A 57671-nucleotide genomic window follows, 5' to 3' on the forward strand; every position below is an offset into this window, starting at 1 on the left:
GCGAAGGATTCTGCGCGGCCACTCGCGAAGCCCTTGACTTATTTGGAGCGGTGGCTACCTTTGCCTAGTAGGAAGGAATCCCTAGCTCAACTGTCAGATCAAGTACTAGCTATTACATTTAAACCGGCAAGATGACGGTAAATACGCTCCCCTTTCCCTCCTCACTACTAACATGAATTTCGCCTTTCAGACGGCCGACAGCATCTTTAACAATATACAACCCGAGACCGGATCCTTTTATCGAACCCACATTTTTGGCGCGAAAGAAAGTCTGGAATAAGTCCGGAAGATCGGCTTCAGGGATGCCGATTCCTTGGTCTGTTATCTTTAGCATTAGCCGGGAGTTGCTCAAGGTAATATCAACCTGAATGATACTATTCTCTGGAGAATATTTTAAGGCATTGCCAACAAGATTATCGATGATTATCTTACTCAAATCTTTATCCATAAAAATGGATTGATCGTCAGGTCCTGATGAGGTTATCTGCAGCGTATGTTTTTGGCCTAGCACCTGAAAAACATCGTTAACTTGATTTTTGATTGTTCCGAATGGAATCGGTACCGGTTTAAAAGAAACTTTATTTGCATCAACCTTTCCGAGGTATAATACATCGTCGATTAAACGATCAAGGCAAGCAAGATTCATCTTGATTGAAGCTATCTTCTCAGAGATTTGATTGCTATCCAGCCTGTCGATGTTTCGGCTAAGGACATCGGCAATTAAGGAAATAGCAAACACAGGTGTTCTAAACTCATGGGAAACAACAGACACAAAGGTATTCTTTAACTTCGCTAAATCCCGTTCAACCTCAAGGGCATCGCGCAATTGGTTAGCCTGATCGTCAATGACGCGATATGAACGATCAAGATATTCATTTGATGCGCGCAATTCCATTATTGTCGCTTGCAGCTCATCATTAACCTTAAGAAGCTCTCCATTTTTGATCTCTAATTCCAGGGCTTGCTTTTCAATTGTTTCTTTAGACAGCAAGATCTGTGTTTCAAGCTCTTTCAATAGCGATACATCTGCAACATGAATAATAATCCCCAACACCTCTCCGCTAACCACGTGGGGGAAATATTTTGCCAGCGAGTGTCGGGTTCCCTTTTTATTGGGCAACGGTATCTCCCGTTCAAACATTTGGTCTGCTCCTCGAAGGGCCCCGAGAATATAGGGTAGATTTTTTTCAAACAGAGCCTCACCCAATAAGTCTGGCAAGGTCATTTTATTAACCATTAATTCCTTTGTTACACCAAACCACGTCAGATAGGCATCATTTGCGTATCTGCACACCAGGTCCCGATCCCAGTAAGCGAGCATCGCATCAACTTTATTTGCAACAAGATTTGCAAAAGTGTAAGTCATTTCATGCATGATAATGAACATTAGCAGCTTTAGACGGTTCAAACCGTGAGCTGTAACTAATATACGAATTAACGAACTGATATATTCAGACACATGCGTCAAAAGCAAATCAGTTTCAAAGAAAATGATTTACGAAATGTAAATAATTTCCCCCTGCAACACGCTAGACCCATACCCCTTCCATTATCTTCCATGATCGCTTTACCGTTAGACAAATTTGATTTTCAACAACGTCTGCCTTAATCTGAATCAGCGGCCGTCTCTTCTCTGATCTCTTCTCAGTTTCCAAAATTTCTTTTACCCATCTCAACTCTTCCTACAGGCAAATCAACATAAACGGCGTCCACCGCACCCGCACAGATCCAGACCCGAAAGCAGACTAATTGGCACACCACTTTTTTTTCAAAAACCATAAACACATTCTCTCCTAATCTTTGTACCTTAAGGTGCACATCGTTCATGTTGCAACAGGCGTGGTTCCAGCAACCCGTTATTTTAAAACAAAGATAAAGTCCCGTCCCCTTGTGAATATGGACAAAAAAACCAAAGTACTCATCGCCGACGATCATGGCCTCATGCGGCAGGGGCTCATCTCCCTGCTGAAAGACGAGACCGACATCGACATTGTCGGCACCGTCGAAAGCGGCGAGAGCGCCGTCAACCTGGCCAAAGAGAAATCGCCCGACGTCATCCTCATGGACATTGTGATGCGCGGCATGACCGGCATCGAAGCCACACGGTGGATCAAGGAACAGAACCCAAAAATCAAAATCATCCTCATCTCCAGCGAAGTCAGCAAAGACTTCATCACCCTGGGCATAAAGTCGGGCATCGACGGATACCTGCCAAAGGATTCAGACAAGGAAACGTTGTTGCAGGCCATCCACAAGGTCATGCAGGGCGAACGCCACTTCAGCGCCGAAATCACCGCACTGGTGTTCGAAGACTTCTACCTCAAGGAAAAAGTCGGCAAAGGCCTCCCCACAAAAAAAGCCAGCGAGCTGTCCAAACGCGAAGAAGAAGTGCTGGTGCTCATCGCCGAAGGAAAAACATTAAAGCAAATCGCCGAAATGCTCTTCATCAGCGTCAAGACCGTAGAAACCCACAAAATGCACATCCAGGACAAACTGGGCCTCAACAACACGGCGCAACTCGTCATGTATGCCATCGAGCACGACCTCATTGCCGTCAACAAAAAAAAAACATAGCCATCCTTTTTTCCGCCTCAGGAAAACCCTGATGGCCCGCAACGCAGTTCCTGATTTTTCAGAATCGGCACCCACCTGACGCATCGCGCACAGGCAATACCCACCTTTACCTCATCAAAAACAACAACAACATGATGAGCACTTCCACAGACAAACCCACCGTCGACCACGCGCTGCAATCGGTCCATACCCTGTCGGGGCTCGAACTGGTAAAAGCCAAAGATGCCATTGAACAATTCATCTACAGTTGCTCGCACACGCTGCGGTCGCCGCTAAAGTCCATTGCGGGCCTGGTGAACATACTAAAGTCAGAACAAGGCAATCCCGAAATAGACCCGGCCATTTTTCTGAGCTCCATCGAAAAAACCGTATCGAAAATGGAATCGGTACTCAACGAGCTGGAGCAGTTCCTCACCAACTCGCGGCAGTCGCTCACCATGCACGCCGTGGATGCCAAAACCATTCTCGACGACGTGTTGCACGAGTGTCGCGATGCCATCCAAACAGCCAACGTTCGGGTCACCACCAGCATCAAACAGCCCGTAGCGCTCTGCACAGACGGCAACCGCTTGCATGTCATGCTGGCCCACGTCATTTCCAACGCCATTCAGTTTCGCGATACCGCAAAGGCGCGCGCCGAAATACACGTGAACATAAAGGTCATGGCTTCGGTTTGCCTGATCCGCGTTCGCGACAATGGTGTTGGCATGACCGACGCCGTTTTGCCCCACATCTACGAACTTTTCTACCGCGGCTCGGTCCAGTCGGCCGGGGCAGGTGTGGGCTTGTATGTGGTAAAAGAAATCCTGAACAAAATCGGGGGCATCATCACCGTGCGTTCAGAAGTGGGCGTTGGCTCAGCCTTTTTAATCTCCGTGCCAAACCTGGTGCCATGAAAACGCTGTTGCTCATGGCAGGGTGTGTGGTTGGCATCACACACATGGCTTTCTCCCAACACGTGGTGGCCGGGCCCGTGGGCGAGAGCACCATTGCCGGAGTGCAAGTTGGTGCGTCTGTTTCCTACCTGAGCAAACGCGAATTCAGCCTCGGTGTGTTCTTCGTAAAGAGCGCAAGCCGTTCCGACGCATGGTCAACCCCCCATGTGGTTTTTTATGGCGTGCACACGGCCGTGCCGTTAATGCGCACATCAAAAATTGTTTTCAGTGGCACCTTCCGTGCGGGCTTGTCCAACCAGCAGTTCGTGGTGGTGGTGCCCGGTGCCGAAACCCGGCTCATGACAAACCGGCGCGTGCAGCTGGTGTCGTCGGTGGCATGGCGCTATGGCCACGCGGCGCTGGGCGCTGCACTCCTCCTCAAACTTTAGAATGGCATCACCTCATCACTATGAAAACGTTAACCCCGCTCCTCGTCTTGTGCGCCGCCGTGTTTGCCTGCGAGCACGAACCCGACCAGCTTTTCGAAACCTTTGTCATCAGGGCCGGCGATCACTACGCCACAGGCCGCCATGCCGAATCCTTGCAGTGGAACGTGCTGCGCTTCGAGGCAAGCTTTGACCAAACCGCCATCTATCAGTTCGACGACGCCGGCTTCCAGGATTCCAAAAACAAACTCATGGGGTTTTCCGATTGCAATTCGCTCCATCACCAAAACAGCGCCCGGTTTGCCTGGCAGTGGTATCACGATCAACTCGAAATCTACGCCTATTGCTACGTCAACGGCCAGCGTCAGGAAGCCTTCATGGGCGTGGTGCAGCCGGGCGAAATCCAGCGCTATGAAATCGAAATCACCAACCATGACTATGTGTTCAGGTTCAGCGACAAAGAAGTGCACATCGCGCGGGGTTCCACCTGCTCGGTGGGTGTCTATCAACTGCTGTGGCCCTACTTTGGCGGCCAGATGCCCGCACCCCACGATGTGTCTATCCGGATCAGAAGATTTTAACACACAACCGCTGTCAGGAAATCCCTGATCGCTAAGACCCCACCTGATTTTTCAAATTCCGAATCACGCTGATGCCTCGCGCCACGGTTCGTCACACCTTTGATGTATCAAACAAACCAAACATGAAAACCACCAAAAACCCCGGAAAATCTTTGACAATAGTCTTCTCGATTTTCCTCGCAATGATCACCGTAAACGTGATGGCGCAGTATAACGGAACCGGTTTTACCCGCCCGCGACGCCCCTACTATTTTGGCTACGAAATCGGCGTGGGCGTGCAGCACCAGATGTTGCACGAAGCCATGCAAAGCAAAGATCAAATGTGTGCCATCAGCGGCGGCCTCACACTAGGTGTCAAGCTGGCCAACCGGCGCGCAGCCCTCCGCCCGCACGTGGGCATATATTATGCCGGCGGCTCGGGCACGTATTCGCTCGATGTGCTCGAGGCAGGCACCACGGGGCAGCTATACTTTCTGCGCCTGGGCCAAATCAAAAATCACGGTCTGGAGCCCTATGCCCTGGCGTCAGTGTTCTATCAGCGCACAGCCTTTTGTGCTGCAGAATCGTCCACAACACAAACCAACTACAGCGTGAGCAACGAATCGAAGCTGGGCGCCGTGCGTTGGGCCAATGGTTCCGTGGGGCTGGGCGTGGAATATCAGTTGGAAAACGACGACTATCAATTCCTTCACTTCTTCCTGGAGGCTCGCTATGGCATGCCGTTCATGGTCACCGGCTCCAACCAGGACTTCACAAAAACCTCGGCCAATAACCTCATCAACGTCGCCTTCGGCGTCGCCCTGGGCAAAATTCGCTAACCCTGAACAACATCAACACCGGTTTATGAAAATCAATATGAGCACCACAGGCAGCGCCCCACACACCGAGCACTTTTTCGACCTCCACAAATTCATGCGGCTAACAGACCAGAACGACCAGATCATGTTCGAAACGTGCGAGGCCTTTGTAACCTACACACCCGCCATGGTGCAGGAACTGCGGCACGAAGCAGAACGATGCGACCCCGAAGGCTTGCGAAAAGCACTGCACAAACTCAAGTCCTCCACGGCCATGTTTGCCGTAGAGGGCCTCACCGTCGAAATGAGTGGGCTCGACAAGTGCGACTTCATGGACACCGAGGTGTTAAAACACAGGATCTGCCTGATTGTCGGCCATGTGGAGCGCCTGGTCATGGAAGTCCGGATGTTCCTCATGAGCATGACCATCACAGCGTCCAAAAAATTCTGACGACCATGACCATGAGCACCCTCGCCGGAAACCTTTCTCCCGAGCAGCGGCGGCTGCACGCCCTGCGCCAGGTCGGCATACTCGACACCGCACCCGAGCAGGACTACACAGACATTGTGGAACTTGCATCGCAGCTTTGCGACGTACCCATCGCGTTGGTGAGCTTTGTAGACGAAACACGGCAATGGTTCAAAGCACGCATCGGGCTGGAACTAACCGAAACGTCGCGCGACGTTTCGTTCTGTGCACACACCATTTTAAACAACGGCATCATGATCGTGCCCGACGCCACACAAGACGCGCGCTTCGCGCAAAACCCGGTGGTGGCCGGTGTGCCCGGCATCCGGTTCTATGCCGGTGTGCCCTTGCTCAGCACCGCAGGCTATGCGCTGGGCACACTCTGCATCGTCGACACAAAACCACGCGAGCTTTCCGCAAAGCAGATCGCCGGCCTCAACGGGCTGGCACGCATGGTCATGAACCTGCTGGCCCTGCGCACCCGCGTGGTGGAACTCGACGATCAGAAGGTTCTGCTCGAGCGCCAGAACCAGCAACTCCACATCATGAACCAGGAACTGCTCGCCACCGAAGAAGAAATCAGAAGCAACCTCGACCAGATCCAGGATTTGCAGGCACACCTCGAGCAAAAGGAAAGACAGTATCACGACCTTGTGGAAAACGCCACCGACCTCATCTATGAGCTCGACGCAAAGGGCATATTTGTTTTTGCCAACGCCGTCATGGAGGGCGTGTCGGGCTATACAAAAGACGAACTGTTGCAGATGCCCTATTGGGACCTGATCCACCCCGACCATCGCCAACGCGTTGTCGAATTCTACCGGCGTCAACGCAAAACGCAGGTCGAACATACCTACCTCGAATTTGTGTTGCAGTCGCGCAACGGCGATGAAATTTGGATCGGGCAAAACGTGCGCATGTTATATCAACCCAACGGCTTTGTCTATCGGGTAAGCGCCATCTCGCGAAACATCACCGCCCTCAAGCAAACCGAACAAAACCTCAAGCAAGCCAAAGAACGGGCCGAAGAAGCCACGCTGGCCAAGAGCGAATTTTTGTCGCGCATGAGCCACGAAATACGCACCCCCATGAATGCCATCATCGGCTTCACCAACCTGTTGCTCAACGGCGCGCTAAACGACGAGCAGCGCGAGCAACTGGAGTTGCTACAGTTTTCAGGCAAAAACCTGCTCACCATCATCAACGACATTCTCGACTTCAGCAAAATCGAAGCGGGCAAACTCACGCTAGAGCACACCGACTTCAACCTGCAGCACCTCATGCTCAACACCAAGCGCATGCTCGAACACCAGGCGGCCAAAAAGAACATCGGCTTTCAGTTTTTCTACGACGACACCTCTCTGCCCCAGCATGTGCGGGGCGATGCCGTGCGCCTGGCACAGGTGGTAACAAACCTCGCCGGCAACGCCATCAAATTCACCCACGCGGGCCACGTGCAGCTGGCCGTGGCCGATGCGGGCCTCGAAAATGGCAAACATAAAATACTGATCGAAGTGCACGACACCGGCATCGGCATCGCCCTCGGCAAAGTAGATTCCATTTTCAAAAGTTTTGTGCAGGCCGACACAGACACCACGCGCAAATATGGCGGCACAGGCCTGGGCTTGTCCATTGCAAAAATGCTGGTAAACATGATGGGCAGCGACATTCGCGTCACAAGCGTGCCGGGTGTGGGCTCATCGTTTTGTTTCACCCTGCTGCTCGACCCTGCCGCTTCGGGCGCTTCAGAGCCAACACCCGTAGCCCCCGCGTTGCAAACCCTGGAACCGCTCTCGCTGCGATTGCTGCTGGTAGAAGACAACCCCATCAATCAATTGATCGCATCCTCATTCTTGAGAGGATGGGGCATAGAGGTCGATCTGGCCAACAACGGCCAGGAGGCTGTAGAACGCGTGCTGCAACGCGGCTACCAGATGGTGTTAATGGATTTGCAGATGCCGGTCATGGACGGCTATGAGGCCACACAGAAAATACGGGCCATGGCCGACCCCTATTTCAAAACCATCCCCATCCTCGCCCTCACCGCCTCCGCCATGTTGGGCATGCGCGACAAGGCGATGAACGTGGGCATGAATGATTTCATCACCAAACCTTTTTCACCCGAAGATCTCTATCACAAAATCGTGCAACATGCCCAGGGTGGGCGCACTACAAGGTCTGCAACAGCGTTTGAATAGACGCCAGCATCACATCGGTGTTGCAGGGTTTTTTCAGAAAGCCGGCGGCACCCAGCTGCAGGCTTTTGTCTTCATTTTCCGGGGTGGCATTCGCAGAGAACACCAGCACCGGAATGGCCTTCAGCGCCGGGTCGGCCTTCACCGCCTGCAGCAGCGCAAACCCATCCATCCGGGGCATGCGCAGGTCCGTAATGATCAGGTCGGGCCGGTAGTCCAGCAAGGCGCGAAGGGCTTCGTCGCCATTCAACGCCGTAACCACGGCATAGCCCTCCATCAACAACAGCTCTTTCAGATTCTCGAGCACATCGGGCGTGTCATCAATCAACAATATCTTGTGCATCATGTTCCGAGGGGTAAAATCACCGTAAACAAAGTGCCGTCACCGGCACGGCTGCTAACCTGAATGTTTCCTTGCAAAAGATCAACCGCTTTCTTCACGATCGATAACCCAAGGCCCGTGCCCTGAATGGAGCCTACGTTAGACCCCCGATAAAAAGCCGTGAAAAGATTGCGCTGGTCCTCTTCCGAAATGCCGATGCCCCGATCGGCCACCTCAATCTTCAGGTGATACGACAGGGTTGAAATTTTCAGAAGCACCGTGTTGGCATGCGGCGAAAACTTCATGGCATTGGTCAGCAAGTTGATCACGATGTTGCGCAGCAGTTTTTCGTCCGAGCGGAAATCGCGCACGGTGCAGTTCATGTCCAGCGTCACGGTGTGGGTAGAATCTCTTTCGGAAAACTCCTGCAAAATCTGGCCAAAGAAATCTTCAATCACCACGGTGGCAAGGTGCGCCTCAATTTTGCCGGCGTCGGCTTTTCCAATAACCAGCAGGTCGTCCAGCAAAAACGTCATCTGCGTCACTTGCTTTTCAATGGCATCGAGCTTTCCGGCAAACGCTTCGGGTGTGAGCTTTTGAGCGTGTTTGCGCAGGAAGCCACTCACCAGTGCAATCGACGAAAGGGGGGTTCTGAACTCGTGCGAGGCGGTGCTCACAAACTTGCTTTTCAAATCCACCAGCTCTTTTTCCTTCAGCAACGCCTCATTCAATTCCTGCGTGCGCTCCCGAACCTTGCTCTCCAGGTTTTGGCGATATTCAATCAATTCGGTAATGTTCTGCCCCACCATAAGCGTTCCCACCGTTTCCTGGAGCGAATTTCTGCGGGGCGTGGCGTTCAGCAGGATAATCAGCGTGCGGTGTCCCTTGGTCACCATGTGCATCTCAATATTGCTCACCGGATGGTTCTCCACCACATTGCCAATCAGGCCTTCAAATGTGTCGCGCTGCTGCCCGGCCACAAACTGAATCAACTTCTTGCCAAACACTTCGTTTTTCGAAAAGCCGGTAAGCTGCGCCGTCACGTTGTTCCATTCGTTCACATAGCCATTGCGATCGGTCCCAAAAATGGGTGTGTTGGCATGCGTAATCAGGTCAGACAGTTCGCGGGCAATGGCGGTAATGCTGCGTTCAAATTCCTTCTGGTCGGTCACATCCTGCAGCGCGCCAATCATCCGCACAGGCTTCTCGCGCTGGTAAATCACATAGGCCCTGTCCAGCACATGCTTGTAGGTCCCGTCGGCGCAACGGTGTCGGTATTGGGCAATCCAATGCGTTTGCCCTTCGGCAAACGCGGTTTCAATGCCTTCCGACACGCGATTATAGTCATCGGCATGAATCTTTTCTTTCCTCCAGGTTGCCGTTCCGTCAACGCGTTTGTGTTTATATCCAAAAATGGTTTCCAGTCCATGATTCCAGATCACCCGGTCGCGCAAAAGATCCCAGTCCCAGATGGCGTCGTTGGTAGCCTTGGAAAGAATGTCATATCGCTCGTTAAACTCACGCAGGGCGTCTTCAATAATTTTCCGTTCCGTAATGTCTTGTGTAATCCCAACAAGCACATCCTCATCGTTGCCGGGCGACAGGTCCGCCTTGTGGTGCACCCAGCGCACCGCCCCATCCGGTCGCACAATGCGGTGCTCTGTTTCAAATGGCTTTTTTTCCCGCAAAGAATGGTCAAACAATTCAAGCACGGCGGCGGCATCGTCGGGATGGACGAGCGGTGCGAGAATGTTTTTTGCATAGCGCCCTGTTTTTTCATGCAGTCCATAGATGGCCAGCATTTCTTTCGAATAATAAGTATCCTCCGTTTGTGGATTGCGGATCCAGTGACCAATATTGGCCACGGCATACGAGCGCTCCAGCAGATTTTGCTTTTGCCGCATTTCAAGCTCCACCTGTTTGCGCGCCGTAATGTCAGAGATAAAAATCTCGCGCCGAAGGCGCACGCCTTCGCCATCCCTCATCTGGTAATATTGCGCATGCATCCACTTCACGTCATGGCCGGGCACAACAATGCGATACTCGGCCTCGGCAAAGTCGTCAATGCCAACTTGCTCCAGGGCCCCCGCATGGCGCCACCGGTCGGCCGGATGAATCGAGGCCTGCCATATTTGCGGATCGTCCAGAAACGTTTTTGCCGACTGCCCGATCAGCTTCTCGATAGACCGGCTCACATAGTGCTCACCCTGGCCTGTCAAATCAACAGACCACGCCAGGTTGCCGGTCAACTCCAGGATGCGATTGAGCTGTTCGTCTTTTTGAAGCGCAATGGTTTTGTTCGCCTGTTCCAATTGCAAATTCAACTCCACAAGCTGCTCGTTGATGGCCTGATACTCCTCGTTCGACGATCGCAGTTCTTCGTTAAGCGAGGCCACCTCGTTGTTGTTTTCTTTCCATTGGTGCGACACACGCGCAAGCTCATCCAAGATCTTCCGGCGCTGCATGTCGCGTCTGTTCAGAAGCCTCACGGCATAGGCAATCGCCAGAATAAACACCGTCATGATGCTGGTCACCAGGGCCGTCACACCAAATTCGGTAGAGAAAAGCCGCACACGATGCGTCCACAAACGCAGATATCCCAACGCAACCGGCAGAACAATCGCAAACGGCAACATGAAACGCGTCAGAAAGCCTCCTTCATATTCGCTGGTAAATTCGTTCATCCAGCCACGGCGCGGCTGGGCAAAAAGCAACGCCACCGACAGCAGCATAAAACAAGCCGCCGTGTGCACCGCCATCGGAAAGAACGGCCATGTCCCATCAAACTCCGGAACGTGATAGAGATAGCCCAGCATCGGAAACCAGGTGAGTAGGAAAACCAGCACGGCAAGAGATTGAAACCAGTAGCTTCGCTTGCGCAACAGCATCGCCGTGCCGATCAACACAAAATTCAGACCCGCGCTGGGTGCCATGGCGTTGGGGCCGTGCTGTAGCGCATCCGTGGCCACATGGCCTTTAAAGAGCAGCGTGTCCACCAGAAGCGAATGGTTTGCAAACGAAGCGAGCTTCATCGTCCCCAGCGCAATCACCGCCAGCGAAGAAAGATTTCTCAATCGCCTCTGCCACGGCGTTTTACTGAACTGTAAATAAATCGCTATCGACGCCAGCAGAAGCCCCGACGCCGTCATGGGGTTCATCGCCATCAGGTTCTTGACCGGCCGTTTCAAAACATCAACATCCAGCAACCAGCCGGCCAACACGGCACACGCCACAACGCCCACCAGCATGGACATTGCGCGAGAGAGAATGGTGTAGCGAAGTGTTGTCATCTTTTTTTTGTGTTCACCGCAAACCTGCAAACGTCTAGGAGCCGTCCTCAAAAACGCAACGGCAGCAACACCCTGAAGCGCGTGCCTTCGCCCAGGGTGCTGTGCAGCGTGATGCTTCCGCTCAGAATCTCGACGGCTTTTTTCACGATAGACAATCCCAGGCCCGTGCCTTCAATATTGCCCACATTGCTTCCCCGCTGAAAGGCCGTGAAAAGATTTTTCTGGTCTTCTTCCGAAATGCCAATGCCCCGGTCACTCACCTCCATCATCAGCTGGGTTCGGGTGTTTGACACACGCAGGATAACGGCGTCGGCACCGGGCGAAAATTTTATGGCATTCGTCAGCAGGTTGATCAGAATATTGCGCAGCAGTTTTTCGTCCGTCTCAAAATCGGCCATCGTGCAGTCAATGGTCAAGGCAATCTCGTGGGTATTGTTCATTTCCTGAACCTCACGCGCCGTGTGCCTGAAGAAATCCTCCACGCGAATGAAAGCAAGGTGCGTCTGTATTTTTCCAGCCTCCGACTTGCCGATCATGAGAATGTCGTCCAGCAGATAGGTCATGTGGTTCACTTGTTTTTCGATGGTGTCAAGTTTCTGAGCAAAGGTTTCGGACGTGAGTTTCTGGTGATGCTTCCGCAAAAAACCCGACACCAGCGCTATCGTAGACAGCGGCGTCCGAAACTCATGCGAGGCAATCGAAACAAATTTGCTCTTCAGATCCACCAGTTCCTTCTCCTTGCCCAGGGCCTCATTCAATTCTCGGGTGCGTTCCGCCACCTTCTCTTCCAGGTTTTGGCGGTAGGCAATCAGTTCCGTAATATTTTGACCCACCATCAGCACGCCGTCAATTTCCTGCTGCGCATTTTTGCGCGGAGTGGCGTTCAACAAAATAATCTGCTCATCGCCGGTGCGCGAAAGCATGGGCACTTGCAGGTTGCTGACCGGCACATGGGCCGCAACCTGTGCGAGAATCTGTCGCACAATCTTGTGGTCGCCTGCCGGAACAAATTCGGTCAGATTTTTCCGCATCACATCCTCGCGCGTGAAGCCTGTAAATTGCGCCGTCACATTGTTCCATTCGTTAATGTTGCCGTGCAGGTCGGTTCCGAAAATGGGCGTGTTCGCATTTTCGATAAGGTCCGAAAGTTCGCGGGCAATGGCCGTGATGCTGCGTTCGTGTTCTTTCCGGTCGGTAATGTCCTGCAAGGCGCCGATCATCCGCACGGGCACATCTTCCTTATAGAGAATGTAGGCACGGTTCAACACATCTCTGTAGGTGCCGTCGGCACAGAGCAGCCTGAACTCCGAGGTCCAGTTGTTATGGCGTTCGCTGAAGCCAAATTGAACGGCAACCTGCACGCGCGCATAGTCGTCGGGGTGGATGCGGGCCCGCCACCATTGTTCCACCGAACGGATCTCGCGTTCAGAATACCCAAAGATGGTCTCGATGCCGTGGTTCCACGTTTCAACATCCTGTTCCATGTCCCAGTCCCAAATGGCGTCGTTGGTGGCTTTGTCCAGAATTTCATAGCGCTCGTTATATTGCACCATGGCTTCCTCAAGAGCTTTGCGGTCGGTAATGTCCGACGAAATGATGCTCACATACTTCACGGCGTCGTGAATAACGATGGGTTCAAAGCGCAGCTCGTGCACCTCCTGCCCTTGCGCCGTCGCCACGGGCATCTCCATGGCCAACACCTCGCCGGCCCGGGCCCGCTCAAACAGATCGCGCACCGGCAAACGATCTTTCAAAAGCATGATCTCCCACACGGGCTGCCCCGCCATGGGTTTCTTGCCGGTCAGCTGCACAACCAGTTTTTCGAGCGCCGCATTAAACATCACAACGCTTCCGGCGGCATCCACCAGCAGAATCTCCTCGCGCGTGCTCCGGAAAATAATGTCAATATTTTCCTGGTACTGCCGAAGAATATCTTCCTGCTGTTTCAATTGTGTGATGTCGCGGCTAACACCAATCACACCGCTCACCTGGCCGGCTTCATCGCGAAGGGGAACTTTGGTGGTCAGTAGCGTTCGCCTGCCGAGTTCGTGACTGTAGAACGTCTCTTCTTTGTTCACCAGCGGCCGGTTAGTTGCAATCACCTGCCGGTCGTCCACCAGAAACGACTCGGCATCTGGCCCGAAATAGTCGACCAGCGATTTTCCCAGCGAATCCTGTTCCGACGCAGCGCCCAGCAGTTCCAGGTTTGCCTGGTTGTTCAGCAAATGGCGCAGGTCCAGATCTTTGATGTAGATATAGTCTGGAATGTTGTCGATGAGGGTTCGCAGCAGGTTGCGCTCCTGCGCCAACGCCATTTCCGCTTTCTTAATGGCCGTAACATCCGACGCCACGCCCACCCTGCGCACGGCAACCCCGTTGCCGTCGCGCTCCACCTGAAAGCGTTCATTCATCCATTGCACACGACCATCGCGGGTCACGATGCGATAGGTGCAGTGGGCCACATCGCACTGGTCCAGTTGCTGAAGGCAGGCCGTTTTCAGCGACACGTCGTCGGGATGAGCAAAGGTGAACCACTGCGAAAAGTCGGCAAGGATGTCGGCCAGCGCAATGCCCGTCAGCGTTTCCGCCGAACGGCTGATGTAACTGTTTTTCCCCGACGTGAGGTCCATCGCCCAGATCACATCATTCGACGAATCCAGCACGCGATTCAGCTGTTCGTCTTTCTGAAGAATAATGGTCTCCGATTGTTGTTGAATAAGATAGGTGGCTTCCGTCAGCTTGTCGTTAATGGTCGACAGTTCTTCATTGGCGGCTTGCAGCTCTTCGTTCGACGCCAGCAACGCTTTGTTGGTGCGCTGCAATTCTGCCGTGCGGTCCGACACGGTCTGTTCAAGATTGCGCCTGATTTCTTCCAGCGAAATGTTGCGCTGCTCCAGTTTGTTCACCAGGTCGGAGCTGTATTGGTGCATCACCTCAAAAGAGGTGTCGGTGCGCACCTGCATGCGCGGCGTGGCCACGGGATTTTCAAGCAGATTTTTTACCGACAAAATCAGCGAACGGATCGGCGCCGGTTTTCGCACAAACAAATCGGCGCCCATCTCCGACGCAATTTTTTCTTCACTCACCGACGTGTAGGTGGCCGTGTAGATAATGATCGGAATGTGGGCGAGCTTGGGATGGTTCCTGACCTTGTAGCACAGGTAGTAGCCATCAATGTTGGGCATGAGAATGTCGGTAATAATGAGGTCGATGGCGTGATGCAACAACACGTCCATAGCCTCTTGCCCGTCGCTGGCGGTCTTGATGCTATAGCCCTCTGCCGAAAACGCGGCGTCGAGAAGTTTAAGCGTGAGGCTGGTGTCGTCTACGAGAAGCAAGGTGAAAGGCATCATGCGAAGCAGCTTACAGGTAGGGTGTGATTTGCGCCTTGAACTTGCGCGTGTCAATGGGTTTGGTAATGTAGCCGTCGCATCCCGCAGCAAACATTTTTTCCTGGTCGCCTTTCATGGCAAACGCCGTGAGGGCGATTATCTTTATTTCTTTGGTGCGGGTGTCGGCTTTCAGCTTGCGCGTCAGTTGCAACCCGTCCATGCCGGGAAGCGCAACATCCATGAGGATGAGATTGGGCAGGATATACTCCAGCACCGCCAGCGCATTTTCGGCATCCATGCAACGCAGCACCGTAAAGCCTTCAATTTCGAGCACATCGCTGGCGAGTCGCAGATTCACAACATTGTCGTCAACGATCATTATGGTTTGTTGAGGTGTCATCGTTTGCTTGTGATTAATGTTGGTTTACCGATATCGGGAGCGTTATCCAAAACGTGCTGCCCACACCCAGCGTGCTCTCCACCCCCATTTCGCCTCCATGCAATTCCACGATATTTTTTGTGAGCACCAGGCCTAGCCCCGAGCCCTCGTGCAGCCGTGCCATGCCCGAGTCCAGTTGCACAAAGGGTATGAAGAGCTTCTTCATGTTTTCTTTCGAAATGCCAATGCCTGTGTCTTCCACCCGAATGGTGAAGGTGCTCGGGCCGCGCGGTTCCGTTATCAAATGCACCGCACCACCCACGGCCTTGTTGTATTTGATGGCATTGGACAGAATGTTGTAGAGAATTTGTCTGAATTTGTTTTTGTCGAGCTGCACCTCGTCGATGTCGCGCGACAACGCCCACGAGAGTTCCACATTCTTCTTGGCCGCCAGTGGTTCAAGGGTGTGCAGCACACCTTCGGTCACTTCCATCACCGAAAAATTCTCGACGGCCAGTTCGGTTTTGCCCGATTCTATTTTAGCGAGGTCCAGCACGTTGTTGATCAGTTGCAGCAGGTGCGAGCCGCTATCGTGAATGTCTTTCAGATATTCCAGCTGCCGAACATTCAGCGTCCCTACCTTTTGATCGATCAGGAGTTCTGAAAAACCCAGCACGGCATTGAGGGGTGTGCGCAGCTCGTGCGACATGTTGGCCAGAAACTCGCTTTTCAGTTTGTTGGCTTCAAGCAATTTTCGTTCAGAGATATCGATGATGGACGCCAGCACCATGTTGCCTTCTGGCGACTCAATAGGGTTGAGACCGATCTCCACCGGAAACTCGCTGCCGTCTTTGCGCAGGGCAAACAGATCGCGACCACCCCCCATGGGCCGGGCCTGGGGTTTGTTAAAGAACGCCGTGCGATAGTGGGGATGCATGCTGCGAAAGCGCGACGGTATGAGCGACTCCACTTCCTTGCCCAGCAGCTCTTCGCGCGAATAGCCAAACAGCTTTTCCGTCTCGCTGTTCACCAGCGAAATGTTTCCCTCGTTGTTGATGAGCACGATGGCGTTGGGAGCAGATTCAACAACCAGCCTGAACCGGGCTTCGGCCTTTTTGCGCTCGGTGATGTCAACAATGGTGGCCAGCACCATCATGCCTTCGGGTGTTTCGGTGGGGTTCAACCCAATTTCCACGGGAAATTCGGTCCCGTTCTTCCGGCGCGCAAACAATTCGCGCCCCGCGCCCATGGCACGCTCTTTAGGGGCCGAAAAAAAATGCGCGCGGTTGTGCGGATGCTTCCCCTTAAAGCGATCGGGAATGAGCATCTCCACAGGCTGATTAATGAGTTCGTGGCGCGCATACCCAAAGAGCTTTTCGGCCTGGCCGTTCACCAGCGTAATCATTCCCTCGCGGTTCATCGACAGCATGGCGTTGGGGGCAGACTCCACGGCCCGCTCGCCTTCGGTTTGTTCGCGCGAGATTTTCACAAACCCCACCACGGTGCCGGCGTTGTCGTGCAACGCCGTGATCACATCGCTGGCCCAAAGCGTTTTCATGTTTTTGCCAACACGCCAGCCTTCGTTTATCACCCTGCCCTGGCGGCGTGCTTCGTCGAGGAGCGATTCCGGGAGTTTCGAAATCTGGTCGTCGGCCATGTAGAACATGCGGTAGTGCTCGCCCAGCACATCCGCCGCCGTATAGCCTTTAATTTTTTCTGCGCCTTTGTTCCAGCTCCGGATGTTGCCGTTTTTGTCGAGCAGAAAAATGGCGTAGTCTTCCACTTCCGCCAACAGTGCGAACTCCGATTCAGGGAAGACATTCTTGCTTGCGAGGATTTCCATAACGTTGTTATTCTTGTTCCGCCTGAAACCACAAAGAATCCGGGTTGCGGGTCAAATCCCGATGCCGGGTAAAAATAAAAAGCCCATCATTCAACCATAACAAGGTTAAACTATTGGGCTCGATTGAAGGTAAACAATCGAGGGGCCACCCACAAGAGAAAGTTGGGCAAAGTTTGTGCAGGCTCAGGTTGCTCAGGGACTGAAGAAACACGCGCCGCCGTGGCCCTGCCCATCACCGCATCAGGAAAAACCTGATCCCTACCGAAACACCTGATTTTGCAAAATAGTGACGCCCCTGAAGGATACGCGCGTCAAAGCCGGCAATTTTGATCTGTCGTTCGCAAAGAGGGTTGGGTATTGGGGAGGCGACAAAACAGCCTCGCAAACACCCTGTGTGTTGCGGCCCGAAGAATGAAAGTTTTTTTATCCGAACCGATATGAATGCCAAAAGCCCTTTCAAGATTTTCATTGTCGAAGACGACCCCTGGTATGGCCAGCTGCTAAAGTACCACCTGTCGCTCAATCCCGACTATGAGGTATCGCTTCTCACTACCGGCAAAGATTGCCTCGACCAGCTTTCACAAAAGCCCGACGTGGTATGCATCGACTACAACCTGCCCGACACTACGGGCGACAAACTGCTGACTAACCTGAAGTCTGTTTGTGCTACACTGCCGGTGGTGGTCATCAGCGGGCAGGAAGAAATTGCCGTGGCACTAAACCTTTTGAAGCTGGGCGCCGCAGAGTATATCGTGAAAGACGAACACACCAAAGACATGCTGTGGAACACGGTGCGCCAGCTCCGCGAAAACGCCACACTGCGCCGCGAGCTAACCGAACTGACAGCGCTGGTGGAAACCAAATTCAGCTTCGAAAAAAACATCATCGGCGAAAGCCCGGCCTTGAAAAAAACATTTGCCCTCATGCAAAAAGCCGCCAGCACGCTCATCAACGTTTCCATCACGGGCGAAACAGGAACGGGCAAGGAAGTGGTGGCCAAAAGCATTCACTTCAACAGCGACCGAAAAAAGAAACCGTTTGTAACGGTCAACATGGCAGCCATCCCCGCCGATCTGCTCGAGAGTGAATTGTTTGGCCATGAGCGGGGCGCATTCACGGGCGCTGTGGCCCAACGCATCGGCAAGTTCGAAGAAGCCAACGGCGGCACCATCTTTCTCGACGAAGTGGCCGACCTGGATTTGAATTTGCAGGCCAAGCTGCTCCGCGTGTTGCAGGAACGCGAAGTTGTTCGTGTAGGCGGCAACCAGCGGGTAAAGCTCGACGTGCGCGTCATCACCGCCACACACAAACACCTGGGAGAGCAGGTAAAACAAAAACAATTTCGCGAAGACCTCTACTACCGCGTGCTCGGCTTGCCTATTGAACTTCCCCCCTTGCGCGAGCGCGGTCAGGACATTTTGCTCCTGGCCCAACACTTTGTGAACGAGTTTGCCGCGATCAACAAAATAAAATCGCCACAGCTGAGGCCGGAGGCCAAAGAGAAACTCATGCACTATAACTATCCCGGCAACGTGCGCGAATTGAAGGCCGTCGTAGACCTGGCGTGCGTCATGGGCAATGGCGCCGAGGTGACGGCCCATGACATTTGCTTTTCGCCAGCACAGGCCGACCAGGAATTTACGGTGCTCGAAAAAACCATGCAGCAATACAGCTGCGACATCATCGCCTTCTACCTGAAAAAATACAACAACAACGTGGTGCTGGTCGCCAACAAACTAGACATTGGCAAAAGCACCATCTATAATCTGTTGAAGCGAAACGAAATCAGTTTGAGTTAAACAACACCGCTATGAACCATGAAACACATCCCGAACCCTGTTTCGATCTCACCCTGATGCAACAGGCCAGCAACGGCAACCCGGCGTTCATGCAGCGAATGATCAATTTATTTTGCGTGCAAGCCACCGAAACAATTGCAGCCTGGCACACGGCCATCGCCGGCAACGACTATGATGCCATCCGGAAAATTGCCCACAAAATAAAACCAACACTCGATGCGCTCTGCATCGCCGAAGTGCACAACGACATCCGCTGGCTGGAGACCATCGACTCCCGCATAAATCTCCGGCACGACGTGTTGGTCGTGGTGAACCGGGTCGGGCATGTTCTCACCCATGTGGCGGAACAACTTCAATCAACCGGTCAATCTGCCACAAACTGAAACCGGTGGCGATAGATAAAAATTGGAAAGACATTCCACGCCGTGGAATGCATACCCATAAAATCGCGCTTCCGACTTTTCAAAGCAGGTTTTCTGGCGCGGCACGAACTTGGAAAGTGAAACGATAAAAACAAAGCAGTCATGCACCCGAACAAAAACATCAAAGTATTCCTCGTCGACGACGATGCCTTCAACCTGACCCTCACCCAACAACAACTCCTCAACCTGGGCTACGCAAATGTCGCGGCCTTCGAAAACGGAACCGATTGTCTCAACAACCTCGCCGAAAAACCCGAGGTCGTGTTTCTCGATCATACCATGGAAGGCGTTACCGGATTTGATGTACTCAAAAAAATCAGGCGGGTGAACCCCGACATTTTCGTAGTCATGCTGTCGGCACAGGAAAACATGAACACCGCCATCGACTCGTTGAAATATGGCGCGTTCGACTACATCATCAAGGGCCCACAGCAAGGCAACAAGATCGAGAATGCGCTGGAGCGTATCACCGAAATAATGGTCGTGCTCAAAAAAACAAAGTTGCCGGCATGGCGCAGGCTGTTGTCTTTCATCTGAGCTATGAAAAATCAAATCTTCCTGTTGCTGGCACTGGCCGTGCTGATGGCATCCTGCAAAACACAAAACCTCTTCGAACAAACGCGACATCAGCGTGAAGCCGCACAAGCCGCGGCCGACACCGTTTTCCGTTTCAATCCCCACTACCAATACACCCTCCGCAAAGACGACAAGGTGAGCATCAGCGTGTGGGGGCAGGACGAACTTAGCGTGGGATCCGAATACGGAATCTACAACTCTAACGAAGTGTACGGCAAATGGCTCCTGGTCGACCTCTATGGAAACGTGGTCCTTCCCAAATTCGGCACCTTCCACGTGGCAGGCTACACGCTGCCGCAGCTGAAAGACACATTGCAAAACCTGTATCGCAAGTGGATTGTGAAGCCGGTAGTAGACGTGAAGGTATTGAACAAGTTCATCACCGTGATGGGCGAAGTCAGAAACCCTACGGCGGTTCAGGTCGACAAAGATCACAACACATTGCTCGACCTTATTTCGCGCACCGGCGGTTTCGAATTCTATGCCGACCTGAAGCGCATCAAGGTGCTTCGCCAGGAAGGCGAAAACGTGCGTGTCACCAACCTCGACCTGACACGCGCCGAAGAATATCTTTCCAAAAACATTCAGCTTCATCCGGGCGATGTTGTCATCGTCCCCTCCAAGCACTATAAAACATTCGACAAGCGCATCTCTACCATCATTCCGTTCACCTCAACCATGACGGCGGCGGCCATTCTCATCGGCACGTTTTAACCCTCAGGCCATGGAAGAAAATTTCAGAATACTAAAACCCTATGTGCGCGGCTTTCCCCTCATTGTGCTGGCCATGGCGCTGGCGGTGCTGGCGGCAAACAAATACCTCGGCTATGTCACACCCCTCTACGAAAGCACCGTGAAATTGAAACTTGCCGACGTGAACGAGGGCGTGCCCAGCAGCAACCTGTTCAAAGACCTCGATGTGTTCGCCAACGCCAACAAGATCGCCGGCGAGATCGAACTGATGAAATCCAGCGTCATGATCGGAAAAGTCCTGGACAGTCTTGACTTCGATCTGGAGATCTACCGCATCGGCTCGGTGCGCAAGGTGGAGCTCTATCACGAATCACCCTTTCTCATACACTGCCATTTCACCGATGCAAGATTGTTCGACAAAACCATCGGGCTCACCGTTCACTCGGCGCAAGCCTACACCCTCGCCGTGCCCGGAGAACCGAAGGCATTTGCCGGCACGTTTGGCAAGCCCCTCGCGCTGCCCGGGGGCGATGTGCTGCTGGAACTCAACGCGCCCCTGTTGGCCCAACGTGCGTCCCTTTCCATTGTCGATCGCTATGCATTCGAGGTGATGAGCCGCGAAAAGCTCTACACAAAAATCATAAAGAACCTCGACGTGGTTTCCATCGACAAAGACGTGCCCGTGATCCGCATCAATTTCAAAAGCCCTATTCCCGAAAAGGCCGCGCGCCTGGTAAACCAGATGGCCCGAAGCTATGTGAACGACTACATCGACACCAAATACAAAGCCGCACGCACCACGGTCATGTTTCTCGAAGAACGGATCGCCGACATTGCCCGGCGACTGGCACAGTCTGAAAACACCATTCAAAAATATCGCGACAACCGCGACATCGTGAACATCCACCAGGAAACCGAAACCGATCTCCGGAAAATATCACAACTCAAAATCCAGCAAACCAATCTTAAAATGAACCTCGACGCCATCGAGGCACTCAACGCCTACATCGCCGATGGCAAGCAGAACTTTTTGGACCTGGCCCCCAACTTCGAAGCGTTCACCGACCTGCTGTCGACTGAAATCATAAAAAAACTGAAGCAATTGCAATCCGACAAGAAAGATCTGCTCCTGGTTTTCACACCCGAAGACGAACGCGTGAAGGTGGTGGACATGAAAATGAAGGACCTCACTTCCTACCTCGTGGAAAGCATTGACAACACCTATAAAAACATCCGGGTGAAATATGATCGGCTCACGACCGACATTGCCGAAGCCGAAAAAGTGTTTATCGGCGTGCCCGAAAAAGAAAAGATGCTCACCATACTAAACCGGGAGTTTGAAATCTACCAGCGTTCCTACAATTTTCTGAACGAAAAGAAAATCGAAGCCGAGATTGCGCAGGCCGCCCGCATCGCGTTTCACCGGATCATCTCGCCGGCCCTGCCCTCGCATGTGCCCGTGTCGCCAAACCGTCCCATCATCATCATTGTGTCGGCGCTGGCCGGCATGTTTGGTGCCATCGCACTCATCTTTGTGGTGCACATGGCCAAGGCCAAAGTGAACGATGTGCACAACATCGAACGAAATTCTCCCATAGAAATCGCGTTGCTCACGCCCTTTCTGGAAAAGCCTGCGGGCCTTCGCGAACATTTTCTGCGCGAAGCCATTCAACTCGAACTGAAAGGCGTGGCGATGCCAAAAACCATTCTGGTGCTTACCTCGGGCGACCGGCGCGAGGGACGTTCGTTTCATGCCTGGCACCTCGCCCAGGCCTTCGCCGCGCAAGGGCGATCGGTTTTGCTGGTAGACGTGGGCGATCGGCTCGCGGCACAATGCACAGAAACAACCGGCGAGGGCGTGCGCAACACAACCTGCGGCGGTGTGCACGGCCTCAGCCTGAGCGATCCCAAATACAGCGCCTACACAAAGGCGTCGCTGCGACAACATCTCGAACAACACGCGGCGGCGTTCGATCTGGTGGTGGTGAACAACGAACCCCTGAAAGGCGAGACACGCGCCCTCCTGCTGATGAGCGTGGCCGACGCCAACCTTTTTGTGCTCGACTCGCGGCGAACACCGCAAAGTCAGATCCTGAACGTGTCGTTGCTGCAAAAGGAATTTTCACTTCCCAACATGTGGTTTATCCTGAACCGCTGCGGCTACAACCCCAACGTGTTGCGGCAACTCATCGCATTTGTTCGCGCGCAAATCACAAACTATCGATCGCGATGAACACAAAACCTATCGCGCAAGGCAAACCGTGGTGGCGGCACGAAAAATTTCTCGTGTTGGCAGACCAGGCGGTGTTCAGCGGCGGCAGCTTCGGCATCACACTCTGGCTGGCCCACGGCATGATGCCCCACGACTTCGGACGCTTTGCATCGCTGGTGCTGGTGCTTTACCTGATCATCAGCGTGAGCAATGCCATCATCGTTCAACCCTTGCAAGTGTCGCTCGCATCACAAAAGCACGCCGCTTCCTATGTGGCGTTTGCCGTGGGCATGCAAGGCATTTTCACCCTGGTGCTGTGCGGAAGCGTGGCGGCACTATTGGGCTCGGAGATCGACCTCGTGAAAGACTATGCCGTGCATGCGGTGGGCATCACGGTGCTGACGGCAGGCTTTGTGCTACACGATTTTTTCAGAAAGCTTTTTCTGGCCGACGCAAAAATCGGCCAGGCGCTGGGCCTCGACGGTTGTGTGGTGACTTTGCAAGCCATCTCTTTTGCAGTCCTGTTTTTTCAGCATGCGCTTACGCTGCAAACTGCATTGGTGGCGCAAGGCATTGCCTATGGCAGCGCGGCCGTGCTGGCCTTTGCGTGGTCCGGTGCGTCGCGCGACTGGCGCGCCATGGAGTGGAAAGTTTTTTTGCACCTCCACGTGCAACAGGGAAAATGGTTTGTGTTCACGGCGCTGGTGCAATGGTGGTCGTCCAACCTCTTTGTGGTGGCGTCGGGCATTTTTCTGGGGCAGGTTGCGTTGGGCGCGTTCCGGCTGGTGCAATCTATGTTCGGTGTGCTCAACATTTTGCTGCAGGCGTTCGAGAACTATGTGCTGCCCCAGGCCACGCGCCACCTGCAGGTGTCGCACCACGAAGCCAAACGCTACCTGCGACACATCGGCACGCAAGGTGCCGTGGTGTTTGGCGGCGTGCTGCTGGTGCTCTTTGTCTTTGCCGAACCCGTTATGCAATGGGCCGGCGGTGGGCACTATAGGTCCTATGCTTTCATCCTGCGCGGCATGGCCGTGTTGTATGGAGTTATTTTTGTGGGCTATCCGGTGCGCATGGCCATCCGCATGCTGCTGCTGAACAAGGTCTTTTTTATCGGCTATTGCCTTTCGTTTGTGTTCAGCTTGCTCACCTTCAAAATGTTCCTGTCGGCGTGGCAACTCCAGGGCGTCATTGCCGGCCTCATTGCCAACCAGGTTATCCTGCTTTGTTTCTGGCAATATGCATTACAAAAGAAAAAATTTATACTATGGAAATAATTCATGTGGTGTTGGGCAAGGCCAATCCCGAGCGGATGAATGGCGTGAACAAGGTGGTTCATCAACTGGCCAGCAAACAGGCCGAGAGCGGAAGAACGGTTAGCGTGTGGGGCATCACCCCGTCGCTGGAACATAACTACGGACCCCGCAATTTCACAACGCGGTTGTTTGCCGCTCACAAAAATCCATTTCGACTCGACACCAACCTCGTGGTGGCCGTGATCACAAAAAAGGGCAACGCTGTTTTTCATTTACACGGGGGGTGGATCCCGGCATTTTCAACGCTGTCGAAGCTGCTGGCCGATCACGACATTCCGTTTGTGATAACGCCGCACGGTGCCTACAATACCATCGCCATGCGCAGAAGTCACACGTTGAAACGGCTGTACTTTTCGTTGTTCGAAAAACAATTGCTCAAGCGCGTGCACCGGGTGCATTGCATTGGCGAAAGCGAAGTGTCGGGACTGACAAAAATATTCCCCACGCAAAAAACATTTCTGCTACCCTACGGCTATGAGCCCGCCCCGCTCACCATTCACCACCCCGACGCGGGCAGCACCTTTGTGGTGGGTTTTGTGGGCCGGCTCGATGTCTACACCAAAGGCCTTGATCTTTTGCTCGACGCATTCCGCGTGTTCAACCGACGCCATCCCGACGCTGTGCTTTGGATGGTGGGCGACGGCCCAGACCGAAAGATGCTGGCGCGGATGATTGAACAACGCGAGCTGGAAGGTGTCGCATTGTTGTGGGGCAGCAAATTCGGTAAGGAAAAAGACGACTTGCTGAAACGCATGGACGTGTTTGCACATCCCTCGCGAAACGAGGGACTGCCCACCGCCGTGTTGGAAGCGGCCGCGCTCGGTGTGCCGGCCGTGGTCTCGCAAGCCACCAACGTGGGGCGATATGTGACCCAATACAATGCCGGCATTGTGATTGATAACGAAAACATTCCCGCACTGGCGGCGGCCTTCAAAACCCTCTATGACCGCAAAAAGAACGACACCTTGCACGAGCTCGGTTCCAACGGACGCTGGATGGTGGGCCAGGCTTTCAATTGGAAAAGCATCGTCACCGATTTTGACACGCTATACGCCTGCGCGTGAGTCCTGCAACCGACCATAGCCCGTTGCACGCCGCCTTTCTGAAAAAGGTGAATGTCTATCTGTTTATTATCCTCTTCCTCATGGTGGCCGGCTTCTTCACCTGGAGCGAGAACGTGACCATCACCCGCGCCATAAAAGTGGTTGGGCGCATGGGGGTGATGATCTCTTCCTACGGCATCTACCGGATGATTCTCCGCTATGGAGCGGTCGACGCCCTGCGCGGCAAAAACCTGCTGTCGCCCTTGCTCTACATGGCCTACCTGGTGCTGGGATTTCTTTCCTTTATGTGGAGCACCAATCCGGGCTTCAGCGCCTTGCAATGGTTCATGACGCTGCAAAGCCTGGTGTTTGGTTTTTACTTCGTGAAAAGCCTGATGCTGCTCGACGAATTTTTTCCGGGCCACGCCATCCGGCTCTACAACCTGCTGGGCAACGCGGTGTTCATTCTCATTTCCATTTTTGTGGTGGGCATGTATGCCGACCCCGACACATTCTTCAGGCTAACACACGGCGGCGAAGAAGCCCGGCTGGGCGGCTACATCATGAACCCCAACGAACTTGGCATGCTGGCCGGTGTGGGCGTGGCATGTCTCATCTTCGACATCTATCGCAACCACCACCGCCTCTGGACCATCACGAAGCTGATCGTGATTTTCTACGCCCTCTACATGACCGGCTCGCGCTCGTCACTCATTGGCGCATTGCTCATCATCTTGTTTCACATCAAACAATCCCAAAACAAACGCCTCAAAACCCTCATCATCGCCGGCATCCTCGTTGTTGCACCCCTGGCAGTTTATAAAGTTATCCTCAAAGACGGCGACAGCAGCCGGCTGGAAGAAGTGATGAGCATGACGGGACGCCTCCCGTTCTGGACAGCCCTCATTCAGGAGGGTTTGCCACGCGAGCCGTTGCTGGGGTTTGGATTTATGCGCATCGACTACAAGGAATATTTTCAAAGCACACACACCTATCCCGGCAAGATGACGCACAACACGTTTATGCAGGTGCTGATGAACCTCGGCTTTGTGGGCCTCACCATCATCATCTTCCAGGTCATGTTCACCCTGCGGGGTTTCATGGGCGAAGCCAACGAAAAAAAACTGATGCTCATCGGCATTCTCATTCCGGTGCTGATCAATTCATTTACCGAGTTCGGAATATTCGGAGAGTCCAACTACGGAATCATGTTCTATCAATTGCTGATTTTTTCAATCTCATTCAGAAGCGGTGGCGAGCTCACCTCGCGCCAAAAACTTCACTTGCAGGTAGCCGCCAAACGCCAGCGCACGCGCACGCCGGGCCAAGCTTTTCCACGCGGTGGAAAGTCTGTCCAGCACATGTGCTAAAAATGTGCTCCCGGTTTTTCAAAGCATTTATTCTCAAGGTGTTACAAGCCTGGCGCGGCAAATGGCAGACAGTTCGAAAGACGTGTTCCTTATGACTGTAAACGAGATCGTTGAAACCCTGGGCTATCGCATTGTGCCCGACCACCGCGTGCTGGTGGATGCAGAGAAAATCGACCTCTGCTATGCGAACAATCCCGATGGAACCCTGCGGTGGCTATGGCCGTCAACGCTGCGGCATCCGCTCTTCCTGAAGTTCTATAACGTGAGGGGCCGCAAGGCCAAATTTTTTGCCTGGGCTGTCACCCTGCTGTTTCGTCTGCGCGTGCACCGGCTGATGTTCAGGCACATTTGTTTGCACGTTTTGCCCACGGCAGATGCCGTAACCCCTGTGCAAGGCGAGTGGGCAGCTTTCGCCGGCACGCCCGGACCAAATCGGAAGGTGTTGATCTATGCAAAGAAAAATGGTGCAGGCTTTTTCATAAAGCAGGCCGTCGGCGAAAACGCCATGGCCGTGCTGGCCAACGAACACGCAGCGTTGTGCTGGCTGCGGTCACAACAACCAAAGACATTCCAGTTTCCGGAAGTGATCCAGGTTTCCGAAGGTCGTGTCAAAATTTCAGACGTGGCCACGAACGGCCAACGCACGTCGGCGTTTTCGGCGGCACACGTTGAGGTGCTTAAGGAACTAAAATACAAGTCGTGGCAACATGCAAGGTTGTGCCAGGTGGCGTCGTGGCAAGACACAAACAACACGTTCGCGCAATTGTGCCGGAACACCGACCCACGACTTCCCAAAGGCATGCTGCGAAAAATCGGTTTTCTACTCGAATCCATCAACGACGAAAAAGTAATCGAAACGTGTTTCGCGCACGGCGACTTCACACCGTGGAACATGTTTCAAGCCGACGGAAAACTATGCATCTATGACTGGGAGATGTCGCAGCACGCACCCCTCGGCTTCGATGCGTTTCACTATATCATTCAAAACGGCATCCTTGTGGCCCGCCACCCCTGGCGAAAGATTGAGGCCGACCTGCAGGTGTTGTTTGCCAACGAGCGGGCGTTCCTGGGCATGCACACCGCCGTGGAGCAATCGTTCTATCTGTCGCTCTATCTGCTGATGCATACCGTCTACTACCTCGACCTCTACAGCCGACAAAACCAGTGGCACACCCAGGTGCGTTGGCTGCTCGACACGTGGAGCGAAGCAATCAGTGCCGTGCTGGCCAAACACATACCCCATCGCGAACTGCTGTTGATGGATGTGGTGGATGTGCTGCGCGACGAAAACTATGCGGTGCTGAAATATGACGATACCTACCCCGAACACCTCAGCCCTTTTTCAGACCTCGATGTCTGCATTACACGTGAGGGCTACAAGAAGGCAGAACATTTTCTGGCAAACCATGCGCTCGTCAGGAGCCGGCAGGTAGTCACAAAATCGTTTATGGCCACCGAGCATCTCATCTTGCACGACGGTTCCATGTTGAGCCTTGATTTTATCTGGGAGCTGAAACGCAAGGCACTGGTGATGATGGATATTGACACGCTGCTGCGGCATGCCCAGGTGCGATGGCACGGTGTGAAAACACCCGCTACGCTGGACGATGCACAGTATGTTGCCTTGTTCTATAGCCTCAACCATGCACCCGTGCCGGCCCGGTATCAGAACATCCGGAGTGTTTTGCAATTGGCATCCGGCCCAACCCACGCCTTGCTGGCACACTACGTGGCCGAACCGTCGGCAGCATCGGGTGCCAACATCAGACAACACGTGAAGGCGCGCCCCGAGAACAAGGGCATTTGCCATGGCCTTCATCAGCTGCAGTATGCCCTCGACGTGGTGCGCGCAGCCATACTGAAACGCGGCATCGTGATCACGTTCAGCGGTGTGGACGGCGCGGGCAAATCCACCATCATCGAAAATGTGAAACATCGTGTGGAGAAACAATTGCGCCGGCGCGTGGTGGTGTTGCGTCACCGTCCATCGCTCCTGCCCATTCTCAGTGTGTGGACAAAGGGAAAGGCCGCCGCCGAAAAAGCAGCGGCCACCGGGTTGCCACGACAGGGCAACAACCGGAGCACACTCTCTTCGATGTTCCGATTTGCATACTACTACACCGACTACCTCATTGGACAGCTCTACATCCACGTGCGCTATGTTCTTCGCGGCTATGTGGTGCTCTATGACCGCTACTACTTCGACTTCATTAACGATGGTCGCCGCAGCAACATTCACCTTCCCGCATTTGTTGCCCGCTGGGGATTTACGCTGATACTCAAACCACAGTTGAACTTCTTTCTCTATGCCAACGCCGACCTCATTCTCCAGCGAAAGAAAGAGCTCGACAAAACCACGATCGAAAACCTAACCCGTAGCTACCTCACGCTCTTCCAAAAACTGAACGACGATGGCGATGACGATCGCTACGTGCCGATCGAGAACGTGGACATGGGCGCCACCCTCAACATCATTCTGAACCGCATCGTGCCATTTGTGCACACTTCCTGAATTGTTATACCATGAAAACACAGCTTGAGAAAATCATCAGACTGCGCAATCCTGCCTTTTGTTTCGACAAGGCGCTGAGTGGCGCCATGCTGCGGGCGTTTCTGTGGCAACAAGTGGTGCGCCTGGTGCGCGGATGGCGAACACTCCTTTGGCTTCAACGGCCGCAAGGTGCTTTGCTGGGCCGGGGCGTGTGCTTCCACTATCGTTCCAGGATACGGTGGGGAAGATTTATGAAACTTGACACAGGCGTTTGCCTGAGCGCCCTCGGCATCGAAGGCATCACACTGGGCAACCACGTGAGCATTGGGGCGTACAGCCGTGTGGTTGTGTCAACCTCACTAAACCACGTGGGGCAACACATCCGCATCGGCCACCATGTGGGCATTGGCGAGTTCGCCTATCTGGGTGGCGGTGGAGGACTGGAGATAGGCGACGACACCATCATTGGACAATACTTCAGTTGTCATCCGGAAAATCACAACTACCGCGACCTCACCACCCCCATTCGCTCGCAAGGCGTCACCCGCAAAGGCATTGCCATCGGAAGCAATTGCTGGATCGGCAGCAAGGTCACCGTGCTCGATGGCGTGAACATCGGCACAGGTTGTGTAGTGGCCGCCGGCGCCGTCGTGACTCAATCCTTCCCGCCGCATAGTGTCATCGGTGGCGTGCCTGCCAAACTAATCAACCACAGACATGCGTGATTCAAAAATCATCCTGGCCACAGCCTACGCAGTGAACCCCTATAAAGGATCGGAAGATGGCATGGGGTGGAACCTCATTTGCCAGATTGCCCGCTTCCGCCCGGTCATTGCTGTGACGCGCCAAAACAATCGCCGCCACATCGAGCAGTTCATGCAGGAACATCCCAACCCGCTCTATGCAAACATGGTGTTTGAATATTTCGACCTGCCCTACTGGATGCGCTTTTGGAAAAAAGGCGGACGCGGCGCAATGCTATACTTCTGGATGTGGCAACGCGCTCTTCCCGGATTCATAAGACAGCGGAAACTTGTTTTCGACATTGCACACAACCTGAATTTCCACAACGATTGGACACCCTCCTATTTGTGGAAACTCAAGAAGCCCTTTGTGTGGGGGCCCATAGGTCACCACCCCCAAATCCCCGCAGCATTTCTGAAGCCCTACAAGAAACGCTACCGCTTTTATGAAACGCTCACATGGCACGTCAAAAATGCATTCTGGAAATTTTCACCGGCGCTGCGCAACACCATATCGCATGCAGCCCATGTGCTGTGCATGAACCGCGCGGTGGCCAACGTCATTGACCTGTCGAAGAAACAGGTGAGCATCATGCCTTCGGTGGCGACCGAAGATCACAACAACCACCGGTCCCAACCCCGACAGAAGTTCACCGTGCTGTCGGCGGGGCGTCTGGTCCCTTTGAAAGGGTTCGATCTCACCATCCTTTCGTTTGCCCGTTTTTTGGCCACGTTGCACCCGGTCGAACAGGAGCGTTGTGAATTAATCATTGTGGGCAGCGGCCCCGAAGAATCCTACTATCGACACCTCGTGCAGCAACAGGGTGTGGAGGCCCATGTGCGCTTTTTTGCGTGGATGGAAAGATCGTTGTTGCTGCAACAGTATGCCGACGCTGCCGCCTTTCTCTTTCCATCGCACGAAGGGGCGGGCATGGTGGTGGCCGAAGCCCTGTCGTTTGGGGTGCCCGTGGTTTGTCTCGACAATTCCGGCCCCGGCGAGTTCATAGACGCATCCTGCGGCATAGCCGTGCCGGCAACTTCCGTCAACGAAACCATCAACGGACTGGCCGCCGCGTTGGGCGGTCTTCATGGCGATGAGCGTAAACGTCGCGCCCTCAGCCACGGCGCGCGGGCCCGGTTCGAATCGCATTTTCAATGGAACCGACGTGGCGATCAACTCGACCACCTCTATCAAAATCTGTCTGTATGAAAATATACGCTTTCCATTTACTGAACGATTATAGCGGCAGCCCCAAAGTGCTGATGCAACTCATTAAGGGATGGGTAAAAAAAAACATGGATGTCACGGTGGTCACAAGTTCAGGACGCGATGGCTTTCTGAGCAACCTTCAGGGCGTGCGTTATGTCCGCTACTGGTATCGGTGGGCGGCAAACCCCTGGCTTCGCCTGTTCAATCTCAGTGTCAGTCAGGCATTGCTCTTCTTCACGCTATTTTTCAAAGTAAAAAAAGGAGACGTTCTGTACATCAACACCGTGCTGCCGTTTGGCGCGGCCTTTCTGGGCAAGGCAAAAGGTTGTTGTGTTGTGTATCACATTCACGAAACCACCATGCGCCCGCCGGTGCTGAAAAAATTTCTGTTTGGCATTGTCAGGTGGGCTGCCGACCAGGTCATCTATGTGTCGCACGCCCTGTCCGAAACCGAGCCGATGCCCGGCAAAAATGTTCAGGTGTGCTACAACGCCATGGAAGACTCGTTTCTCGCCATGGCCGAACAAAACGTGAAGCCCCTTGGTGCGCCGCGCAATGTGCTGATGGTTTGTTCGCTCAAAGTGTATAAGGGGATCTATGAATTCCTGGCGTTGGCCGAGTGGCATCCCGAATGCCAGTTCAGGTTGGTCGTGAATGCGTCGCGCACCGACATCGATCGTTTTGTGCAAGGCGTGGTGGTCTCCGACAACGTGGAGATCTTCAGCACGCAAACGGACCTCCACCCCTTCTACCGCTGGGCCGACGTGGTGGTGAACTTGTCGCGCCCCGACCTATGGGTAGAAACCTTCGGCCTCACCGTGCTCGAAGGCATGGCCTATGGACTTCCCTGCATTGTGCCGCCGGTGGGCGGCATCGCCGAAATTGTTACCGACGGCGTGGTGGGCTTTCATGCCGACTCCCGCAACCTGGCGAATGTGTCCGTCATGCTCAAGGTGCTGCTGAACAACAACCACCTCTATCGCTACATGAAAGCAAAAGCAAAAGCCCGTGTTGAGCATTTTCGCGAAGCGTCGATGGAGGCGCAAAGCTTCGCGATGCTCTCGCGTTTGTGTGGCGGAAAGGCATTCCACGACGTGGAAACGATCCCGCAGAAACCTGCCTGGTTTGCTTCCAGGCAGCCTTTTATCCATTGGCACACGAATGGTATTTCGCCCGTCATGAAATCAACACCACACCCCCGCGAGAAAAAGAAAGTCGCCGTGATTGGCACGGTAGGATTGCCGGCAAACTATGGCGGCTTTGAAACACTCGCCGACCACCTGGTGAAAAACCTGGGCGATCAATACCACCTCACCGTATATTGTTCCGGTCGAAAATATCCAAAACCCAACCGGCTCAAAAACTATCTGCAGGCCCGTCTGACATACGTGCCCCTCGATGCCAACGGCATTCAAAGTATTGCCTACGACACGCTTTCGATTTTGCACGCGTTGCTTTATGCTGATGTGTTGCTGATTCTCGGCGTGGCGGGCGCGTGGATGCTGCCCTTTGTGCGGCTCTTCACCAACAAAAAAATCATCATCTCGATCGACGGCATCGAGTGGAAGCGCGACAAGTGGAACACCCTGGCCAAATGCTACTTGTGGTGGGCCGAAAAATTGGCCGTCCGCTATTCTCACATCGACATATCCGATAACGAATCCATACAAGACTACACGGCAAAACGCTATGGCACCCTCAGCCGCATCATCGAGTATGGCGCCGACCACACACTCCATGTCAGTCCTGCATTTCAGGACAAGGAGCAGTATTCCTTTCTGCGCAAGCCCTATGCATTCAAAGTCTGCCGGATCGAACCCGAAAACAATGTGCACGAAGTGCTGGCGGCATTTGCCAAACTGCCCAGGCATACGTTTGTGATGGTGGGCAACTGGGAGAAGAGTGCCTATGGCCGCGACCTTCGAAGAACCTACAAGGACTTTGCAAACCTCCACCTGCTAGACCCCATCTATAACCAGCGAACACTCGACATGCTGCGCGGCAATGCGCTCGTGTATGTACACGGCCATTCCGCGGGCGGCACCAATCCCTCGCTGGTAGAGGCCATGCACCTGGGGCTTCCCGTCATCGCCTTCAATGTTTCCTACAACCGCACGACCACCGAAGACAAAGCCCTGTATTTTAGAAACGCCGAAGAGCTTGTTCAAATCATCGAAACCACATCGGTGCATACGTTGAAAGAACTCGCCAACACAATGCGCCAAATTGCCATGCGCCGGTACACCTGGAAGCTGATCGCTTCAAAGTATGCGCACCTCGTTCAGGAAGTGCTCACCGCGAAAGTGAAACCCTCTATTGCCGCAAAAGTGACAACGATAGACGAGGCCGTGCTGGCGCGTTACCAGGCAGAGCACCTTAAATTCAGCAATACCTTCTACGAAAAACGATAACCATGAAAATGATCTTCGAAAACTTTCTTCCCGCAACGGTGGCCCTCATCTTTTCCATGGTTGTCATTCCCGTGTTCAAATCCCTGGCCTGGAAAGTGGGGCTCGTAGACCGGCCAAATGCGCGAAAGGTTCATGACCAGCCGGTGCCGCTGGTGGGTGGCATTTCCATCGCCGTCACCACCGCGTTGGCCTTGTTGCTGAGCCCCGCATTTTTGCACGCCCTCAACCAGCACTGGGCGTTGCTTGGTGGCGCGCTGGTGCTATTGGCAACGGGCGTGCTGGACGACCGGCTGAACATCAAACCGGTGTACCGGCTTTTCATTCAGCTGGCGTCTGCCTACGTGGTCTGTTCGTCGGGCATACGCATCACATCCCTGTACGGCATTTTTGGTATCGACGAAATTCCGCTGGCACTTCAATATGGCCTGACCATGATCGTGATCACCGGCGTCGTCAACGCCTACAACCTTATGGACGGTGTGGACGGACTCCTGGGAGGTCTCACGCTGATCGGATTTTCGGTGCTGGCCATCATTGCCTTTCAACTGCGCCAATATGATCTCGCCGTGCTCTACATCACGCTCGTGGGCGCCGTCATCGGATTTCTGTATCACAACCTCAGCAAAAACAAAATCTTTATGGGCGATGGCGGATCGCTTTTTCTGGGGTTCATACTTTCTGTGTCGGCCATCACGTTGCTCAACACAGCCGGCACCGGCGGGCCGGTCGAACAAGTGAAAGTGTTGCTGTTGGTGTCCGGCATTTTTCTCGTGCCCGTGCTCGACTCGCTGCGCGTCTACCGCTCACGAATAAAAAAAGGCGTATCGCCTTTCACTGCCGACAAAACGCATCTGCACCACCTCTTTCTTCAACTCGGCCTCACGCACAAAAAAACATCCATACTCATCAGCATCACCGTAACCTGCGTCCTGCTCATCACCGCGGGTTTGATTTATCTGATTCCCGTCACGTGGGTAATTCTGTCGGCCGTGTTGTTGTTTGCCGCCGTAACGTCGTTGCTCAACGTGAACCGTTCTGTGGTGGAGTGGAAAAAAATACTGGAAAAAATGGAGTCCGGCAAGTAGTGGAGAAATCCAAGCGCCGTTGGCAGTGTCATCATTTAAGCCTCCACAAAAAACCGCCTGCCGATTTGCTTCGCCCGTGAATCACCGAAGAAATGCACGACACCTGAATGCCTTCGCTTCGGGACGCCGCCGAAAGACTGGGAAATTCGCCAAGCCTTTCCCCATCGATAGAATACTTATAAATCGACTTACTCACCCGCTTCAACTTCGCGAGGGCCGAACCCTGGAGAGTTTCCAGGTTCAGTTTTTCAACCACCTTTCCATACCGCCACACAAAGCCTCCCGCAGTTCTGCATTTGCCGGTGGCTGCCGCCGAAATACTTGACGACGTCACCCCTGTTCTTCGTTCCGCCTCCTGGCCGCTCCTAAACTCCGCAAGCTTTCTACCGTCGCGGTCATATTGTGTAACCGCACGCGCTTTGTTTTGTGAAGGAGTTTTCGCAAGCTCACCAAAATAGCGATTCCCCTTTGTGCGCCACACAAACCCACCTGCCGATCGCTTCGGCTTGTCTAAAACTGTCGATATACCCGACGTATCTATCGCGCATGCTTTCGCCGCTTCTGCCAGACTTGAATATTTTTTTATCACCTTGCCCGACAGCGCATATTGAACAACTTCCTTTCCGTTTCGCGCACCGCGACTGGGTCTAAACGATGAAGACATCCGGGCAGGTGCCACCGCATAGCGCCGCGCACGAGCGCCGTCACGTTTATTTTTAGCCCTTGGATTCTTCTTAATTTTCTGAGCGAAGCATCCATACTCACCTTGATAGTCTTCGTTTTCAAAACGCCACACAAACCCATACGACAATTTGGATTGTTTGCTGGCGCAATGGAGCAACGCCGTGTTGCAAAAGCCCGTTGCCTTGCAAGCCTGGTTCACACTATCGTAGCGTGCAACCCTCAACCCTTCGGGCGTATATTGCACAATGCCTTTGGGCCTGTTCCGGATCGTATCTTTCAGTTCCCCGTCGTAAGTTTCTCCATCATATCGCCAAACATAGCCACTGCCAAACCTGAATTTCCGCAGGGCTGCGCCACTGATCGTTTTGCCGCTGATCTTTGTCGCGCGCGCGGCTTCCGTAACACTCAAAAACCTCGCTATTTTCTCGCCCGCAATGCTGTATTGCGTCACGGGTCTTTCTCTGGAAAAACCCGACTGTTCACCGCCGTAGTAGTCGCCCTTGTAGCGATAAACAAATCCCCGAAGTTGCAGCACTTTTTTCTGTGCAGCCCTCCTCACACTAACACGATGGGTGCCGGTGGCCTTCGACGCCATGGCAATGCTTTCAAACTCAGCTATCTTCTTTCCGTCCAGCGAATATTGTATAATCGGACGCTCCGCGTTTTTGCCCGTTCTTGGCTGTCCCTTTTTTTTGGTAGTTCCTGATTTTGGAAGACGCCCGATGTGCAACACATGCCGATACACGTGAACACCATCCATCAACACAAGATTCTTATAATGATTGTTGCAGTTATCACCATCGCGATGAACTACGCGCAAGTGATCTTCCTTAAAATCGATCGGCGCAACAAACACCTGATACACGAGCCTGTTCACAAGCGCTCTCAGCCTTCTCCCATTATACCGGACATTCACAGCCAATTGTTCCATGTAATCTTTCGTATAGGGATTGTAGCGTCTCGACATAACCTGCTTGCGAATGCATTCCTTCGCCGGACACACCTTTCCAGTTGCCTTCCGAATCTCCTGCGACAACATCCAAACACGTCCATAGTTGGAAACTGCCAGGTGGCCGTCAAATCCGGGAACATCCAGCCACTTTTCTCCCTTCATGTTTTCAAGCGAAAGATTCCGGAAGGGATACCGGTCATAATCTTTGTCTGATTTCAACGTACGGTCTGGGATCTTATTCATTGTGATTTCTTCTTATTGACACAACGTTCTCTCCATAACAAACCACCTGCTGCAGCGTGTGCAGCGTTCCGGTGCAAGCCGGCGTCTACTCTTTCGCGATTTTAATATTCAATCGAAAACCTGCTGCCATCAGGTGAACAACATACATTCCCGAGGCATATTCATGAATATCAAAACTGCAGCGATACACCAAACCGTTGTCGGGCAACGCCACGGTCTTCACAACCATTCCCAGTGTGTTGGTCACCGCTATGGAGGTTATCGGTTGTTCCGTTTCAACATAAAACACACCGGTGGTGGGATTCGGGTAAATTTTTATTCCCGACCGCAGGGCGCTTTCCGTATCGGTAACGGTAAACACCCTGGCACCTCTGCGTTCGCAACCATTGCTAAGCACCGTCACGCCATAGTTTCCACTCTCGCCCGGCACGATCGTCGAGGTTGTTGCGCCGGCCATGGCAACGTCATTGAAATACCACTGAATGCCACGGGTTGCGTCAACGGAAAACACACCATCAGCTTCATGGATCGGCACCGGCACCGGCGGTTTCTCAAATTGCAGTCGGAAGCGGCCACTGTTCTTTGATGCCGGTTCCTGACCCACCACAAACGGATAATGATAATCCGGACCGATGGCGACCGAATCGTGCGTGTAGGCATCGACTAACCAAATGCCTACGTCGCCCTCGAACGAATCGCGATTCGAAAAAATCAGTTCATAGCTTCCTTCCTTCAGGTTGTCTAACGCCAGCAAAACGGTGGCTTTGCATTCCAATGTCGACCAGGAGTTGATGGCCAGTTTTTCGTGGTCACTACTATACGATGCCACATTGACGGAACCATTCATCAGTTTCCAGGCGTCTGCGCGGTTGTTGAATGCGGGCGTGGCATCGTCCCGGAAGTGCACAACCGTTTCGTCTTTCAAGGCTCCCTTCGTCAGCGTAACACGCAGCAGATTGTCGATCGTGCCTTCCCTGAAAAAGATCGTTTGCGTACCGGCAACTTTAACATGTTCGTTGGCTTCCAGCACAGGCGCGCCCGCGCCATCGGCTTTGGTCCAGAATCCCTGACCCGGGGCAATGTAGCGCGAGCCGCCGTTGGTGCCGGTCACTCCGTTCCAGGTTGAATATTGCAGAACGCCGCTGTCGTTGTCCGATACATAAACGGTACCGTCCACATTGGTCTTCGTCCAACCCGTGGCCGCATTCCAGTCAATGGTCGAGGGAAACGGATTGCCCACCAGGTTCCAGCCGTCGTTGGCCACCACCGTCGAAGACGTAAACGAAACAGGAAAGATCACGGGCGTCACGTTGCCGGTGTTCACCCTGCCCCGAACATCCCACAAGGTTGAAGCGAGCAGATTTCCTTTCACCAGAAACGGATATCCCCTTCCGGGCACAAGTGTTTCTGTCGCGGCGCTACTGGGAAAATCGACGTAGCCATCGTCAAGGTCCGCAACGCCGCTCCGGTTCAAATCGGTGACAACGCTTTCGTTATACAAGAACATGGTTTGCGCTCTTCCACATCCCGTGCAAACACTGCTGCCGGTGAACGAACCCATGATCGGAATTTCGTTTTGGATGTCGGCCACGCTGGCCCGTTCAACCGGCGAGGCGATGTAGCGGTAGAGGCTGTTGTTCACACCCTCTTGGCTCATGAAACGCTGCACGGTCACCGCGCCATTGATCTGTGCGCCGGCAGGTAAAATGGCGACCGCTGCATCCTGAGTGGGGTCATCGCCGGAAGAAATAAGCGTGAAGATGGCGGTGTTGTTGCTGCCGTCTGCGTCAAAAAAAACATTGCTGCCCAGAGTCAACACGCCCCCAAGATGTTGATCGCTCTCCACCCGCACACCGGGGTTGGCTGTATTGGTTATGGTGATGTTGTGGAAGTCGGTCACGGCCGAACCACCCATGTTTTGGACACCCGTGCCGGAAAACACAACGGTGTTGCCATTGGCCGTGAACGTACCGCCATTGTTAATCCAATCGCCCGACAGCAAGAGATCGGAACCGTTTGAGCCTACCAGACTACCCGATGTCAGCACGAGATTGCCCGAAATGGTCAGCGGATTTCCCGCGTTCAGCGTCAACACCAGGCCTGCATGGTTGAGGGTGAGATGATTCACCAAACCCGCACCGTCCACGTTTATTGTGTGTGGCCCCGTCAGGGCAATGTCGTCCAGGGCAGTAGGCTCACCGTTAGGGTTCCAGTTGTTGGCATCACTCCAGTTAGTCGTCAGCGCCCCGCCATCCCAGGTTTTCAGGTTGTTCACCAGCACAAGGAGCGCTGTGGTTGAATAGAGCGGACACCCCCCCAGGGCGGCTATGGTATAGGCAACTGTATAGCTACCCGCCAGGCTGGTGTTTAGCGTAACCTCACCCGTAGTGGATTCAATAGACAGCCCGGGCGTGGACGAATAGCTTCCGCCGGGTGTTCCCGAGAACGTTACGGGCGCTGTGCCAACCGCAACGGTGTAGGGAGAACCGGCATAGCCGATAGTAGCCACCGGCGCCGACGTCACCTCCAGCGTTGTCGTGATCGCTTGCGTCAAACAGCTGCCTGCAGCAGGTATGGTGTAGGTAACGGTATATTGTCCGGCCGCGCTGGTGCCCAACGCAATGTCGCCCGAGGTTCCGTCTATCGACAGCCCCGGAGCCGAACTATACGTGCCACCCGTGGTGCCGGTAGCCGTCACGCTGGCCGTTCCGCCGCTGGAACAATACGGCGTCAGTGCATAGGCAATCGCAGTGCCCGCATGACAGATCTCGCCAATTGCAAAATCGCCCGACGCGGTTATTCCGTTGGCCTGTATGTTCGTGGGGTTGGGCAGCGATGCGTTAACCGCGGACCATGATGAACCATCGTATTCCTGTATGCCGAATGCCGCGCTGTTGGCACCCGCATCCACATCTGTTGCCGCAAAATTAAAGGTCGCGTCGTATTGGGTAAACACGATACCGTTGTTGGTCAGCGTCCAGTAGCGGTTCACACTTTTGGAAGGATCAATGCCCGAAGCGTTCACCGCAGGATGTTCGCCCGCAGTGCTTGAGGCCACCAGGCTGCCCGCCGAGGTAACGCTGGCAAACGTTGTTGAAACCGGTGCATAAAGAATTGCATCACCCACCTCAAACGTCTGGGTAGGGGCACCTGTGGCCACATACTTTTGCAGGTTGCCCTGCACCCAACCGGTGGCCTGCGATGCCCCCACCACCGAACCGGTAGCGGGCTGAGTCAGCGTGTAGTGACCGGTCTGCAACCGGCCGGCAATAAAATTCAGGACCCCGTTCACGGATACCGACGAAGACAAGGTGGCCACCCCTGCCGAGTTGTTGATGGTCACATCCTGAAAAGCCGAGACGCTGTAAACATCCTGCAAGGCCGTGCCATGCAGAATAAAAACCGATGTGCCGCGATTCAACATGCCACGATTTGAAATATTTCCGCCAACGTCATACGTCAGGGCACCGGCATGAAACACCGTACCGCTGTTTACGGTAAAATTGTTGGCGATTGTCCAAGGGGAAGACGGTGTGATGCCGGCGGCATGCGTATTCGACACCAGCACATCACGAAAAGAAACCGGTGTACCCGCAAGGGTTATCGCGCCGGAGCCGCCAAAATTTACCAGCCCCGCACTCGAGAAATTGCTGCCCATGTTCAGGGTGACGGGCGAAGCCGGAATGAAATTTAAAACACCGAGGCTTGTGATGATGCCGTTGTTGGTTAATGAACCGTATATAGTTTGCGTAGTCACACCGGCATTAAAGGAGGCGCCGCTGCCCACGGTCAGCGCGTAGAGTATTGTCCAGTCCACACTCGGATTCACACCGCCCGTGTTGTTGATATTCAAAAATCCATACTGTGGCGTCGATGTTGAATTGAGTACCGGCGAAACCGAACCGTTAAAGTTCACGATCAGCGCAACGGTGCTCACCGCGTTGATCAGACTCAGGGTTTGCTGAACATTGCCGGTAAACGTTGTGGTGCCCAGCGTATTCAAAATGCCATTGTTGATCAGGTCGCCGTTCAGGGTCGTAAAAATTCCGGCGCCCGAAACGATCGATCCGGTGCTGGTGATGTGGAGCACATCGTTGTAGGTAATGTCGGCCAGGTTAGAATAGCTGCCACTGATAATAACCTTGTTGAAGGTGGTGTTGCCCGAAATGGTTTTGCCCACGCCGCTTTGAAGCGTTGTGCCGGCTGAAGGAATATACGTTCCGTTGTTCACCCAGTTGCCGTTCAGGGTAAGGGTTTCTGCACCGCCGTCAAACGTCGCGCCGCTCTCAATGGTCAACGTGCCCTTCACGTTGATGGGCGACACCAATGTTTTCAGACCGCCATTCCTGAAAATAAGATTGCCAAACTCCAGTCCGAAAATAAACTGGGGATTAACGCCGTTCGCAATCACCGTGCTGGCCACGTCGAGCGTGCCGTTAGAAAAATTGAGCGGCGAGTTATTCGCGCCAACAATAAACGTCGCCGGAGCCGCCAGCGTGATGGTACCTCCCTGCACCGTCCGGTTGCTGTCGAACGTTTTGATATCAAAGGTTCCCGACGCAACGGTCAGGTCGCCATGAATGGCAATGTTGCCGGTGAGCGTCGCCGTGGTGCCCACAGGTTTGTTAATGACGAGGTCATTAAACGTGCTCGACGAAATGGATTGTGCGCCGGCCCCGTCAAAAATTTCCTGGCCGCCATTGGCAACAAACGAGCCGTTGTTCAACCAGTCGCCGCCAACGGTCAACGTGTTGCTGTTGTCCAGAATTCCTCCCGGCGCTATCGTCACGTTTCCGGCAATGGTCGTGGCGGCATGGTTGTCCAGTTCACCTGCCGTCACCGTTACATTCCTCCCGATGGCAACAGCGCTATTGATCGTGGCCAGTCCCGCCGTCTTGTCAATCACCAGATCGTTATAGGCCACGTTGGCGATGTCCTGGTTGGCGTTTCCCACATAGGCCACAGTGCCTGTGCCTGCAGCGAACGTGCCGCTGGTACGCACAAAGTCGCCATGAAGATTCAAAACACCCGCATTGACAAAGGTTATGTTGGCCCCGCCCGATTCGGTCAGCACACCGTCAATGTTCACCGTGCCCAACCCGATGGTAAGGTCGATGGCCTGACCGTTCACACCGTCGCTCAGAATCAAATCGCCGTTCACCGTGAGGTCCTGGTTGTTCAGGTTGATGGTGTGCGTAACGCTCGCGTTCCAGTTTCCGGCAATGTTGCCCGAGGTGGTGAGCGACCCTCCACTGGCCACCGTGAGGACTACCGCCTTGGCGCTTCCAAAGATTATGTTATTAGTGCTCGCCGCCGTGCTGATGGTGGGTTGGTTGGTAAACGATATGTTTCCCAACGCCACAATATCCAACGCCGACGGCGGTCTTGATGCAGAACCCTGCACAACCGTCCAGTTTGCCGCGGTGTTCCAGGCGTTGCTCACACTTCCGTTCCATTCCACAACATTGGCATTGTCAGAAAACGTCCAGCGGTTGGTGATGCTGGTCAACCCGCTTCTTTCAACATAATTGGCGGTGGTGCTGTTTCCCGATTTGCCCACAGCCACCCACGCGCTGCCATTGTAGTGCCACAATCCCATAGAGGCTTCGTTGTTCCCATTCAGTTCGTCGTCATCATACGACAGGCGCAACGTGGCCGTGTAGGTTCCGGCCGGAACGGTGATGTCATACTCCTCATGGGCCGAACCGCCAAACGGGAAATCGGCCACTTCAGCGTCCGTCACAAAAACGGTGATGCTGGTAACGCCCGATACCGCCGCAAAGGTGATGCTGTTCTCCGGATTTTTAAAGGCATAGGCAACACCGGTGGTAAACGCATGGGTTCGTTGAATGAACCCGTAAATGTCTCCGTTGCCCGTGCGGGTGGTGGTGATGGTTAACGTGTTCGAACCCGTTAGCAATGTTCCGTTTGTCATGTTCACGGTGGCAGCCGACACATTGCTGGCCAGCGTCAGCTCTGTGCTTGCCAAAGCATGGTTAACGGTCAGAATATTGAATGTGGTTGCGCCGATAATGCTGGACGTGGACGTGCCCAAAAATTGTACGGTGCCCGCACCGGCAACAAAGGTTCCGTTGTTCACCCAGTCGTTGTAAATAGAATGCGTAAACGCCCCTCCCAAAAACGTGGTGCCGGCACCGATGGTAAGCGTGTTAAATACGGAAAGGGCCGCCACGGCTGTCTTGCTGTTTCCTCCCGACAGCGTGAGGTTGTCATAGCTCAAGCCATTAACATTCTGTGGACCCGCACCATTGAAATCCACCGTGTTCGGAGCCGACGACGCAACATCCATCACACCCGAGGTAACGGCGAGCACACGGGCAACCCCCAACACCGAATTGGCCGATAGCGTTAGCGTTGTGCCGTTCAGCGTCACGTCAAAAAGATTGGCCGTTCCGCTGAGGGTGGACGTGCCCGTAAAGACCGCCGTGCCCGCGGTGGCAGACAGCGTTCCGTTCACGGATAGGGCCGACGCAATAGAAAAATCAGACGTGGCCGTCACCGCGCCGGAAATGGAAAGCGTGCTGAAGGCCATCGTGCCTGCACCCGATATGGTTTTTGTGGCACCGCTCATCGTGATCGACCCGGCACTCGCCGTCAGGCTTCCGCTAACCAACAAGTTGCCATGGAGCGTTAGCGACGATGCCGTGGTCACCGTGCCGGCAATGCTCAGGTTCTCCAATGAAATTCCACCACCCCCAAGGGTGGCTCCCGCGCCCGTCATCTGCAACGTGGTGCCCGCCAGCGAAACGGTTGAGCCCGAACCCGTTGTTGCCAGATTTCCGGAAAGACTTATCAGCGGCGACGACAAAACAATGCCTGAGCCGGTCACTGTTATGCTATGGAAATTCTGTAAACCCGATCCACTCACAGCAATGCCTGAGCCTGTGAACGTAACCGTGCCCGTGTCGCCGTTGAAGGTGCCTAGTGTTGTCCAATGACCACCCACCGAGAGCGAAAACGCACCGCCATTGCAGGTGGTGGATGCACCGATAGAAACATTGCCGCCGACAATCAGCGCAGAAGCGGCCGTCACCGTAACCGACGTTCCTGATCCGGTCGTGGTGCTAAGATTGCCCACGATGGTCAGGGGCGTCGCCGGAAATGTTTTCACAACGGCACCACCCGCGCTGCTAAGCAAGAGGTTCCCGTATAGCTGATTGGAAACGGTTTGATTTGTCCCCGCATATTCTACCGTGCTGGCTACCACCAGTGTGCTGGTGGCATAGTTGGCCGGATACGTATTTGTTCCCCCGATTCTCAACGTGGCATTGTTGGCCACACTAAGAATGCCCCCGGCAGTTGCGCGGTCCGCGGTGAACAACGCCAGGTCCAGCGTTCCTGACGACACCGTGAGATCACCGGCAACACTCACGTTGCTCGCCAACGTGACCGTGTTCAAGGTGTTTGCCGCTACAACGTTGTTGAACGTGGTGGCAAATGAACCACCAATGGTCTGGGCGCCCGTTCCATTAAAGGTTAGTGTAGAGCTTCCCGCAGCAAGACCGGTTGTCGAAGCGTTGTTTGTCCAGTTCCCCTTCACCACCATATTGAAGTTGTTGGTGTTCAACGTGCCCGCCGCAAGGATCACGTTGTTATTCACCGTAATCGCGTTGGGCAACAGCAGGCCGCCCGGATTGCTGACTGTCAAATTGTAGAAAGAGGTCAGTCCGGAAAAAATCTGTGGTCCTGAAGTGCCGTTGAAATTCACCGTGCCAGTGTTTGCCACAATGCCATTGTTGGTGAACGTGCCCGAAATGTTCAGGGTGCCTGTTGCACCAATGGTCAGCGTAACACCTGCATCAAGGGTAAGATTATTACTGGTCACGCTTGTGGTTATCGAAGGCATGCGCACAGCCGTGGCCCCGATCACCACGTTGGTTGTGGCCGTGGGCACAACCCCGGTGCACCAGTTGCCGGCGGTTGCCCAGTCTGTGCTGACGCTGCCGGTCCATTGCCCGCTTGCATTGATCACCACCGTGGCCGCATTCGACTCGTTTGTGGCCACAAATGGAAAGGGTGACACGTTGTTCAAACTGGTCAGACTTGCATTGCGGTAAACATAATACGTTCCCGGAACATTAAAGGGCGAAGCAGCCGTCGACGGTGTGAACGTGGCCGACGTGGCGCCCGGCAAATTTGTGCGCGCGCCACCCGCAGTCGTGCTATAGCTCCATTGATAGGCCGGAGAAAATATCCCCGAAGGCAACGTTCCAAACGTGTTGCCACTAATCGCCGAAGCCGCATTGCCAACACAAACACTTTGCACCAGGTTGGTGGAAAGCGTATTGGAAAATACCGATGTCAGGTTTTGAAACATCGCCTGATTGCTGCCGTTGCTTTCAAAATATTCATACAACAAGGCACTGGCGCCGTTCAGGTTTAGGAGAACCGAGGGCCGGTTTGCAAAAGACTGATAAGTAAAACTGTTGAAAACCAACGTGCCGTCAACCGTCAACCGGTTGCCATCGTCCGATCCCAGGTCAACCACATACAGCCCTCTTTTTGTAGAGGTCATTCTATACTTGACGGAAAATGACTCCGTATAGATCGATCGCGTGGTGGCGCCGGAGGTTACATCGAAACAGGTAAGCGCACCACCAAAGGATTCATTAAAGTTCTCCGTTTCCGTGTAGTGCCCAACGTAGCTGCCAAAGCTTATGCCATCATAAACATGCCCGACCCACGAACCTAAAGCCGTCGCATTCTGATCGTCTGTTGAATTCGCGTACGAATTGACCGTGACAGAAATGGACGACACACAACCCGAAGTGCCCAAAACATTCAGCGTATAAGTAGCCGCCGCAAGCCCGGCAAAAACAGGAGACGACTGATAGCCGCCGCCGTTGAGACTATACGTATAAGGCGGCGCCCCGCCGGTCGCTGCCGCCGTGATCGTTCCTGTGCTACCACCTACACACGTCTCGGTTGCTGTTGCCGTCACGCTTGGCGACCCGGTGCAAAACGTGGTCTGGTTGCCGCTGATCGCACTGCTCAGAGCACCCTCTGTAACGGCTTGCACTTTCCAGTAATACGTGGTGTTGGCTGTTAACCCGGATTGTGTGGACGACACTGCATTGGCTGCCGTCTGCGCATTAAAGGTATACGTTACGCCGTCGGTGGAACGATAGATCACAAAGCCCGTTTCGTTCGAAGACAAATCGACCCAGTTCAAGGTCATGCCCGTACTGCTGATGGACGAAAATGTTAAGGTCGACGGCGCCGCAGGCACGGGCGCAGCAAAGCCATACGTTTTTCCCGTCGACGGCTTGCTGGTAACGCTTGACGCCGCAGTAGAACTCACGGACGATCCGGCATTGTTCACCGACAAAAAATTGCCCGAGCCCGTAGCAGTCGCGGCAATGCCGATCGACGCCGAGGGCGCATTCGCTGTGCCCGATTCGGGCCGGTATATAAATTCAATTTTCCCGCTGTTTTCATACAGACGCGTTTGAAACGAAATGGTATTGCCACTGGCGCCCGTGGTCCACTTTACATTCAGACACTGAAGCGTAAAAATCCGGCTCCCCGCAGACCCGGTGGTCACATAAGAAACTTTTGTGGCGGGCGACAATTCAAGGTTGTCCCACAGCGGCGCAAGCACAGGCCTTGGCGCATCACCACCGCTAAGATTGTCGGTCGGCGTTGCCGTGGAGATGTTCGCGCCCAGCGTGAGCCATCCGTTGGTGCTGGCCGAAAGGGTGGTGTAGCGTGTCCCCATATACCAGAAATCAAAGCCGATGGGGATGCCGTTAAAGTAACCTTCATCAGCCGTACCAATACCGCCAGGGCTTACGCCTCCCGATATCGAAGAGAAACTTCCATTGCTGGAGGTGAAGGTATAGCTGGTGATGGACTGCGAAAGGCTTATGCTGACAACGCTCATCAGCAAAGCCACCGAACATACTAATTTCCGTAACATGACTCTTAAATTTTTAGCACACAATAACTCCACAAACAATCAATAGCATTTGTAACTGTACCGTGAAATTGTAGAACACCAAAAACATGATGGCAACAACTGCTAACTTTTCTCGTGTCTTTGACGGTCTTTAACTTCGTAGGAGGTCGATACTTCTCTCAGGTGAGAATATTCATCTTGAAAAATTTCAATTCCAGAATGGAATTGCTGTAATGAACTTGCTTGCGAGTTAAAGGTAGAAATTAAATTCGTGATTTGTCAACACAAATCAATCAATTTGTTCCATCGCCTAACAAATAAAGCGAAGCACTATAACTGATAGCTCTGGGACCTTCAATGGCCCTATATCCGCGAATATATTTTTTTCAGGCACGAGTGCCAAAACTGTGCTACAAAGCCAACTTTCATTTCCCAGCAATGAATCTCAAACCAACATCACCCTCGTCGCCAGTCATTGACCACGTTATTTGCCTCGACTCTATAGTTAATCTTATACCAACTGCGTTCATCTGATTTCAACCACAATTAAGTCAAGTAATGATAGCAACGCATATCCCAAATGCCTACCTTACATGAATAGAGCCCATCTATACTTGTTCGTTCGTGTGTTATGCTGTGTGCCTTTGAATAACTAATATGCCTATTTCACAAGTGCTCTATAATTGTAATTTCTCAACCAGCCCAACCGCATCTTGTAACGACGCGCTCCATTCAGAAATTCCAAATTAGAAAGCCTTCCACCAGACGTAATCAGGGTGACGCACACCGGAAATAACATATGGTTATTCAGCCCCCAACTTCGCGGCAAGAAATTGTCGAGATGCCGTTGTTGGAGATAACGTATTGCCTTAACTTAAAAAACAAACCCATAAACACCCTTAACGTTATGAGAAAATTCAGCATAAGTTTATGCGTGCTGTTAACCCTGTCGGGCTCGTCATTCGCACAACCCGGAAATCCACAAACCACGCCGGCGCCAGTTCCCCTGCTGGGACTTGATATCCTTTTAGTGGCGGGTGGACTGATAGGCGTCACACGCCTTTTGCCAAGACGGTCGCGTCGAAAAAAAATCCAGTGATCGAAAAAAAATATATGTTGCCGAGTCGGTAAATGGCCGGAGTTTTTTTTCCGCTGGAGCAACTATAGTGTTCTGCTGCCAGAAAATTGAGCGCGCGTTGTTTACGCAATATTTTTCTGAATTGCTCCTGCGTAATCAGGTCGTCAAGCCGTATGCACGAGTTGCCAAATGATGCGTGAATTGAACCGGAAGGATTTTGAAAAGCCGCAGATCGCTTTCGCTCTTCCGAGAGACTCACTAAAAATTCTTCACCAACGATCGCAAATACTGAACTGTTTTCATGCCGCTCTCATAATCCGACGGTTTCACCACATAGTCCAGGGCGCCAAAACTCAGACACTTACTTTTTTCATTGTCGTTTTCCGAAGTCGAATAAATAATGACGGGGATTTCTTTATAGCGAAGCGACCGCTTCAATTCAAGCAACGTTTGTGTCCCGTTCAGAATAGGCATATTCAAATCCAGCACAATAATCTCCGGCAGCTCGTTGTCTGCCAATCCTTCCAGCAGTTCTAATGCCGTCTTGCCGTCGCTTGCGAATTGGAGGTAGTGTTTCAGACCAAGATCCGAAAAGTAATCTTCCAGTATCACATGGTCCTCCACGTCGTCGTCAACAATCAATATCGGGGCAGTTTTCCTCATCATAAATCTTAGTTGACAACGGCTGCCATCGGCAGTTCAATCTCAAAGGCCGAATATTCACCCGGCACAGCGGTGGCCGAAATGTGCCCGTGGTGCAGCTCAACAATCCGTTTGCATATAGACAACCCGATGCCGGTGCCCGGAAACTGATCGCGCGTGTGCAGCCTTTCAAACAGACCAAAAATCCGATCCTTATATTGAGGCTCAAAGCCGATGCCATTGTCTTTCACCAGGAATACAAATTTTTCATCCGTTTGACTCACCGAAATTTGAATGTGGGGCACAACCTCCTTCTTGGAATATTTCAATGCGTTCGATATCAAATTACTGAACAACTGCCGCAGGCGCAGGGCATGGCCGTTCACCAGGGGCAACGGCCCGATGTCGAACAATGCGCGCTTTTCCTGGATGGTTATTTCAAAGTCTTTCAGAATATCCTGCACCGTCACATTCAGGTCAACCGGGTTAAAGTCCAGCTTTTGCTGGTGCAGTTGGGAATAGTTGAGCAGGTCTGTGATGAGCTCCTTCATGCGCGACACCGCGTTGGTCATGTTCTTCAGCATGTTCAGCCCACTGGCGTCGAACTTGTCGTGATATTTTGTTTTGAGGGCGTCGGCATAGAAGAAAAGTTTTCGCAGCGGTTCCTGCAGATCGTGTGTGGCCAGGTGCGCAAATTGTTCCAGCTCGTAGTTGCTTCGGTTCAGTTCCACAATTTTGGTTTGAAGTTCCTGCTGGTTCTCAAAAAGTTTTTCCTGCACCTCCTTCAGGTCCATGTTGTCTTTCAGCGTCTTCTCGGCCAGCCTGTGCGCGTCAATGTCGACCATAAACCCCATCCATTTCACCTGGGCGTCCTTTTCATTTTTCAAGGGCAAGGCCGTGATCATGTGCCACACAAAATTGCCCGAGCCTTTTTCTTTCAACCGATACTGACCCTTCAACGGCGTGGCCTTTTGAAGCGCAGCGGTCACCGCCCGGTTAAACGTGGCGTAGTCATCGGGATGAACGATGTTTTGCCAGGCCGCAGCCGTAATTTCTTTTGGCGGGATTCCCAGAAATTGTTCAATCCATTTGTTACTGTAGGTCAACTGTCCGCGGTTGTTGAGCGTGAACATCATCAGGGGCAACGAATCGGTCAGGGTTCGGTAGTCGTCTTCGCTGTCGCGAATTTTATCGGCAAATTCCTGCAACAGCAGGTTCTTTCTTCGCAGTTCGTCGTAGGGCGAAATGGCTGGCTCGTTTTTAAAATAGTCTGCATAAGAATCAATCTTGCCGGGCGTGAACGTGCCCGAAAAATTGAGCAGGTGTTTCATCATGATCTGAATTCCCTTGGGGGTCTTGATCACTTCAATGTTGCCCACCAGGCGTTTTGCATAGTTAAGGGCTTCCTGGCATTTCAAACTAAAGTCTATAGAGTCTTCAATGCGTGCCACCAGATATTTTCGTGTGGCCGTGCCGTCTATTCCCAGTTTCAAAGAAGCACCTTCGCCATGTTCAATGGCACAGCGGGCAATCTCCGATATGGCGGTGGCAATGGAGGTTTGGATGATTAATGAAAAACCCGTTAGCTCACACACCTTCATCACCCGCTTGTGCGCGAGAATCAGATCCATATCATTTTCCAGACTTACAGACACGATTTCCTTCATATCAATTCACTTTAACAATCAATACCGACGCATCGTCGGTTCCCCGCACATGATCTTTATAGATGCAAGCCGCCAGTATGATGCTGTCATACCGAAAAACGGAGGGAAAGCGGCCGATATCCCAACGCGTGTTTATTCCATCCGAGCACATAATCACATGCTGGTTCCGCTCCACAGGATACACCGAACTGTTCATGGAGTTTGGAATATTAAGTCCAAGCGTGCCATTATACGGCATATAGTTTTTGTATTGAATACCACTAAAGACGCGCGTAAGAATATTCCCGACACCACAAAATTTCCAGGTTCCTGCTTGTTTGTCGCACAGCGCAATGGTGGCCACAAGCCCACGGGTTTTTCTCACGTAGTCATGAATATTTTTCAGTATCACCACCGGGTCGTTCTCCGGGCTTTGCAAAAAATATTCAATCGCCTTGTCAACGGCAGTCTTGGCGTGCGGGCCGTGCCCCAGACCGTCCCCAAAAAACATGCGATAGTGTGTTGGGGTTTCCTGAATGCAATAGCCGTCTCCGCATTCTGTTTCGCGTGGTTTATTAACCATGAGCGCCCGCGAAGAAAATTCAAAACCGGGGCTGTTCATGGCCTTTGTCTGTGTTTGTGTCGACACCATTGCATACACAATCGTGCCCCACCCGGGAGTTGAATACAGCGCTGTGGTGGTGCTGAGGCGCTCAATGGCTCCCAGTCCCTGCCCTAGCGTTGACGACGTGGAGTAGCCGTCTTTTTTCATCTTCAGTGTGTCGGCCATTCCTTCACCCCGGTCCAGACAAAGTATTTCAAACACAGAATCACTCTCCCCCACATCAAAGGTCCGGAAGAGCAGGTCCCCGCTTCCCGCGTACTTGATCAGGTTAGACGTGAGCTCCGACACAATGATATCTATTTCACCAACCTGCTTTTGACTGAAGTGTCGCTTCAGATTTCCGTGGTGAATTTCCCGTTTAATGTAAGACACATAGCTTCGCTCTTCAATGCGATAGCTGCTAAAGGGCTTAACCATTTTTCCATTTTATTATCGTGACGGTTGTCCCTTTTCCAATTTCTGTTTCTATGTTGAACTCGCTCACCAACCGTCGTGTGCCCGGAAGTCCAAGCCCCAGGCTCTTGCCCGTTGAATAGCCGTCTTTCATCGCCAGCGCAATGTCGGGAATGCCCGGCCCTTCATCTTTGAACACTAGACGTATTCCGTTCTCGCGCCCCTTGCTGATCACTTCAATCAACACCTTGCCGCCCTTGGCATACTTCAACATATTTCGGGCGAGCTCGCTTGCTGCGGTGATAAGCTTTGTCTGGTTCACCAAACCCATACCCATCTTCGCGGCAGTCTCCTTTATCCGGTTGCGGAATGGAATCACATCGATTTCGCGCACCACGGTCATGGACTCCTTATTCAGTGTCACCATCATCCTCAGGTATAAAGCCCGTCTCCTTAAGGTTGATTTTACCTTGCAACAGGCTCATTCCTTTCTCCACATTAAGCGCACTATACACGCCCGTTAGCGGAAGGCCGAGTTCTATGAGGGTGATGGCCACCGCGGGCTGCATACCCACAACCACAGTCTCGGCGTCCAATATTTTTGACATGGTGGCAATGTTGCCGATTATTCTTCCCATGAAAGAATCGATAATGCTCACCGCCGATATGTCGATGAGCACACCCTGGGCTCCTGTCTTGTTTATCATCTGAACAAGATCGGCTTCCAATGCTTCGGCCAAACGATCATACAGATCGACTTGAATCGTCACCAGAAGAAGCTTGCCCATCTTTAGGATTGGAATTTTCTCCATATGCGTTACTCAACTATCAGTGGGTTCTTCTGCTTTCGTGTCACCTGAAGCTGCAAAATGCCGAACGCAGTTTTCAACGCGCTGGCCAGCGATGCCTTGGTAATCACGCCGCTCAGGTCAATGCCCAGGTGAACAACGGTCTGCGCAATCTCAGGCCGGATGCCGCTGATAATACACTCGGCGCCCATGAGACGTGTAGCGCTCACCGTCTTAATCAGATGCTGCGCCACCAGTGAATCAACCGCCGGCACACCCGAAATATCCAGGATAGCAATGCTGCTCCCGGTCTCCACAATTTTTTGCAACAGGTTTTCCATCACCACCTGGGTGCGGGCACTGTCCAACGTGCCGATAATCGGCAAGGCCAGAATGCCATCCCATATCTGTATCACAGGCGTCGATATTTCGGTGATTTCGTCGGTTTGCCGCAATATCACCTCTTCACGTCCTTTGATAAACGTTTCAAACGTGGCTACGCCAAAGAAATCAATCAGCTTGTTAACCTTCAGCGATTGATCGTATAACACCTGTGGATCTCTGATTTCCTGTTGAAGAAGAACAAGCAACGCTTGCTTGAGGCTGAACACAAAAATTCCCGTCTCACGCGAAGTATAACCCTGCTTCGCGCGCGATATAGAGATACCGTTAAGAATATCGGTCACAGAATCAAAATCAGGGCTATCCGGAGTGTCTATGTTTTCATCCTTCAAATTGTCTACTAAGGCCGTAACAAGATCCTCCGATTGCATCCTCAGTTCGTCGTTGTTCATCAAATCTTCTCGCAACGTTTCATCTGTCAACTGGAAATTCATCCACATATCTAGAATCTTTTTCTTCTGCTTTTGAAGAATCTTTATGGTTTCATTTTTCATAGTGGTTGTTAGGAATTAACACAAGCTTGTAAGGTATGGATTCGAACTTGATAAACGCCACGGCACCTATCTATTTCGCCGGTTTTTTAAATAACCTGGAAAAACATTCTCCCTTTGGGGAATTTAATACACACATTTAGCGCGCTCATCTCATAGTCCACAAGCGCTCGTATTCTATATCCTTCCGGCATCAGATCACCAACAAGCTTGCTGATCGCTAAACTGCAGACATTCTCCCACGCGGCTCTAAAGAAATCTGGGATGTTTAGATTCGTAAAATGGCCGCTGGATCCATACGAATTGCAACGCCGTGGTTGTCGGAGCAAGAACACCAACGCCATCGCTATACGCCAATAAATCACTGAAACCAGTCCGTACAATCACCAACAACATCACCTGCAAGCATAGCCGAAATGTTCTTCCGGGGCCGAAAGGCTATTCGCCTACCTGAAACTAGCCAGGGAAGTTACCATCATAGTAAAAGAAAAAATCCTTCAGCCCGAAATTCCACACTTGTCATCCCTGAAAAGCCTGACGTCAGTCATTGAATTTTATTTTCAAAGACACAAATAACAACAACGGCTTGCCAATTCAACCGTGTTCCATTATATTCATACTGGAGCCCATCGCATAACCTCGTGAAAGGATTATGTGATGGGCTTTTTGCTTCCAGCAATTTCGAACACGCTTGCTAGGGACAAACCCTTTAAACATTAACGCAATCATCCAGTGCCCTCAAAAAAAAACAATCGTTATGACCGCCACAAAAGAAATCCGCCCGGAAAACATTTCGCACGAACTGGCCGAAGCAATATCCGAAGAAATTCCCTCGGTGGTCTTGCGAAGCGTCTACAACGAAAACACAGTGCCCTCTGAAAGTGAATGGGTAACAAAAAACACTGCCATCCTTATCTTTCACGGCATCGGAAATCAACTGCCGCTCGAAACCCTCGATCAGTTTGGTCGCGGCCTGGCAAAGGAATATTCACTGCGCAAAGACAACGACTTGAGCCTTCACCATTGCGTGATCGTGAAAGACAAAGATTCCGACTCGCCCTGGTTCGACAACATAGTGCGCATCAAGAACAAAAATTCTCCCCATCACATCGACATCTACGAATACTACTGGGCCAACTTCACCGAAGATCAGGCCAGCTGGACCGACATCAGCAACTGGATAAACGGCGTGGTGAAGGGCGCGAAAGGTTTCTACAAAGAGCAGGCAGCCCTGGGAAAGGAATTTAACGATCGAAGTATTTTTTTCGACAGCAAAGGCCAGTTTAATCCCACGGTATATTGGCTGGTGCTGGGTGTCTTCACAAAAATCATTCTCCTCGTAAACCTGGCCATATCGGTTTTACTGAAACTACTCTCCTACATTCCCCTGATCGGCAGCGTAGCCACAAGCATGTTGAATGCATTCCTGAAATTAGGCGCCAGCAAACTCGCCAACGTACTGGGCGACATTTGCATCTACAATGTGATCGATCCAAAATCCAAGTTCTACGAAATCCGCAGAAAAATATTGGACGGCGCAGTCGATTCGATCAAGTTCCTGATCGAAAAAAGATTGGAGTCAGAACAATATAAAGGGCTCGAAAACAAAAGAATACCCAGAGAGTATGAATCGGTCATCATTGCGGGTCACTCCCTGGGCAGCCAGGTGTCATACGATGCCATCAACAAAATCAACCTGTTGGTAAATCAGGAAATGATCGATGGCTATGATGCAAAGGGAAATTGCAACAACCTCGCCAAAACAGAAAGCATTAAAAAAATATCGGATCAGCTGCGGGGGTTCGTAACCTTTGGAAGCCCGCTCGACAAAATTGTTTTTTTCCTCCGCGAAAAAACACCGCCCGAACAGATCTTCCGGCAACAATTGATCGAAGCCTACCACTGTTTCAAACAACAGCGCTGGAGCACCATAACCATTCCACCAAACCTCACACTCAGCATGTGCATTGTGCGCTACCTCGACGACATTGGCTGGCGAAACTACTACGACAAAAAAGACTATGTGAGCGGACGATTGGACTACTACAAAAACGTCGCGAATGTGCAATGCGATTTCCCCGGCGTAAACCTATTCTCCTTCACTCACAGCAACTATTGGGAAGAGAAGCTTATGTATCGCGATTTGATTAAAACGGTCATCAATGCATAAGCGCAGACCAGAAGCAAAATTGTAATCGTATCTAACAAACAACGACATGCATCAAAAAACTCGTCGCTAGGGATGCGGCGTCAGATATCCATTAACCAAATCCACAGCCTTTTCTTCACTCACCTGAAGGTGCCATTCATTTTTGGGCATCACAGCCACGATGGGTCCCATTTTGCAACGATCGGTGCAGCCGGTTTTGATCACCTGCACGTGTGGTTTGAGGCGGCGGTGCTTCACCTCACTCTTCATTTGCTTATACAAATGTTTTCCGCCCGACTTCTTACACTTGCTTCCACAGCAAACGTAAAACACGCACTCAGGTGATCGGGAGAAATGTTTCATCCTTTCGTTGATTTAGAAACGCAAGGTAACGATTTAACCTCACTTCAATCCGGAAGCGGCATAAAACAGAAAGGCTGTCCATAACCATGAACAGCCTTTCATAATTTTCAGAATGTCTGGGATCAGTCCTTTTTCAGATCGTGGATCTGGCGGTCGATGTCGAAGATAGCATCCTTCGCGTTCATCTGATCGAAAATCTCGATGCAGCGGCGGGCCTGCTTTTCTTCTTCATATTGTTCGTCGAGATACCACTGCAGGAACCGTGCGGTCTGATAGTCGCGCGCTTTCTGGCAATGCTCGGTCATCTTGTTGAAGTTCTCGGTGATCTGGATCTCCTGGTCCAGCGCCAACAGCAGCACCGAACGGAGGTCGGTGAAGTTGCGTTCAACGTTACCAACTTCGGGCGACACAGCCAGCGCACCGGCATGTGTGATGTAATGAAAAATCTTCATCATGTGCTCGCGCTCTTCATCGGCCTGCTTTCTAAAATATTCGCCGGTTCCGCGAAGACCCTGGGCATAGCACCAGGCCGACATCGAGAGATACAAGGCAGACGAGTGTGCTTCCACAGCCATCTGTTGATTGAGAATGCCGAGAACACTCTCCTGAAGAGAAGTTTTCTGACGAAGTATAGAGGTTGAGTTCATGTTCGGATTTTGGTTGATCAATAGAAAAGGATATTCCTTCCTCAACAAAGATATTTCGAAGGCACACAACCTCCCAACCAAAATGGATTAACGATAGTAATTTAGAAGAAGTCTAGTTCAACTCAGACAACTCCAGTGTAGACTGGGGGAAGATGGCACAGCGGACAAGAAGGTCCTGCAGCTTCAGCTCATACATCATCTGACCGTAGAGTGTTCTCAACCGGGCAAAGTCACGGAGGCTAACCACCACTGCGCTACCCCGGCCCGAAAGCGGCACGCTCACGCTGTCGCAAGCATTGGAAAGGTTAGAGAGCAGCGCTTCAATGTCGGTTCCCACCATGGACGAATAGGTGAGCATGAACTCGCAGGTAGATTGCTTAATAGCCTGATCGTCAATCACTAACGTGAAAGAATTTCCGGCATGGGTAAGCGAAAGCGGAAGAACTTCGGTAAGAATGTGTTCCAAGCTGGTCCAATTTTGATGCTCAAAAATACACCCGGATTTGGTTGATACCAAGGCTAATTAGAAAAATTCTAAATAATACGTATTTTCCTGTAGGCGACCCGGGCACACCCTACCCACCCCAAAACGGCATGAGAACCCTGATCATACTTACGCTAATTCCTGTATTGCTTTTGACAGGCTGTGCAGATAACGACCGGGCACTAACCGGCACGTGGAGATTTGTGGCCGATCAACAGATCGACAGCCAGGGAAATGTGCTAATGGAGGACCTCAACGTCGATGGCCTTCTGATCTACACACCCGACGGCAACATGAGCGTTCAACTCCTGTGGCATAAAAAACGCGAGCCTCTCCTCACAGACTCGATAATGCAGCACGACGGCACGTCGACGGGCATCGGCCTGGGCGACAATTCATGGACACCCGAACAAAACCGAATTTGGATCGATACCTACGACGCTTATTTTGGCGAATACACCGTTGACTGGGAACACCGCGTGGTTACCCATACCATTACCGGAAACTTACGGCCGGAGAAAAACGCAACGGAATACAAACGAAAATTTGTGCTCCGGGGCGACACCCTGTTTCTGAAAAGTGTTGATCCCAGGCAGCAGTGGCAAGTCATGTGGTTACGGAAAATCGACTAAGATTGCAGCACCAAGGTCAGTTAGATGAATCCAGTGAGAAAGGAACGATTCTCCCGTTGCAAAGAAAAACCAGGGATGTTCAACTATCAGACAACTATAATCACCTCCCTACGTTCACGGCAGAGAAATAAATTCCCAATCACGTTAAAAAAACATCCCTTAAAAAAACAAACCTCATGGCAAACGTAAAAACAACGATCGAAGAGTGGAAAGTGAAAGACCTGGAAGACGGTTCTGCAATAACCATCAACGTCATCGACTGCACCGAACTGGGCAACGAATCGAAACCCGGAATTCAGGTATGCTACATGGGCAACACCATCAACTATGAACCCTTGCTGGTAGAACGCCTGGCCTACAAAGCAACCAAGGCCGGTGTCACCGAGCTGCTGCTGGAAGACAACAGCTGGATGGTGCACGAAGATCAATACGTGAAAAACTATCTCGTTCTCGGCTCTCCCCTCAAGGCACGCGTAGAAGTGAAATCGCGCAGCTCCAAGCCGGTCACAAAAGAATATGCCCTTCCTTTCGAGGTATAGGCCCATCTTGTCAACAGCTGAATGAGTAACTCCGACAAGCAAGCCTGCGGTGCACTGGCCAGTATCATCCTGATTCACGTCGCCGTTCTGCTTACGGGGTTACTCACTTCCCGTTTCTTTGTCATTGTCTATTTAAACTTAACAGCAAGTGTTTCACTGCTGATCTACTGGGCGCAAAAGCAAATCCGCATCCAACAACACATTGTTGAACGTCGGGAGATTCTGGTGTTAGGATTTGAGGTGTTGATCGCTGGCTACTCCATCTTTACATTAACGGCAGAGCCCACGTGCACATTGACTGCTGTGCACGTTGTCTTGCTATCCATTCATCTTATTGCGTTGTTTGCGTTTTTCATTTTTATGCTCACCTTCCGGATAAAAAAGTTGTTCTGAACCAGACAAACCGGAGATCCCACAAGTCGATCAGGGAACTTTGAAAAAATTCCCGTCGATCAAAAAAATCTTCGTGAAAAACACCGGACCCCAAAAAATACACGAAAAGGTGTATTGTCTCACCCTA

The 57671-nt window shown here is 52.5% G+C and carries 41 protein-coding genes; 24 read left to right on the forward strand and 17 right to left on the reverse strand.

Features of this window, described 5'->3' with window-relative positions:
- Positions 1-118 precede the first annotated feature (118 nt).
- The gene (locus JI741_RS31555; protein WP_202016463.1) at positions 119-1387 is read right to left on the reverse strand and encodes a sensor histidine kinase; all 1269 of its coding nucleotides are present in this window, start codon (positions 1385-1387) and stop codon (positions 119-121) included.
- Between the two features lie 509 nt (positions 1388-1896).
- Between JI741_RS31555 and JI741_RS31560 the strand changes: the two genes are divergently transcribed.
- From JI741_RS31560 to JI741_RS31590, 7 genes are all read left to right on the forward strand, one after another.
- Positions 1897-2574 carry a response regulator transcription factor gene (locus JI741_RS31560; RefSeq protein ID WP_202016465.1) on the forward strand — a complete coding sequence of 226 codons (678 nt, stop codon included), beginning with the start codon at positions 1897-1899 and terminating at the stop codon, positions 2572-2574.
- Between the two features lie 131 nt (positions 2575-2705).
- Positions 2706-3470: a sensor histidine kinase gene (locus JI741_RS31565; protein ID WP_202016467.1), complete on the forward strand. Its 765-nt coding sequence runs from the start codon at positions 2706-2708 to the stop codon at positions 3468-3470.
- Positions 3467-3898 (forward strand): hypothetical protein, encoded by a 432-nt coding sequence (locus JI741_RS31570; RefSeq protein ID WP_202016469.1) that lies wholly within the window; start codon positions 3467-3469, stop codon positions 3896-3898. The genes JI741_RS31565 and JI741_RS31570 overlap by 4 nt, the downstream gene beginning before the upstream one ends.
- 20 nt (positions 3899-3918) lie before the next feature.
- Positions 3919-4476 (forward strand): hypothetical protein, encoded by a 558-nt coding sequence (locus tag JI741_RS31575; protein ID WP_202016471.1) that lies wholly within the window; start codon positions 3919-3921, stop codon positions 4474-4476.
- A gap of 122 nt (positions 4477-4598) precedes the next feature.
- Entirely contained in the window at positions 4599-5294 is a 696-nt protein-coding gene (locus JI741_RS31580; protein WP_202016473.1) for a hypothetical protein, read from the forward strand.
- Positions 5295-5319: 25 nt separating this feature from the next.
- Positions 5320-5724, forward strand: coding sequence for a hypothetical protein (locus JI741_RS31585; protein WP_202016475.1), 405 nt, complete (start codon positions 5320-5322; stop codon positions 5722-5724).
- Positions 5725-5729: 5 nt separating this feature from the next.
- Positions 5730-7940, forward strand: a complete 2211-nt coding sequence (locus tag JI741_RS31590) for a response regulator (RefSeq protein ID WP_202016477.1) — start codon at positions 5730-5732, stop codon at positions 7938-7940.
- Here the strand turns inward: JI741_RS31590 and JI741_RS31595 are convergent.
- Genes JI741_RS31595 through JI741_RS31615 form a run of 5 tightly spaced genes read right to left on the reverse strand, consistent with a single transcriptional unit; the run spans position 7912 to position 17103 of the window.
- Positions 7912-8283: a response regulator gene (locus tag JI741_RS31595; protein WP_202016479.1), complete on the reverse strand. Its 372-nt coding sequence runs from the start codon at positions 8281-8283 to the stop codon at positions 7912-7914. The genes JI741_RS31590 and JI741_RS31595 overlap by 29 nt on opposite strands.
- The gene (locus tag JI741_RS31600) at positions 8280-11549 is read right to left on the reverse strand and encodes a PAS domain S-box protein (RefSeq protein ID WP_202016481.1); all 3270 of its coding nucleotides are present in this window, start codon (positions 11547-11549) and stop codon (positions 8280-8282) included. Before JI741_RS31600 ends, JI741_RS31595 begins: the two co-directional genes overlap by 4 nt.
- A gap of 47 nt (positions 11550-11596) precedes the next feature.
- Positions 11597-14902, reverse strand: a complete 3306-nt coding sequence (locus JI741_RS31605; RefSeq protein WP_202016483.1) for a PAS domain S-box protein — start codon at positions 14900-14902, stop codon at positions 11597-11599.
- A gap of 10 nt (positions 14903-14912) precedes the next feature.
- The gene (locus JI741_RS31610; protein WP_202016486.1) at positions 14913-15281 is read right to left on the reverse strand and encodes a response regulator; all 369 of its coding nucleotides are present in this window, start codon (positions 15279-15281) and stop codon (positions 14913-14915) included.
- 13 nt (positions 15282-15294) lie between these two features.
- The gene (locus JI741_RS31615) at positions 15295-17103 is read right to left on the reverse strand and encodes a PAS domain S-box protein (RefSeq protein WP_202016488.1); all 1809 of its coding nucleotides are present in this window, start codon (positions 17101-17103) and stop codon (positions 15295-15297) included.
- 437 nt (positions 17104-17540) lie between these two features.
- On the opposite strand from JI741_RS31615, the gene JI741_RS31620 reads away from it, so the two are divergent.
- From JI741_RS31620 to JI741_RS31680, 13 genes are all read left to right on the forward strand, one after another.
- Entirely contained in the window at positions 17541-18902 is a 1362-nt protein-coding gene (locus tag JI741_RS31620; RefSeq protein WP_202016490.1) for a sigma-54-dependent transcriptional regulator, read from the forward strand.
- 11 nt (positions 18903-18913) lie between these two features.
- The gene (locus tag JI741_RS31625) at positions 18914-19285 is read left to right on the forward strand and encodes an Hpt domain-containing protein (protein WP_202016492.1); all 372 of its coding nucleotides are present in this window, start codon (positions 18914-18916) and stop codon (positions 19283-19285) included.
- Between the two features lie 141 nt (positions 19286-19426).
- On the forward strand, positions 19427-19861 hold the full coding sequence (locus JI741_RS31630) for a response regulator (RefSeq protein ID WP_202016493.1): 435 nt from the start codon (positions 19427-19429) through the stop codon (positions 19859-19861).
- 3 nt (positions 19862-19864) lie between these two features.
- Positions 19865-20614: a polysaccharide biosynthesis/export family protein gene (locus JI741_RS31635; RefSeq protein ID WP_202016494.1), complete on the forward strand. Its 750-nt coding sequence runs from the start codon at positions 19865-19867 to the stop codon at positions 20612-20614.
- Between the two features lie 10 nt (positions 20615-20624).
- Positions 20625-22826 (forward strand): exopolysaccharide transport family protein, encoded by a 2202-nt coding sequence (locus JI741_RS31640; protein WP_202016495.1) that lies wholly within the window; start codon positions 20625-20627, stop codon positions 22824-22826.
- Positions 22823-24082 (forward strand): MATE family efflux transporter, encoded by a 1260-nt coding sequence (locus tag JI741_RS31645; RefSeq protein ID WP_202016496.1) that lies wholly within the window; start codon positions 22823-22825, stop codon positions 24080-24082. The genes JI741_RS31640 and JI741_RS31645 overlap by 4 nt, the downstream gene beginning before the upstream one ends.
- On the forward strand, positions 24073-25185 hold the full coding sequence (locus JI741_RS31650) for a glycosyltransferase family 4 protein (protein ID WP_202016497.1): 1113 nt from the start codon (positions 24073-24075) through the stop codon (positions 25183-25185). Before JI741_RS31645 ends, JI741_RS31650 begins: the two co-directional genes overlap by 10 nt.
- Complete coding sequence (locus JI741_RS31655; RefSeq protein ID WP_369411898.1) at positions 25182-26534, forward strand: O-antigen ligase family protein; 1353 nt, start codon at positions 25182-25184, stop codon at positions 26532-26534. The genes JI741_RS31650 and JI741_RS31655 overlap by 4 nt, the downstream gene beginning before the upstream one ends.
- 91 nt (positions 26535-26625) lie before the next feature.
- Positions 26626-29046 carry a phosphotransferase gene (locus tag JI741_RS31660; protein ID WP_202016499.1) on the forward strand — a complete coding sequence of 807 codons (2421 nt, stop codon included), beginning with the start codon at positions 26626-26628 and terminating at the stop codon, positions 29044-29046.
- Positions 29047-29057: 11 nt separating this feature from the next.
- Entirely contained in the window at positions 29058-29750 is a 693-nt protein-coding gene (locus JI741_RS31665) for an acyltransferase (RefSeq protein ID WP_202016502.1), read from the forward strand.
- Positions 29743-30978, forward strand: coding sequence for a glycosyltransferase family 4 protein (locus JI741_RS31670; RefSeq protein ID WP_202016504.1), 1236 nt, complete (start codon positions 29743-29745; stop codon positions 30976-30978). The genes JI741_RS31665 and JI741_RS31670 overlap by 8 nt, the downstream gene beginning before the upstream one ends.
- Positions 30975-33389 (forward strand): glycosyltransferase family 4 protein, encoded by a 2415-nt coding sequence (locus JI741_RS31675; RefSeq protein ID WP_202016506.1) that lies wholly within the window; start codon positions 30975-30977, stop codon positions 33387-33389. Before JI741_RS31670 ends, JI741_RS31675 begins: the two co-directional genes overlap by 4 nt.
- Positions 33390-33391: 2 nt before the next feature.
- Positions 33392-34474 carry a glycosyltransferase family 4 protein gene (locus tag JI741_RS31680; RefSeq protein ID WP_202016508.1) on the forward strand — a complete coding sequence of 361 codons (1083 nt, stop codon included), beginning with the start codon at positions 33392-33394 and terminating at the stop codon, positions 34472-34474.
- 31 nt (positions 34475-34505) lie between these two features.
- Here the strand turns inward: JI741_RS31680 and JI741_RS31685 are convergent, their stop codons facing one another.
- The 8 genes from JI741_RS31685 to JI741_RS31720 form a co-directional block, all read right to left on the reverse strand.
- Positions 34506-36353, reverse strand: a complete 1848-nt coding sequence (locus JI741_RS31685; protein ID WP_202016510.1) for an NUMOD1 domain-containing DNA-binding protein — start codon at positions 36351-36353, stop codon at positions 34506-34508.
- Between the two features lie 85 nt (positions 36354-36438).
- A complete protein-coding gene (locus JI741_RS31690; protein ID WP_202016512.1) occupies positions 36439-46293 on the reverse strand; it encodes an NIDO-like domain-containing protein in 9855 nt (3284 codons plus the stop codon).
- Between the two features lie 1315 nt (positions 46294-47608).
- Complete coding sequence (locus JI741_RS31695) at positions 47609-48016, reverse strand: response regulator (protein ID WP_202016514.1); 408 nt, start codon at positions 48014-48016, stop codon at positions 47609-47611.
- A gap of 5 nt (positions 48017-48021) precedes the next feature.
- Positions 48022-49659, reverse strand: a complete 1638-nt coding sequence (locus JI741_RS31700; protein ID WP_236676379.1) for an ATP-binding protein — start codon at positions 49657-49659, stop codon at positions 48022-48024.
- A gap of 1 nt (position 49660) precedes the next feature.
- Positions 49661-50680, reverse strand: coding sequence for a SpoIIE family protein phosphatase (locus JI741_RS31705; protein ID WP_202016518.1), 1020 nt, complete (start codon positions 50678-50680; stop codon positions 49661-49663).
- On the reverse strand, positions 50673-51086 hold the full coding sequence (locus JI741_RS31710) for an anti-sigma regulatory factor (protein WP_202016520.1): 414 nt from the start codon (positions 51084-51086) through the stop codon (positions 50673-50675). The genes JI741_RS31705 and JI741_RS31710 overlap by 8 nt, the downstream gene beginning before the upstream one ends.
- On the reverse strand, positions 51067-51468 hold the full coding sequence (locus tag JI741_RS31715) for an STAS domain-containing protein (protein WP_202016522.1): 402 nt from the start codon (positions 51466-51468) through the stop codon (positions 51067-51069). The genes JI741_RS31710 and JI741_RS31715 overlap by 20 nt, the downstream gene beginning before the upstream one ends.
- 5 nt (positions 51469-51473) lie before the next feature.
- Entirely contained in the window at positions 51474-52340 is an 867-nt protein-coding gene (locus JI741_RS31720; RefSeq protein WP_202016523.1) for an STAS domain-containing protein, read from the reverse strand.
- A 754-nt stretch (positions 52341-53094) separates the two neighbouring features.
- Between JI741_RS31720 and JI741_RS31725 the strand changes: the two genes are divergently transcribed.
- Positions 53095-54507, forward strand: a complete 1413-nt coding sequence (locus tag JI741_RS31725) for a hypothetical protein (protein WP_202016524.1) — start codon at positions 53095-53097, stop codon at positions 54505-54507.
- A 66-nt stretch (positions 54508-54573) separates the two neighbouring features.
- Here the strand turns inward: JI741_RS31725 and JI741_RS31730 are convergent, their stop codons facing one another.
- The 3 genes from JI741_RS31730 to JI741_RS31740 form a co-directional block, all read right to left on the reverse strand.
- On the reverse strand, positions 54574-54768 hold the full coding sequence (locus JI741_RS31730; protein WP_236676380.1) for a (2Fe-2S) ferredoxin domain-containing protein: 195 nt from the start codon (positions 54766-54768) through the stop codon (positions 54574-54576).
- A 203-nt stretch (positions 54769-54971) separates the two neighbouring features.
- Complete coding sequence (locus tag JI741_RS31735) at positions 54972-55496, reverse strand: ferritin (protein WP_202016526.1); 525 nt, start codon at positions 55494-55496, stop codon at positions 54972-54974.
- Positions 55497-55608: 112 nt separating this feature from the next.
- A complete protein-coding gene (locus JI741_RS31740; protein WP_202016527.1) occupies positions 55609-55962 on the reverse strand; it encodes a hypothetical protein in 354 nt (117 codons plus the stop codon).
- A 128-nt stretch (positions 55963-56090) separates the two neighbouring features.
- Between JI741_RS31740 and JI741_RS31745 the strand changes: the two genes are divergently transcribed.
- From JI741_RS31745 to JI741_RS31755, 3 genes are all read left to right on the forward strand, one after another.
- On the forward strand, positions 56091-56612 hold the full coding sequence (locus JI741_RS31745) for a lipocalin-like domain-containing protein (RefSeq protein WP_202016535.1): 522 nt from the start codon (positions 56091-56093) through the stop codon (positions 56610-56612).
- Positions 56613-56788: 176 nt separating this feature from the next.
- Positions 56789-57151 carry a hypothetical protein gene (locus JI741_RS31750; RefSeq protein WP_202016537.1) on the forward strand — a complete coding sequence of 121 codons (363 nt, stop codon included), beginning with the start codon at positions 56789-56791 and terminating at the stop codon, positions 57149-57151.
- A 21-nt stretch (positions 57152-57172) separates the two neighbouring features.
- Complete coding sequence (locus tag JI741_RS31755; protein WP_202016538.1) at positions 57173-57544, forward strand: hypothetical protein; 372 nt, start codon at positions 57173-57175, stop codon at positions 57542-57544.
- Positions 57545-57671: the final 127 nt, after the last annotated feature.

The organism is Chryseolinea lacunae, from assembly GCF_016735595.1.
Taxonomy (GTDB): Bacteria; Bacteroidota; Bacteroidia; order Cytophagales; family Cyclobacteriaceae; genus Chryseolinea; species Chryseolinea lacunae.

What these genes read in the sequence shown, in the direction of transcription:
- JI741_RS31555 (WP_202016463.1), bottom strand. Translation starts at nt 1,387, where the DNA reads ATGTTCATTATCATGCATGAAATGACTTACACTTTTGCAAATCTTGTT.
- JI741_RS31560 (WP_202016465.1), top strand. Translation starts at nt 1,897, where the DNA reads ATGGACAAAAAAACCAAAGTACTCATCGCCGACGATCATGGCCTCATG.
- JI741_RS31565 (WP_202016467.1), top strand. Translation starts at nt 2,706, where the DNA reads ATGATGAGCACTTCCACAGACAAACCCACCGTCGACCACGCGCTGCAA.
- JI741_RS31570 (WP_202016469.1), top strand. Translation starts at nt 3,467, where the DNA reads ATGAAAACGCTGTTGCTCATGGCAGGGTGTGTGGTTGGCATCACACAC.
- JI741_RS31575 (WP_202016471.1), top strand. Translation starts at nt 3,919, where the DNA reads ATGAAAACGTTAACCCCGCTCCTCGTCTTGTGCGCCGCCGTGTTTGCC.
- JI741_RS31580 (WP_202016473.1), top strand. Translation starts at nt 4,599, where the DNA reads ATGAAAACCACCAAAAACCCCGGAAAATCTTTGACAATAGTCTTCTCG.
- JI741_RS31585 (WP_202016475.1), top strand. Translation starts at nt 5,320, where the DNA reads ATGAAAATCAATATGAGCACCACAGGCAGCGCCCCACACACCGAGCAC.
- JI741_RS31590 (WP_202016477.1), top strand. Translation starts at nt 5,730, where the DNA reads ATGACCATGAGCACCCTCGCCGGAAACCTTTCTCCCGAGCAGCGGCGG.
- JI741_RS31595 (WP_202016479.1), bottom strand. Translation starts at nt 8,283, where the DNA reads ATGATGCACAAGATATTGTTGATTGATGACACGCCCGATGTGCTCGAG.
- JI741_RS31600 (WP_202016481.1), bottom strand. Translation starts at nt 11,549, where the DNA reads ATGACAACACTTCGCTACACCATTCTCTCTCGCGCAATGTCCATGCTG.
- JI741_RS31605 (WP_202016483.1), bottom strand. Translation starts at nt 14,902, where the DNA reads ATGATGCCTTTCACCTTGCTTCTCGTAGACGACACCAGCCTCACGCTT.
- JI741_RS31610 (WP_202016486.1), bottom strand. Translation starts at nt 15,281, where the DNA reads ATGACACCTCAACAAACCATAATGATCGTTGACGACAATGTTGTGAAT.
- JI741_RS31615 (WP_202016488.1), bottom strand. Translation starts at nt 17,103, where the DNA reads ATGGAAATCCTCGCAAGCAAGAATGTCTTCCCTGAATCGGAGTTCGCA.
- JI741_RS31620 (WP_202016490.1), top strand. Translation starts at nt 17,541, where the DNA reads ATGAATGCCAAAAGCCCTTTCAAGATTTTCATTGTCGAAGACGACCCC.
- JI741_RS31625 (WP_202016492.1), top strand. Translation starts at nt 18,914, where the DNA reads ATGAACCATGAAACACATCCCGAACCCTGTTTCGATCTCACCCTGATG.
- JI741_RS31630 (WP_202016493.1), top strand. Translation starts at nt 19,427, where the DNA reads ATGCACCCGAACAAAAACATCAAAGTATTCCTCGTCGACGACGATGCC.
- JI741_RS31635 (WP_202016494.1), top strand. Translation starts at nt 19,865, where the DNA reads ATGAAAAATCAAATCTTCCTGTTGCTGGCACTGGCCGTGCTGATGGCA.
- JI741_RS31640 (WP_202016495.1), top strand. Translation starts at nt 20,625, where the DNA reads ATGGAAGAAAATTTCAGAATACTAAAACCCTATGTGCGCGGCTTTCCC.
- JI741_RS31645 (WP_202016496.1), top strand. Translation starts at nt 22,823, where the DNA reads ATGAACACAAAACCTATCGCGCAAGGCAAACCGTGGTGGCGGCACGAA.
- JI741_RS31650 (WP_202016497.1), top strand. Translation starts at nt 24,073, where the DNA reads ATGGAAATAATTCATGTGGTGTTGGGCAAGGCCAATCCCGAGCGGATG.
- JI741_RS31660 (WP_202016499.1), top strand. Translation starts at nt 26,626, where the DNA reads ATGACTGTAAACGAGATCGTTGAAACCCTGGGCTATCGCATTGTGCCC.
- JI741_RS31665 (WP_202016502.1), top strand. Translation starts at nt 29,058, where the DNA reads ATGAAAACACAGCTTGAGAAAATCATCAGACTGCGCAATCCTGCCTTT.
- JI741_RS31670 (WP_202016504.1), top strand. Translation starts at nt 29,743, where the DNA reads ATGCGTGATTCAAAAATCATCCTGGCCACAGCCTACGCAGTGAACCCC.
- JI741_RS31675 (WP_202016506.1), top strand. Translation starts at nt 30,975, where the DNA reads ATGAAAATATACGCTTTCCATTTACTGAACGATTATAGCGGCAGCCCC.
- JI741_RS31680 (WP_202016508.1), top strand. Translation starts at nt 33,392, where the DNA reads ATGAAAATGATCTTCGAAAACTTTCTTCCCGCAACGGTGGCCCTCATC.
- JI741_RS31685 (WP_202016510.1), bottom strand. Translation starts at nt 36,353, where the DNA reads ATGAATAAGATCCCAGACCGTACGTTGAAATCAGACAAAGATTATGAC.
- JI741_RS31690 (WP_202016512.1), bottom strand. Translation starts at nt 46,293, where the DNA reads ATGTTACGGAAATTAGTATGTTCGGTGGCTTTGCTGATGAGCGTTGTC.
- JI741_RS31695 (WP_202016514.1), bottom strand. Translation starts at nt 48,016, where the DNA reads ATGATGAGGAAAACTGCCCCGATATTGATTGTTGACGACGACGTGGAG.
- JI741_RS31700 (WP_236676379.1), bottom strand. Translation starts at nt 49,659, where the DNA reads ATGAAGGAAATCGTGTCTGTAAGTCTGGAAAATGATATGGATCTGATT.
- JI741_RS31705 (WP_202016518.1), bottom strand. Translation starts at nt 50,680, where the DNA reads ATGGTTAAGCCCTTTAGCAGCTATCGCATTGAAGAGCGAAGCTATGTG.
- JI741_RS31710 (WP_202016520.1), bottom strand. Translation starts at nt 51,086, where the DNA reads ATGATGGTGACACTGAATAAGGAGTCCATGACCGTGGTGCGCGAAATC.
- JI741_RS31715 (WP_202016522.1), bottom strand. Translation starts at nt 51,468, where the DNA reads ATGGAGAAAATTCCAATCCTAAAGATGGGCAAGCTTCTTCTGGTGACG.
- JI741_RS31720 (WP_202016523.1), bottom strand. Translation starts at nt 52,340, where the DNA reads ATGAAAAATGAAACCATAAAGATTCTTCAAAAGCAGAAGAAAAAGATT.
- JI741_RS31725 (WP_202016524.1), top strand. Translation starts at nt 53,095, where the DNA reads ATGACCGCCACAAAAGAAATCCGCCCGGAAAACATTTCGCACGAACTG.
- JI741_RS31735 (WP_202016526.1), bottom strand. Translation starts at nt 55,496, where the DNA reads ATGAACTCAACCTCTATACTTCGTCAGAAAACTTCTCTTCAGGAGAGT.
- JI741_RS31745 (WP_202016535.1), top strand. Translation starts at nt 56,091, where the DNA reads ATGAGAACCCTGATCATACTTACGCTAATTCCTGTATTGCTTTTGACA.
- JI741_RS31750 (WP_202016537.1), top strand. Translation starts at nt 56,789, where the DNA reads ATGGCAAACGTAAAAACAACGATCGAAGAGTGGAAAGTGAAAGACCTG.
- JI741_RS31755 (WP_202016538.1), top strand. Translation starts at nt 57,173, where the DNA reads ATGAGTAACTCCGACAAGCAAGCCTGCGGTGCACTGGCCAGTATCATC.